The following is a 57,671-nucleotide window of genomic DNA, read 5'->3' on the forward strand; positions in this document are numbered from 1 at the left end:
CTCGGGTAATGCCGTGCGCCAGTACGTCCAGGTATGCCCGCCGTCGCGTACGCGGAACTCGTGGGGGATGGCTTTGTCGGTCATCGCTGCGTGGAGGTTCATATTGCCTTTGATAAGGAAATCGTCGTCGCCGCAATCGATGTAGTATTTCACGGTTTTGAGTTTATCTACCGGCGTAGTTTCGATTATTTTCAGGATAGAGTTTTTATACCAGTTTTCTGTGAGCCTTTCTTTACCGGGCGCTGCTTTGCCAAACAGCCCGGCGAGCACGCCATCATAACGCTCGGCAGGCATATTGGAAATTTCATCATCCGACCAGAATGCACCGCTCAATGGAGCCGCTGCTGCAAACAGATCGGGATGCTTGGTAGCCATGATCATCGTGCCGTAGCCGCCCATCGAAAGTCCCGCAACCGCCCTGAACTCCTTTTTTGCCCTCACACGGTAGCCTGACTCGATATGCGGGATCAGTTCTGTTACGAAGAAATCTTCATATTTGGCTTTCCCATCGGCACTGTTGATGTAGAACGTAACACCGGCATCAGGCATGACGATGATCATCGCCGGGGCATCACCGTCTGCAATGGCTTTGTCGGCAATGTGCTGTACTTCACCAAATTGTGTCCATCCCGTTTCGTCGTCGGAATAGCCGTGGAGCAGGTAAAGCACCGGGTAGCTGCGGTTGGTTTTGTCGTAATCGGCAGGCAGGTAAATGTTGTACTTGATCTCCTTGCCCATAGCCTTGCTGTTGATTTTCAGGCTTTCCTTCACCAGCCCTTGCTGGGCCATCGTTTGGAGCGAGAGGAGGAATAAAATGAGGAATGTAAAGTTTTTCATACGCGCTTTTAAAGTTTCTGATAAAAGCTTACAAACCTTTAAATCCTACCGCTATTCTTCTTTGAGAAGATAGCGACGGCGGATCTCGTTGATCAAAAACTTTTTATGGGCTGTGAAACTTTCGGGATGCATCGTTTCAAAAAGGCCGTTCCATTCCTGGTAGCGTAAAACGTCGCCTTTCTTGAACGCTATCGCATCTATTTTTTTTGATTTCAGATACTCTTCGAATTCCATACTGCTTGATTTTGCTTGCAATATACCCGATTAAAGTAAGCAATGCCTGCCCGGAAATCAGCTTTAAGCATTAATTTGGCACGAAATCGCATTGAATACCCCATGAATGTTTTTGAAATGAAAATAGACCTCCGCAGTGATACCATTACCAGGCCTACCCGGGAAATGCAGGAAGCCATGTGGTCGGCCGAAGTAGGGGACGACGTTTTTGGCGATGATCCCACTGTGAATGCATTGCAGGAAAAGGCTGCGCAGCTCTTCGGGATGGAAGACGCGCTTTTTTGCCCTTCCGGTACCATGACCAACCAACTTGCTATCCGCGTCCATACCCGCCCGGGCAGCGACGTAATCTGCGATAAGCATTCGCATATTTACCTATACGAGGGCGGAGGCATTATGCTCAATTCCTTTTCGTCCGTAAAGTTACTCGACGGCGATCGTGGAAGGCTTTCGGCACAGCAGGTTACCGAAGCGATCAGCCCCGAGAATGATGTGCATTCTACGGTAACCAGGCTCGTTTCGCTGGAAAATACCATGAATAAAGGTGGCGGCTGCTACTACGATTTCAGAGAGATCGAAGCGATCCGCGACGTTTGCCGAGGACGTAATATTCCATTACATCTGGATGGCGCAAGGCTTTTCAATGCGCTGGTCGAAACAGGCGAGAATCCCGCACAATACGGGCAGGTTTTTGATAGCATCAGCATTTGTCTTTCCAAAGGCCTGGGATGCCCTGTCGGGTCATTGCTGCTGGGGACGGGCGAAATGATCCGTGAAGCGCGCCGTTTTCGGAAAGTAATGGGCGGTGGCTGGCGGCAGGCCGGTTTCCTGGCCGCGGCCGGCCTTTATGCACTCGACAATCATGTAAACCGGTTGAAGGAAGACCACAGCCGTGCCAGGGCAATAGGGGAGCTATTTGCGACAAGGCCGGAAGTGGCCGGGATCTTTCCGGTAGATACCAACATTGTCATAATCAGGCTCAACAACGGCATTTCGGAAAAAGAATATGTAAGCCGCCTGGCTGGGGCCGGAATCCTGGCCGTGACGTTTGGCAAGGGGCTCGTCAGGTTCGTAACCCACCTCGATTTCACCGACGACCACCTGGAAGTCATGCGGGGCAGGCTGAAAACCTTTTAAACTTCCGGGATCATTTCCTCGTATTCGTATTCGGAATTGGGACCCTGGTAAATCACTTTCATGCCTGTGAGGTCGGCTACGTAGGTGTGTATGCCAGCGGCGCCGATCTCGCGCAGGAATGTCGGATAATCGGTGATGCCTTCCTGTGTGCGTTTGATAGCCGCTTTTACCGCTTCCAGTTCAAATGTTTCAGCGCATTCAAATTCCGGCAGATCGCCCGCTATGATGAGTTTGTCGCCATTAACGGACGTATAAGTACGTTTGCGGTTTTTTACCTTCACTTCATAGTTGTCGACCCCGATGGCTTTCAGGTTCTTGACAAATTGCGGGTATGGCTGGCCGGCAGACCGTTGCTCGGCGGATTCAATGAGTTCTTCGGTCAGTTCGATCATTTCCATGGTCAGTTCACTTTTATGAAAAATGTTGCTTCGCCCGAAGCCAAAGCAACATTTACCTTAGGTTAATAATATCAGGCAAATCAATGAGCCATATCGTCGTCTTCCGGGTGGTGGACGATCAGCGAGCTTCGGGTATCCAGCTTCTTGATCATTTCATTGGACATCGCGTCGGCATATACCCCGTAGCTGCTCACGAGCGTTCCTTTCAGTCCGTCTTTCGACTCGATCGCATATAAAATCGACATATCCGACGGGTTGGTCATACCTTCGAAACGGTAGACCTGCACAATATCGAAATCCTCGGGCGACAACGTCAGGCAAATGCCGTCGTCCTTATGTACTTCCAGGGCATGGGCCGTGAGGTTAAAATCATAGGTATAACCCTGCTCTTGTAAGTCTTCCAGCGTTTCGATGAGCGTATCGGGCTCAGTCATGTTTTTGTTGGATGGATGCGGTTTCTTAACCTTGTCCTGGTCTGGTCCTTGCAAGTCCATAGTATTTTATGTTAAGATTGATGATCTGATCGATTCAATAACTGATAGCGGGTTGATCACCATAAGGGAAAAAAGTATGCCTTGGTGAACAGCGGTTTTTCACGAAGAAATGGTAATCCTGCAATGTACATATTGAGGTAGTTTGACCTCAATGTGCCAGATGTTGTAGAACGCCAATGGGAAATAAAACAGATTATTTCGGGCGATATACCAATTGTCCCACATTGTACGATGCGAAGCATCCCAGGCCGCCTTCAATGTTGGTGTAAATCAATGAGGGTTCCACAAAAGGATTGTCCGAATCGCCCCGGGTTTGTACAGAGCGGTGGTATTTAAAATAATGCTCGTCGGTATTGTACACCTCCATTGTGACCGATATGATCTTGCTTTTAGGGTAGGAGGTATACACTTTGCCGTCGCCGGAACTGTAACTAAGTGGGTCGGGCAGATTCACACGGCCGATCGGCGAATTGAAATCTGCGCCATCCAGATTCACGTCGTTGCGGAAATCGTTCCTGCCGATCGCGTCGTCCCAGTTGAAATTGTAGCGGTTTCTTACTCGTTTTTCTTTGAACTGGCCGGCAGAAAGCTCTTCCGGAACGCTGTATTCCAGGTCGAGCGACGCACGCACCCGGTAGTAATTGGTTTGGCCGGGAAGGTCGCCCCAGGTGAATTTTACCGTCAAAGACGTATCCCGCGCCGAACTGCTGCCGGAATAGGATGTATCGATTTCATACGTTTTCGGAATTATGGCGATCGCAGGAACCGTACAGGTTGCATGCACGGACCGCACGCCACTCGTTATCGAAAGGAAATAAGTCTTTCCCGGTAAAATGTTCAGCGCTGCTTTGTCGGCTGAGTAAAGCTGGTTCGTGGTGTCAAATGGAATTACGATTTCCCTGCTTCCGTCGGACAGCTTCACGATCGCATTGGGAATTACGCCGCCTTTCAGATCCGGCTCTGCAAAAAGCGGGATGGATTCCGTCACCACAACGTTGATGCGCGCGGCCTGCGGCGAAATAAAGCATTGCACGACCAGCTTCGATTCAACCTGGGGAAGATCGCCCTTATCAACGTCCGTGACAAGCGATTCACATGCCGCCAGAAGCAATGTCAGGAAAAGGAAAACGATGTATCTGGGAAACATGGCCGTTTTTAGAATTTAAAGTTATAGCTGAAATAGGGCAATACCGGAAACAACGAGTAACGCTTCAGCGTGTATTTGGGAACCGGAGTAGCGGGCGTTACATTCGGGAGAATGACTATTTCTTCATCAATATTGTAGAAGAACGGGTTTCTGCGATTGTAAGCATTGTAAACGCCGAACTCCCAGGTGCGTTCATGCCGCTTTTTCTTTTTGTGGAACTGAACGGCGATGTCCATCCTGTGGAACGGCTCGGCGCGATAGCTGTTTTTCTGCCCGTATTCGCTTACCGTCGGGCCAAACCAGTTGATCGCAGGCTTGCCGTCGGGTGTGAGGCGGGTTACGAAGTTGTCCGTCGCCGCCCGGTAGCTTGATACCGGGAGCGTCAACGCGTTACCGGTGCCGTAAACCCAGGTGGCCGACAGCGTAATTCTTTTGCTCAATTCGTAAATCCCTACCACCGATAGATCGTGGCGCCGGTCGTAACGAGGAAAAAATGTCTTTCCAAAATTCAGTTCGGGAAACTTCCAGTAGGTCCACGACAAGGTATACCCGATCCAGCCGGAGAACCGGCCGGTTTTCTTCTGGACGAGGAATTCGCCGCCATACGACCACCCTTTGCCCGAGGTGACATTATCCTCCCAGCTGAGTTCATTGGCATTTTCGCCGTTGATGCTCAGGAACGACGACCCCTCTTTGTAGTTCAGGATGTTATTCATTTTTTTATAATAGCCTTCGAGCGTGACAGTAAGGGCAGGACGTTCGAAGTCTTTGGCAAAACCTGCCGCTATTTGCTCGGATTGCTGAGGCGCAACCCGCGCAGTGGTGGGTACCCAGAGGTCCGTAGGCAGACCGAGGCCGGTATTGGAAAGCAAATGCACATACTGGTTCATCCGCGCATACGAGGCCTTGAATGACAGGTTCTCGGCGAGGCGCAATGCGGCTGAAATGCGCGGCTCGGGGCGAACGTAGGTTTTAACCTCAGTCTGAAATGTGCTCACCCTTAGCCCTGCATTTATCTTCAACGCGTCCATGGCCTGCCAGGTATCTTCCATATAAAGCCCTGCTTCGAGTGAATAAACCGGCTCCACTGATCGCTCAATTGGATTCGATATAAACGAGCCGGCGATTGCGAGTGCCGACGGGACAAACTTGTGAAAAGTGGCCTGCCCTCCGAACTTCACCGCGTGCTTTGAAGACGGGTAAAAATCAAAATCTGTTTTAATGCCCAGGTCGCGGATGCGCGAATCGTAGTCGAGGCTGAACTCGTCGTCCAGGGAGCCATCACTATTCAATTCTTTGGAATAACTGGAAACCCCGAATTTGAAATTGCTGAAAATGAAGGAAGTATTGACGAACAGTTTTTGGTTCAATACGTGATTCCAGCGCATGGTAGCCGTTGCATTACCCCAATCGAGGCCCGCGCGGGTTTCGGAAGTACTGCTTTTTTCGTTAGCATGAAACTTGTCTCGACCGAAATAGCCGCTGATGTATAACTTATCCTTGCTGCCAAGGTCATAGTTCATTTTGGCATTCAAATCATAAAAATAATAACCTGGTTTTACCTGACTGTCTGCACCCCGTTGCTCCCGGGCGATCAGTGGCTTTGCCAGAAAATCGATATAAGTGCGCCGACCGGAAATCAGGAACGAGGATTTGCCTTTCGAAATAGGCCCTTCGAGTGTTAATCGGGAAGAGATGAGGCCTATCCCGCCCTCGCCGTGCAGCTTTTCCTTGCTGCCTTCCTTCATATTCATTTCCAGCACCGACGACAGCCTGCCGCCATAACGTGCCGGAAAGCCGCCTTTGGTCAGTTCCACGCTCCTGAGCGCGTCCGAATTGAAGATGGAGAAAAAGCCAAAAAGGTGATTAGCATTATAAACGACCGCATCGTCGAGGATAATGAGGTTCTGGTCGGGCCCGCCGCCGCGTACATACAAGCCTGTCTGTCCCTCGGTCCCCTTCTGCACCCCGGGCATGAGCTGCAACACGCGTAGCACATCCTTCTCGCCGAAGAATGCCGGTATTTTCTTCAATTGCTGGATGGGGACTTCGACTTTGCTCATCTGCACGGTCCGGCTGACATAATCCTCCTGCCTGCGCGCCGAAACGACCACTTCTTCGAGTTGTGTAATGGTAGGGAGAAAAATGTTCAGTTCGGTGTCCTTCCGGAGCGCAACTCGTTTCTGCTGTTTTTCATAGCCTACAAAGGAAAACGAAACGGTCGCGGAGTCAGATGCGGGCAAGGTAAGTGAGTAAAACCCATAAGTGTTCGTCACTGCGCCATAGGGGGTGTTGTCGAGATATACGTTCACGCCCGGAAGCAGTTCCTGGCTCCCTTTTTCCCGCACAAAACCACTGATCGTAACGCGATCCTGAGCCAAAGAAATAATGTGAAAAAGGAAAAGAAAGGCCGTAAAAGTCAGACGCATAGACGAAAGTGCGGGTTAGTTGAGTAACGAGTCGGGTGGTGATCTAGTATGGAGCCATTGTATTTGACCATGACGATATATACCCCAAAACCGTTGCAGCGGATCAAAAAGAATGGCGGAATTGCCCTGTTATCGGGAAACTCCGCCATTTCAACAAATTAATCAGCCTATTTTACGCCTTTTACCCTCATTTTCAAACCATATATGGCTGTCTCGGCTGTGATAAAAAGCATATCCCGGTTTTTGCCACCGAAGCACACGTTGGCTGTCCAGCCTTTGTGGACAGGGAAATGCGCGATTTGCGTGCCTGTTTTATCAAAAACCGTGACGCCCTCACCGGTAACGTACAGATTACCTTCCTCGTCGAGGATCATGCCGTCGGAGCCTTTGGGCACAAATAGCTGGCGATTGGCTAATGCGCCGTCTTTCTGGATGTCGTAAACATATGTTTTGTTGTCGCCGATATCGGCAACGTACAGTTTTTTACCGTCTGCTGTGCCGATGATGCCATTGGGTTTCTTCAACTTTTCATCGACGCGGGTGAATTTTTTGCGATCGGGGCTGAGGTAGTACACGTGCTGGCCGTCCTGCTGCATGGTAGGATCCCGTTTCCAGTAATCGCGTTTATAGAGCGGATCAGTGAGGTAAATGCCACCTTTTGGATCGATCCAAAGATCATTGGGGCCGTTTAGGAGCTTGCCTTCATAGTCTTTAACCAGCACCGTCGGTTTACCTTTCTTGTCAAACGACCAAACTTGGTTTTCCTCGTCCGAGCATGCTACCAGATTCCCTTTTTTATCGAAATACATGCCATTGGCACGGCCGGCTTTGTCAGAAAACGTGCTGAATGCACCGGTTTCGGCATCCCAGCGGATGATTTTATTATTGGGCTGATCGGTGAAAAACACATTGCCATCTTTATCAGGCACTGGCCCTTCGGTGAATTTGTATCCATCACCCAGCTTCTCTACTTGTGCCCCGGGTGCGACGATTGATTTTGAATCCATGATTTGTGCGGATAGTAAAACTGGGGAAAGCAGTGCGATAATGCCTGCCAGCACCGGAATGACGATTTTGGATTTTTGCATAATAAAACTGCGCCCGGTGTTGCGTTTGTGCCGGGTCATTGTATTAAAGTCGGACTAGGGGGCGGCTTTACTGTTTGGGTGGTTGGTAGCTATTGCAACTCCTTAGGCTCCATTAATGGCGGAAAGCCCGGGAAAAACGCATCCGTTGCCAATGTTGGCACCGCATGTTCTTTCCCAAACCATTGTTCGATGTGGACTTTGGCTACGTGAATGGGCTTCGTCTGCGCAGACGTGAATGCATGCTTGCTTTCTTCCTATCGGTAATTTCCTCGCCTGCGTGGCCGTGTTTGGAAAAATGGAAGACGATGTCTTTGTTCTCCTCATCGAAGTGATAAAATGCGACGTGGATTAAGGGACATCCCTCTTTTTTTCGATGGCGATGGAGCAGGAAACCGAGTTGGTCTGAACTTCGTGAAGAAATGCAATGGCTGTCTCTTGCCGGTCTTTTCTGCGGACGATTTGCTGGTAGTCTTTCATGGCTGGGATGGTGTTAGGTTTAGTAACTCGAAATGCGCGGTCAGTTCAGGATTCCACTTGTTCTAAAATAGAATAAGGCAACTAGCCGCAGCCAGTTGCCTTATTTCGGTCAAAGTTTGTTGCCTTACGCTACCGCCTTTTCCAACAATTCATCCAGCCTTGCATAAGAATCTACCACGCCACGCTCCATGCCCGACTGCACCATGCCATCGCGGTCTGCAACGGACTGGAATACAGACTGTACGGTGAGGCGTGTCCGGCCGTCGGGCAGGTCCTCGAAACGGGATGTTTCCAATATGACGTGCCCTTTTTCAGGCAGGCCTTCAAATTCGAATGTCTGGATGATCCGCTCCGGTGCGGTGTGTTCGTGGCACACGCCGTGGAATGCAAATTCCATGGGGTTACCGGGAATCGTGTTGATGAAGCGATAAGAGCCGCCGGCAAAGGGCTCGAATTTTTCGTAACGTACGGTCATATCGTTTGGTCCGCCCGCCCACTGAGTAAGTAAATCCTCTTCGCTGAATGCGCGGAAAACGATTTCGCGCGGCGCTTCGAACTCGCGGATAATGAAAAGCTCCTGCTTGCCCGGTTCTACAATGATTTTGGTTTCATTTCTGGTTGCCATGATGTTCGTTTTTTAAAGTGTTGATAATGTTGTCGAGTTTGTCAAAACGTTCTTCCCACATTTTACGGAATGGTTCGATCCAGTCGGCGACCTCCGCCAGCTTTTTCGGCTGCACCGTGTAATAGCGTTCCCGCCCTTGCGGATTGAGATGCAGCAGGCCGCATTCGAGCAGGATCTGCATATGCTTCGAAATGGCTTGGCGGCTAACGCCGAAGGATTCGGCCACCGCATTGGGGGTCATTGGTTTTTTTGCGATAAGGCCAATGATGTCCCGCCTGGTAGGGTCGGCTATGGCTTGAAAAACATCTCTTCTCATTTCATTTTTGATTAATTGCGCAATCGATCGGTTGCAAATTTAAATGCAATTAATCGGTTGCGCAATAGTTGCGTTAAAATATTTCAGGCTTCGAAATCTATTTCCAGCAAAGTGTTGATTTTGGTGGTAAGAATCTCTACCAGTTCATCATCCATAAATTCGTACTCGTCGGGAATGTCGAGCACATGAATGGGTGGCAGATCCATATGGCCGTAGAGTTTCCGGATCTTGGATTTATGGTCGGGTTCCATCACGAGGGTGATATCTGCCCAATTGAAGTCGCCCTCAGAGATTTTTCGGTTGCTCTGAGGGCTCAATCCTGCCGATCGTATATTGAAGCGATGGTCGTTCTTAAAAATATATCCAGCCGTGCGGCTTCGGCGTTTGTTTTTACCGCAAATAACCAGAAGGTTCGGACGATGCATATTGGTTATTTCCCTGCCAGCATAATCTTCGCTCCGCCCTTACGGATCGACTCATAAACCGCGTCGACGACGATCATATCCTTCAAGCCCTCCTCGCCGGTTACGTTCGGGTCAGGCTTGTTGTTGAGAATGATATCAGCGATGCCGTCCATTTGCAGCGTCTGGTGTGTGACCACAGGCTGATTCATCGGGCCTAGGTGCGTGCGGCCTTTGATCGGTCCATAGCCAAATGCCGGACTCAGTTCCACGAAGCCTTTTTCGCCGATGACATACAAGCGCTCGTAATTGTTGAATGCATAGGTAGTGCCGCAGCTGGCCACAATGCCGCTCGGAAAGCCAAGCTGGAACATGATGGTTTCATCGACTTCCTTGAATTTGACGGGGTCGGTCTTTGTTTCCTGGGCTGTTACCCAGATCGGCTCTTCCCCGGTCGCGTAACGTGCGCCGTTTAACGCGTATATGCCCACGTCCATCATAGCTCCTCCGCCTGCAAGCGCCTTTTTCAGTCGCCATTGATTCGGATCACCGGATTTGAAACCCATATAATTGTTCACATGCATGATCTTGCCCAGCTCGCCCGCCTCACGCATGCGTATCAGCTCTCGCGTGTGAGGCTCGAAATGCATCCGGTAGCCGATGTAGAACTTCACACCGGCTTTTTTGCAGGCTGCGATCATCTCTCTCGTTTGCTGTGCATTGTCGGCAACCGGTTTCTCACAAATCACATGTTTCCCGGCTGCGGCAATTTGCAGCACGTGCTTGTGATGGAGAGAGTTTGGGGTGGTTACGTAGACGATGTCAATGTCCGGATTGTCCTTGATTTTGCTGACGGTTTCGTAGTTATAGGTATTTTTTTCGGGGATATTATATTTCTGTTTCCAGGTTTCGAGCTTCGCAGGCGTACCCGAAACGGCCCCGACGAGCGTTGCCATTTTGCAATCCTTCATAGCTTCGGCTACCCGGGTTGCATAGCTGCCCAATCCCATCAGCGCGACACGCAACTGTTTGTCGGCCTTGGGGCCGGAATAAGGCGCGCGTGCGGAGGCAGGAAGGTCGCTCAAAGCCGTTGCGCCAACGCCCAAAGTCAGTTTTTGCAGGAAATCTCGACGGGTATCCATATTAATGAGTGATTTTCAGTTGAATATACAAAAGGCAAAAAGTGGGCTATGCCGTTGATCTCCTTGAAATTTTGTAACTCATTTATTTGAAAGTGCCGATTTAAACATAATCTCAGCTCAGATACATTTCAGGTGTAACGACTTGGATCTGTGCATGCTTATAATCCTTAATATTCCGGGTGATTAAAACGCTGATCTGATTTTGCACCGCGGTGTAGTACTGAATTGCATCCTCAAAATCCGCAAAATCCGACGTCAATGCAAGGTCGATGATATAGCTGTCCACCGCGAGTGTGGTGACAATAGACTTGAATGCGGCAATTTGTCTACGAATTTCACTGTTAGCGTAAGTGCTGTGGAGGACATAGTCGATATTAGAAAACGACAGTGACGAGACACAGATTTCCACTTTTTTCAAATCAGAAAGTGAAAACAATCTCTCAGCGAACATACTGAAAGGTTTCCGGCCTGATAACAGGTCCAGGCAAACATCGGTATCAACGAATACTCTTTCCAACCTGCCTACCTTGAATATTTGGCGGAAATATGTTTTTTGTATGCCGTTTTCTCATCGTAGGAGTCCGGCAAATTGATGATTCCCGACAGGCTTTTAACCAATGGTGTCACCTGGAAATCGTCAGGCGGCGATGAGGTAGCGAAATCAAGGTAACGCTCTACGAGCTCGGATAAACTAATATTTTTACTCCGGGCATAAGACTTGGCCTTTTCAATAACCTCGCTATCCAGTTTTAAAGTGAGTTTTGAATCCATGGCAGTCGCATACGTATAACATTGTCGGAAATATACGTACAAAATAGCATAACGGAATCACAAGTCCAAATGGATTGTCCGATTGTGCTTCCAATGCGAGGTCGTGTAGCAAGAAAAAAAGCGGCACCTCCCGCAATGGGAAGGTGCCGCCAGGATACCAGATATTTGAACCTTAATTAACTGTCAGGATACGTTCTACTTTTTGATCTGCCAATTCGAAAGTTTTCGATTGAACTTCGTTGCCGCTAATGATGTCCAGCTTGTATTTGCCGGGTTCCATCGCATCGAGGTTCAACGTGCGTCCGAATTTTTTGTTCTCTTTGGAGATGGTTTCGCGGTATACTACCGTTCCTTCGGCGTCTCTGAGCAACAAGGTTGTTTTGGAGTCGTTGCTGCCTTTGTCGACGAGGACATTGATTTTCCCGGTTTTGGTCGGATAAATGCCGGTTCCGAAAGTAGATGCTTTTTTGGCTTCTTTGTCGCCCGCTTGGGCAGTGAAAGATGCGGCTGCGAGCGCAAATGCGCAAATGAAGGTTTTAACTGTTGTTTTCATGGCTATTTTATTTTTATGGCTATAAGTTTTGTTCTATTTTAAGAACACGACAAAGGTAAGATCGTGCTCGTGTACTACGGGAGGCAAAGTACACGAGTGGATTTTCGGGCGGTACAAGAGGTTGATTCCCAGCATAAGCAATTAAACGGTATCTCATGGCTATTTTTGATTTGTAACCAAGAGACGGAGATCGGTACCGGAGTGTTGCTTGGAAAAGTGTTAATAACTGTTAAAAAAAAACGGCCCTCCATCTGTGGGGGCCGCTTTTAACTAAAACTAAAACCGAAACTATTCTTTTTCTACAAAGTCCATATCCTTTGTAAATGTCTCTTCCAGGAAATATAAGGCCAGCAATGCCACCAGGGACGTTGCTATGCCTATTACCAACCCGCTCTGGATCACACCCAGGTCGGGTTTGAAACTCACAAACAATGCCGCCAGCGGAATCGTCGCGCCGCGTACAAAATTGGGGACTGTTGTTGCCACCGTTGCCCGGAGATTGGTACCGAACAATTCCGCCGCAATGGTAATAAATAATGTCCAGTAACCATTGCAGAACCCGAGCAAGGTACAAAGCAAGTAGAAGGAGAACAAATCCTGCATCGGAATAAGCAAATAGCCGATCACCATTGCAAGCGACAACACGATAAACAGCCTGATCACTTTCTTTCTGCTCCGCATATACTGACTAAGTAACCCACTGACGATGTCTCCGCCAACCTGCCCTGAAAAAGCCAGCATCACTGCTTTTCCCGCGTTAATTCCCTCAATGCCCTTCGCGGCCCCGAATTCGGGCGAAAAAGTAATGAGAATGCCCACTACAAACCAAATCGGCAAACCTACCAGGATTGCCATCAGGTATTTGCCGAGGCGCTTGCCGTTCGTCAGGATCATCAGGATATTCCCACGGTCCACCGAACGCTCCTTGGCATGCTTGAACATGCCCGATTCAAAGACATTGAAACGCAATACCAAAAGCAACAAACCCATGCCGCCGCCTACAAAATAGGATATGCGCCATGCAAATAAATCTGCCACGAAGTAGGCTAAAATTGCCCCCAAAACACCGAGTGTGGCCACCAGGGTGGTACCATAACCGCGTATTTCTTTGGGTAACACCTCCGTAACGAGCGTAATCCCAGCCCCGAGCTCCCCGGCCAGGCCGACACCCGCAATAAAGCGAAGAAGCGCATACTGATCAAGCGATGTAACAAATCCGTTGCCGATATTGGCCAGTGAATACATGATGATCGAGCCGAAAAGTACAGAAAGCCGACCTCTTTTGTCCGCAATTATACCCCACAACACGCCGCCGATCAGCATTCCAGCCATTTGGTAATTCAATAAATTGATACCTTCAGTGAGCAGCTGATCATCGGCGACGTTCAGTGCTTTGAGACTCGGTACCCGCACGACACTGAACAAAAAGAGGTCGTACATATCGACCAGGTAGCCCAATGCAGCCACTATTACAGGCACTTGCAACAACTGCGAAAGCAGGGAAGGTTGGGTATTGTTGGTTGTTGTTGACATAGGGTTAGGTTTTACTTCGGCTTTCGGCAGTCAGCCGTCGGCTTAGGGTTAATTTAAATGTCAATCAATTTTTCTTGACCGCTGGATTTTCAAGTCAGAATTGGTCAGAGGTTGTCATGTGTTGTCAGGCATTGACTACAAATCACGATAACTGACCACGCCTGACAATTCCTGACTACTTACAATCTATCAATCAGCATTCCGCCGTCCACACCGATCACCTGACCGGTGGAGTAGGGGAAGTCGCCTCGCGTCAGCGACGCTACGGCTTTGCCAACGTCCTCCGGTGTGCCCCAGCGAGGTTGCAGGGCAATGCCGCTTTGGAACAGGTTGTCGTATTTCTCCTGTACTTTGGAAGTCATGTCTGTGGCAATAATACCCGGACGGATTTCATAAACCGGAACATTGTACTCCGCCATCCTTACCGCGAAAAGAAGGTTGGTCATGGCAAGACCGGCTTTTGAAATACAATATTCACCGCGGTTAATCGACGCCACTGTTGCGGAAATGGACGTTACGAAAATGATAGCCGCTTCAAATGCATGATTATCCCGTTTCGCGGTTGCCATACGTTTGCCGATGGCCTGGGTAAAAAAGAATGGGCCTTCCAGGTTGGTCGTCATCACCTCCTGGTAATTCTCGACGGTGGTTTCAAGAAGGTCCAGCCTTACGCGCGGTGCGATTCCCGCGTTGTTGACAAGCAGATTGATCTGCCCGAAAACGGAATAGGCCTTTTCGATAATGGCTTCACGATCAGCCGCATTGGCGATGCTTCCCTGGCAATAGGCCACTTCCGCGCCCAATTCGCGAAGCTCGTTCAATGCCTCGGCGGCGCCCGCTTCGTCGCGGACGCCGTTGATGGCCAGGTTATATCCTTCTTTGGCAAGGGCTTTGGCAATGCCAAAACCAATACCACGACTTCCTCCGGTGATTAATGCGGTCTTTTTCATAGTTCCTGCACATCAACCCATTGGCGTTTTTCCCAGCTTTCAAGCCCTTTTTCGGCGAGTTGTACGCCGCGCGCACCCGCTTTCAAATCCCATGGGAAAGGGGTGTCCTTCACAATGTGTTTCAGGAAAAGCTCCCACTGGGCCTTGAATGCATTGTCGTAAATTTCTTGCTCCGGTACCTTGGACCAGCCGTCGAAGAACGGGATCGGCTGTGCGATATCCGGATTCCAAACGGGTTTGGGCGTGTTGCCGTAATGCTGGACGTAGCAGTCGCGCAGACCGGCGACGGCCGAGCCATGCGTTCCGTCTACTTGCAGTGTCAATAGGTCGTCGCGGCGCACGCGCACCGTCCATGACGAGTTGAAATGAGCAATTACATCACCTTCCAGTTCAAATGTAGCATAGCAGGCATCGTCGGCGGTACATTTATAGGTGTTACCATTCTCGTCCACACGCTCGGGTATGTGCGTGGCGCCCAGGCAGGAAACGGCTTTTACATTTCCGAACAGGTTGTCAAGCACATAGCGCCAGTGGCAGAGCATATCTACGATGATACCGCCGTCGTCTTCCTTGCGGTAGTTCCATGAAGGGCGTTGCGCGGGAATGCTGGTTCCTTCGAAAACCCAGTAGCCAAATTCGCCTCTTACTGAAAGGATTTTGCCGAAGAAACCGGCTTCCATCAATCTTTTCAGCTTTACCAGGCCCGGCAGCCAGAGCTTGTCTTGTACCACGCCGTTTTTCAAACCCGCTTTGGTAGCGAGGTCATAGAGTTCCAACGCCTCTTCGGTAGTAGTACCGGTTGGTTTTTCACAATAAATATGCTTTCCAGCCTGTATCGCCTTCTTTACGGCAGCCGCACGTCGACCCGTTACCTGCGCATCGAAATAGATCTGATAATGCGGATCGGACATTACGGAGTCGAGGTTGGTGGTGTATTTCTGCACGCCCGATTGCTTGCAAAGCGCTTGCAGCTTCGCCTCGTTACGGCCTACGAGAATCGGATCGGGCATGATTACCTCGTCGGAAGAGATTTTAACGCCGCCTTGCTCGATAATGGCTTTGATCGAACGTAGCAAATGCTGGTTGGTACCCATACGGCCCGTAACGCCGTTCATGATAATGCCTATGGTATGTGTTGTCATTGTTTATACAGTTTTAAGAAAAGCCTCAGTAATCTCATTTAAAAACAAATGCTGGTCCTTCGCCCAATGGATGTTCGAGAAAATCTCGACCTCGCAAAAGCCGTTGAAACCCGTAGCTTCCACCCAGCCTCTGATCTTTTTCAAATCAATACACCCTTCACCCATTAAGCCACGGTCATTTAAAAGATCGATTGTATTCACTTTCCAGTCGCAGACATGGTACGCGAACAGATTACCATTCGCCCCGCAGCGCGCGATTTCCCTTTCGAGATCAGGATCCCACCACAAATGGTAAACGTCCACCGCCACGCCCACGAAAGGCGATTTGAAGTGTTCCGCCATATCGTTCGCCTGCGCCATGGTGTTGATCGCCGAACGGTCGGCAGCGTACATAGGGTGCAATGGCTCTATCGCCAGTTTTACACCCAGCTTTTCGGCCAGAGGCAGTATGGCGGCAATACCCTCGCGGATTTGGTCGCGGGAAGTTTCCAGGGACTGGTCGGGCGATGCGCCGCACACCAGGACGATCATAGGCGCTCCCAACGCTGCGGCTTCTTCGAGGAGCTTGCGATTATGATCGATCGCCTGCGCACGTCCTGCGCTGCTGGTATGCGGGAAAAAACCGCCGCGTACGTAAGAAACGATTTCCAGCCCGGCAGCCCGGATGAGCTCGCCCGCGCGGTGCGGCCCGATCCCTTCCGTGGCATTTTGCCAGACACTAATGCCTTTTACGCCGGCGGCAGCATAGTTTTCCACTGCCTCCGGAAGCCCCCAGGGTTTGGTAGTAATGGTGTGGATACAGCACCGGTCGAGTGTTATGTTTTCCAATTCGGAGAAATGGTTATTGGTTTAATTTCTTTTTAAATGAGGAATCGTCATTGTCAGCCTGAGCGGAGTCCGTATGTCATCCTGAGCGCAGTCGAAGGATAAATGCGAAGACGCCTTGACCCTTCGACTGCGCTCAGGGTGACAACGCGTTCCGCTCAGGCTGACAATAGTGTCATTTCACTGCACCCAGATAGCTGTAATAAGGCAGCCTCTTATTGATCCGGTGCAGGTAAAGCGCCAGCTCCCGTGCGTGGTAATCGCCCCACATGCTCGATTCACCGCATGGGATCTTCTGGCCGACAGGTACATGGTCCCAGCCGTTCGGACGGTGGTAGATCGAATGCAGGATCAAGCCCTGGTGCGTAGGATCTGTTGAAAGGTATGGTTCTGCGAAAAGCGAATCCACGGCCGTCAGACCGGCTTGCCAGTAACGATTGCCGGCTTCGGCTTGTCCTTTGTCGTTTAGGTACTTGCCAAGGCGGAGTAATCCTTGTGCGCCGATGGCCGTAGCCGAGCTGTCGATCGGTTCGAATTCATTGTAAGGATCAGAAACCCTGGAAGTATAATCGCCCAATTTGTGCAGTTGAGGAGCGCCGGTATCCCAGTAAGGAATGCCGTCCGATGCAGTATTGGCAATGTAAAAATCGCTGGTTGCTTGTGCTGCTTTCAGGTAAATGCGCTCGATTTCAGCACGCCCGCCGAGCTGAGCCAGTTCTTCATCGGAGAAGCTGGCCAACGATTCGAGCTGTTCTGCGAAGCCCACCATCGCCCATGCGAGGCCGCGCGTCCAGGTAGTGAAGCCCGAGAAGCCTTGTTGCGAATTGGGGCAACGATAATTACCGTCGTTGGTGTTGAAAACGCTTTCGTGCGCGGTACGTCCCCACAGGTCGTAGCTGTCGCGGCCTTCGCCGTAGTATACCGAATAATTGGCAGTGGCAATAGAATGCAGCGTTCCGCGTTCGAGCAGGCTGGTTTTCAAATCATTCTCACCCATATAACTATGGCCTAGCAAATGCGACACCATCAGTGCCCTTACCGACCGGATCGTATCCACAAACAACGAATGCGGCCCATTGAATGAATGGATAAAGCCCTGACCATTTTTAATGCTCGTCCAGCGGCGTGCCTGCACAGCACCGGATACTTTCAGCGCGATCTCGTAGAAGTTGCGTTCCCATTCATTTTCGGGAATCACTCCCTCGTTCATCAGGCGCAAAAGGTTACCATAAGTGCTCACATTGTTGAAGCCGTGATCGTGCACCCCGAAATGTCCCACGTGCGAGGCCATCGACTCGACGGTGTTCTTGCGGGCGCTCGCAAGGTAGCTTTCGTCGCCGGTAGCGTCGAACTGTAAAACCTCCGCGCCATACTGGAAGCCCTGTGTCCACTCCGTCCAGCCGCGAAGGGTATATTTGCCATTTACGGTGAAAACAGGTGTTCCTTTTGAGTTGTCGTACTCCTTGTTGATCAGTTTGATTTTCTCACCGGAAAGCTCCCAAAGCCGGTCGATTTTGGGTTGTAATGAAGCTGCCGTCAGTTCGTTTTTTATCTGCATAATTTATATCAATAGTATTATTTAGCCATTTTAATTTTGGATAATACAAAGATATTTGCAGTGAAAAGGGATAGCAAGGTACAAATCTGCTATTAAATGGTACTTTTCCGAACATGTTCGCGGTACTCGTTCGGGGTAAGGCCGGTTTTCTTTTTGAAGATGCGGCTGAAATAGGACGGGTCGTCCATTTGGATATGATAGGCGATTTCCTTGCTGCTCAGGTTACTGAAAACGAGGAGCCTTTTAGCCTCAAGAAGCAGCTTGTCGAGAATGTATTCCTGGCACGAAATCCCGAGGGATTTTTTGATGATTTTACTTAGATAATCAGGCGTAACCGATAGCTGGCTGGCATATTGTTGCACTTCATGCATTTGCCTGAAATTCTTCTCCACCAGTTCCTGAAAACGACCGGCCAGCTCGGGCACGGAAAGCGCCGATGACTCCGTCGGTTGTGCGTTCTGCTGGGTCAGGAAGGCGCATTTTTGTAATAGCAATCCCAGGTACCGTCCCGTGAGCGCCTGGTCGGTTTCAGCATTCAAATGGTCGGTGACCATGTTTTCCAGAATATTATGGAAATAATGCTTATCGTTTTCGGAAAGGGTAATGATAGGCTGTCTTCGCGCCGGCTGGAAGAATGGCAGCTGCGAGAGTGATGGGTTAACGGGGTTATAAAAAGTATAAAAATCCTCTGAAAAAGCGACGATATATCCCTGGAAAGAACTTGAAAACGTCAGCAAATGCACCTGCCCGGGTGTCAGGAAGTGAAGCCCGGCGCCCTGGATATTATAGGAATGGAAATCGATTTCGTGAAATCCCTGTCCTTCTTCAATAAAAAGGATCTCATAATACGTATGCCGGTGCGGGGTGTCGGTCGGAAGCGGGGTGATCGGCAGGGATACGGGCCCAGCCTGGATAGTCCCGTCCTTCTGAGCTTCAAGGCTGTTTTTAAACCTGAAAATTTTTAATGCGGGTACCTGGCTGGGCGTTTTGGGAAGCGAATGGACCGGGATTGCATCAGACACGAAAACCATGCATTTAAGACCTTTTCAAATTCATTAACCGTTTCAAAAGCCATATAGCCAGCAAAACTACCAGTACCAGCGCGATCACCGGCAGAAACACCGCCAGACCCGACAAGCCGAACGACGCGACGTTCTCGGCCGTTGAAACCACCGGATTACCTATGCCAGCCGTTGTCTTGGACGAAAGCAATCGCAGGATACCCGTACCCGCCTGCACAAGTCCCGCTGTGCCGCCCCCGAGGATCAGTCCGAGCCCCCAATGCAGCATCGGATTGTCAATATCGATGAACGATGTGGTGAGCAATGTACCTGCAACTACTGCCGCGGGCGTAGCGACTGTGTCGAGCAGGTTATCGACAAACGGGATGTAGTATCCGGCTATTTCCAGCATTGTGGCCGTTCCTAACGCGAAGAAGGCAGTCCACGTGCTTAGCCACCCGAATTGCTCACCCGGGGTAATCCAGCCGTTCATGGCGGCGATATTCGCGACCAGCATTGGCAGGAATACCCTGAAACCGCAACTGGCGCTCAGGCCTATTCCCAGACATAAACTCAGAAACAGCTCCATTTTGACTATATCCAGTTTTAAACCGTTAATGTAGTGTATTTGAAAAAGATATGTGCCGATCGTCAGATTTTTTATCCCCTCTGTGACATTTTCTACCTTTGCATTGTTGATCCAGAACAACCACTGTATTACCTAAAAGCTACCCGGTGAACCAGGAAACCAAAAGCGGCCAGATATTCGATCTTCCAACCCTAAGGCGTCTATACACATTCGTTCGTCCTTATCAGAAGCAGTTTTACCTGCTGATAGCCATTATATTGCTCAATGCCGTACTGGCGCCGCTCACGCCCCTGCTGATCAAGTATACCATTGATACACCGATCGCGAACGGGGACTATTCGCAGCTTACGGTAATGCTTATCGTAATGCTGGTCGTTACCATTTTGCAGGGCATCGCGCAGTTTTGGAATACCTATATGTCGGGCTGGCTCGGGCAGTACATTATCCGTGACATCCGGGTGCAGCTTTACCAGAAGATCATTGGTTTACGGCTGAAATTCTTCGATAATACACCCATTGGCCGGTTAGTAACCCGCACTATTTCCGACGTGGAAACCCTTTCCAATGTTTTCAGCGACGGTATGGCCGCCATTGCCGGGGACATTTTGCAACTGGTACTGATCATCGCCGTCATGTTCTACACCGACTGGAAGCTATCGATCATCAGCCTTTCGATGATCCCGCTAATGCTTTTCTGTACTTATGTTTTCAAGGAGAAAATCAAGGACTCTTTCAATGAAGTACGGGCGGCGGTTTCGAACCTGAATGCATTTGTTCAGGAACACATTACCGGTATGGGTATTGTGCAGATTTTCAGCAGCGAGGACATTGAATACAAGAAATTCAGGGAAATCAATAAAGTGCATCGCAATGCGAATATCCGTTCTATTCTTTACTATTCCGTTTATTACCCTGTGGCGGATGTAATCGCGGCAGCGGGTACAGGTCTGGTGGTATGGTATGGTTCGAAGCAGATTCTCGGGGCGGAGATCACGTTTGGTACCGTTACGGCATTTGTCATGTTTATTAACCTCTTCTTTCGTCCGATCCGCCAGCTTGCCGATCGTTTCAATACGTTGCAAATGGGGATCGTCAGCACCGACCGTATCCTGAAACTGCTCGACAGCGATGAATATACAGCCAACGAAGGCACATTTGCGCCGGAATCCATTAAAGGCAATGTGGAGTTCAGGAATGTGTGGTTTGCTTATAATGACGAGGAATATGTTTTAAGGGATATTAATTTTAAAGTGAAAGAAGGAGAGACCATTGCCTTTGTGGGTGCCACCGGGGCCGGGAAATCCTCGATCATCAACCTCCTGACCCGTTTCTACGACATTAATAAGGGGAATATCTATGTGGACGGTGTCGAAGTGCATGATTATGAGCTGAATGCTTTGCGCAGGCATATCGGTGTGGTATTGCAGGATGTTTTCCTTTTCTCGGATACGATTGAAAACAATATCCGCCTTGGCGACGAAAGCATTACCCACGAGAAGATCGTGGAAGCTGCAAAACTGGTTGGCGTGCACGATTTTATCGAACGCTTGCCCGGAGGTTACACCTATAATGTAATGGAACGCGGCGCAACGCTCTCGGTAGGGCAGCGACAACTGATTTCCTTCGTACGCGCAATGGTGCACGAGCCGAAGATCATTGTGCTTGATGAGGCGACCTCGTCCGTCGATAGCGAAACGGAAGAGCTTATCCAGCATGCGATAGAAAACTTAATGCATGGACGCACGGCGATCGTGATCGCGCACCGGTTATCGACGATCCAGGAGGCTGACAAGATTATCGTGGTAGACAAAGGGCGGATCGTGGAGGAAGGCAACCACGAGCAATTACTCGAAAAAGACGGCGCTTATGCAAATCTTTACCGCATTCAATACAAAGAGGTGCATAAGATCGGGAGTTTGTAAATAGTTTAAAGTTCAAAGTCTAATCTTTAAACTCTGAACTCTAAACCTTAAACTCTGAGCTCTAATTCCTTTTCCCCGTATCCAAAGGTATCGGCGGAGGGCCGATCAGGAATTCGTCTTCTTCATTACGTTTTGCTGGCGTGCTGTCGCCTTCAATGCCCAGAGAGTCGCTTTCGGCTGGTGCCCATCGGGTAGGGCAGTTGTATGTTTTGGAAATTTTGAAACTCGGTTTAGGGAACGGGCCGGGGTCGATGGATTTGTCTTTATAAACTTTTTCCAGAAATGCTCCCACCAATGGCAATGCGGTTTTAGCGCCTTCGCCAAGGTTTGTCGTCCGGAAGTGGATACTGCGGTCGTCGCCGCCTACCCATGCGCCTACCACGAGATCGCGCGTGACGCACATGAACCAGCCGTCGGAGTTGTTGGAGGTTGTTCCGGTTTTGCCGCCGAGCTCATTGCCGTTCAATGTGACATTGAATCTCCACCGGATACTTCCCGAGGTACCACCGCCTTCTTCCACACCAGCGCGCAGCATTTGCAGCATCAGGAATGCCGACTCTTCCCTGATCGCCTGACGGTGCTCGGGCTGGAATTCCTCAATTACCTTACCATTGCTGTCTTCAATCTTTGTCACAAGAATGGGCTGGGTGTAAGTGCCATTGTTCGCAAAAACACTATAAGCGGCGACCATATCGTACAACGATACGTCGAATGGCCCCAATCCGATCGATGGAACAGGTTTCAAAGGTGTGGTAATACCCATTTTCTTTGCATAGCGAACGACGTTCGCTGCACCTACCTGGTCGGTAAGTTCTGCCGTTACCGAGTTGATGGATTGTGCTAATGCCCTGCGGAGGGTCATAGGCGCATACGTGTAAGTCCCTGTTGCATTTCTGGGTTTCCAGATTTTCTCCTCGCCGTCTTCCTCGTAGGTTTTTTCAAAGGGCTTGTCCACAATCTCGTCGCAAGGGGTCATATTGAACGACGAATCATCGATCGCCGTCGTGTACACAAACGGCTTGAATGTCGAGCCGGGTTGTCGCTTACCTTGTTTTACGGCATCGTATTTGAAATAATTGTAGTCCAGACCACCTACCCAGGCTTTAATTTGCCCTGTTTGCGGGTTCATGGCCATCATACCGGCACGGAGGATGCGCTTATAGTAATCAAGGGAGTCCATAGAGCTCCAATACTTGGTCATCTCACCGCTGTTTTTCCAGTCGTACACGGTCATCGTGTCCTTTTTATTGAGGTAATAGGTCACGCTATCCGGGCTGTTCGGGAATTTGGCTGCAAGCGCTTTGTATTTGCTGGTACGCTTCACGACGTTGGGCAGAAAGTCGGTGATTTCGTTGCCATTCTCGTCGCGCCAGGGGTTCTGGTTACGCCAGTGGTCCTCGAAAACGCGTTGCAGCTGTTTCATTTTTTGTGTCATGGCCTCTTCCGCGTCCTCCTGCATGCGCGAGTCGATCGTCGTATAGATTTTCAAGCCATCGGTATAAAGATCATAACCATTCTCGTCCCCCCATTTTTTGACGAAATCAACGACCGCATTCTTGAAATAATTGGCATTGCCGTCGTAAGGTGTTTCAAATTTAGTTTTGAGCTCGATCGGTAATGCGCTGATCGAATCGGCCTGTTTGGTGCTCAGGTAGCCATACCTGCGCATTTGGTCGATCACCACATTACGGCGTTCGAGCGAGCGCTTCATATTCCGGATCGGGTTGTAAGTCGTGGTCGCTTTTTGCAGGCCCACGAGTACGGCAGATTCCTGTACGTTCAGGCTGTCGGGCGACTTGCTGAAATAGGATTTGGCTGCCGTGTTGATCCCATAAGTGTTATTTCCATAGTCCACCGTGTTGAAATACATGGTCAGGATCTCCTCTTTGGTAAAATTCCTTTCCAGTTTAATGGCGGTGAGCCATTCTTTGGTCTTGTAAATCAGTGTACTGAGACCCGGAACGTAGCCAAGCAGCCCTCTCGCACCCGATTTACGGGTTTTGAACAGTTTTTTGGCAAGCTGCTGGGTAATGGTACTGCCCCCTCCCCGATCGGTGGCGCCTGTAACGATTCCCCAGGCGACCCCCGCCATGGCCTTATAGTCGATACCGGAATGCTTATAGAAACGGGCATCCTCCGTCGCGATCAGAGCTTTTACCAGGTTAGGGGAGATCTGCTTGTAGGGAACGGGCGTTCTGTTTTCGGTGTAAAATTTGCCGATCATGACGCCGTCTGCGGTATAAATCTCCGACGATTGGGCCACTTTCGGGTTTTGCAGGTCTTCCACGCTCGGCATGCTGCCCATGAGCCAAAGGAAGTTGGTTTCCACGCAAAATATGTAAAGTCCAAACGCGACGATACCGTAAACGATGGTTTTCCAAACGGTTACGATCGGACGGTAATAGGTCGCATTGACATCCACCTTATCCTCCCACCACCCACGCAGTGATTTTTTGTTCTGCCGGTAAGAATGAAAGAGCTGGTCGGCCTTTGGTTTGCCGGTTACAAGCGAGGTAATTTTATAAGCAATCCTGTTGATGAGTGTGGAGAGGCGCGACCGGAATGCCCGGAACAGCGTTCTGATTGTGGTAAAAAACGATCGGATAACTTCCATCAAACGTTTTGGTTCGTAATGTGTCAAAGATAAGAAAAGCCGGATAGATATGATTCAATCCGGCTTTTTCTGGGATTTATTCTATTCGGCTTTGTGAAATTTCAATGCGGCCCCGTTCATGCAGTAACGAAGTCCGGTGGGTTTCGGGCCGTCGTTGAAAACGTGTCCCAGGTGTCCTCCGCAGGTTCGGCAGACGACTTCGGTGCGTACCATGCCGCGCGTTTTATCAACTATCTCTTCTACATTTTCTTTGGCAACGGGCATGAAAAAGCTCGGCCAGCCGGAGCCCGAGTCGTATTTAGCCTCGGAGCTGAAAAGAGGCGTCCCACAGGCAGCGCATACATAGGTACCTGCTTCTTTATTGTCATTATAAGGATGTGAAAATGGCCGTTCAGTGCCTTTTTCAAACAGCACGAAGCATTGCTGGCCGGTAAGCTCCTGCTGCCATTCTTCCTTTGTTTTTTGTACTTCTCTCATGGATTTGTTTTTTAGAAATGGTCAGAAAAATCGTACCACATCCCTTGATAACGTTGATGCGAAATTTATCGTTTAGAAAAAATGCGGCGAAGCCATGAATCCTGCGGCGGCCAGCATTGGTTCTGCGACTCCGGCGGTCTTCTGAACAACCCGCCCGAAATGCCGAAGTACAAGTTAAATGACCTCGGATTTCCGATATTCAGGAGACCTGTGAGGTGGTCGGTACCGAGCCAGAGAGGCCCTATGCGGCCCGCGAGACCGATCGCCGGTGAACGGTAACGGTTCATGAGTGATAGCGGGACCGATATTTCGTACCATTTGTGCTCGTAGCGGGGCGTGACGCCGATATAGGATTCCGCTTTCATGCCAAAAGCGCCCTGCGGTACCAGGTTTTGTACCCAAAGACCGTTGACATACACATTCGGCTTTACATTATAATCCAGGCTCGCCTGGAATGCCATCGGCAAAACCGATTTGAAATTGGGCGCAATAGGCTGACCGCCATCGAGCGAAGAGTTGATAGCATTGAAAATGCCTTCCGAGCCCTTGAGCTTCTGGAAAGTGTCGTAACGGAATTCCTTATTCGTGGTATGCGTCTCCTGTTGCAGGATATATGCGGGGTTTTTGAAATGGACGCGACCGATATCGGTCAGGGATACGGCAATCCGGTAAAGGTATTTGTTCTTCGATGCGTCGCGTTTCCGCTCACCCCTTTCGCGGTAAGTCACCTTGTGGACATCGGGCCGGTACTCGTAAACTGCCCCGAGATCGAAACCCCAGCCGCTTCCCGGAGGCGCTCCGCCGAAAAGCCATGCAGGCGAAGGCTTGACGTTCTGGAAGCCTTCATCACGCGTGAGCGCATACCGTACATTGATTTCGTTGACATTGATATACTGCCGCTTGTTTTCCCAGGCCGCATCGGGCTGGATGTCGTACGATGAATTGTCAATAATGGCGTGGGCGTTGTAAAGGCCTATGAGCCTTTTAACTGTAAAGCCGACTTTCAAGTAATCTGTTTCATTATCGAAAACAGTGCCGCCCAATGTAAATGCCAGTTCGCCAAGGCCATTCAAATGCAGCTGACCTGATTGATGCTCATATAGTTGCTGCTGCAAATCCTTGAATTGTGTGGTCTTGCTGATCAGGCGTGCAAGAGGTTCGGTTACCTGCGAGGTATTGAGGATGTAGCGGGCCCGGGTCGAAATTCCCACGCCGATCCTGCCTTTGAACATATTGAACATGATCGACGGCAGCCTGGTATCGCCTCCGGCATTCAGATACTTTTTATTGCCGTTCAGTTTTTCGCCCAGGTAGGAGCGGGGGAACAGCAGCATGCCTCTTTCGTTATGGTATTTGTCGGGTACAGTGTTGGTGATCAGGCTCAGGAACGAATAGGGCGCTTCGTATTTAACGTGGTTGTTGGCAGTGTAAAACTGTGTGCTGACGAGGTTTACATATATACTGTAACGGCTGTCGGCTACAAATGCCGGATTATGATATAATGCGTTCGTTCCGGCAAAATTGCTCATGGCCGTGCCCGGCAAGTGCTGCGCCTGGGCGTTGATGGTTAATCCGCACACTAGTCCTAATATGGATAACCAGCTTTTTCGCATAGGGAACGTGATTCGGTAGGGGTGGCCGACATTTAATCAGGCTACAAAGAAAATGCTAACCGCATTGACTTGCAACATTGTTTACGGATTGAGTAAATAATATTCCTTAACGTTTGGCGGCACGATTTTAATACGGAGGAAATGCGCAAACGGTTGCTCCATGGTAACTTGTCACCCTCAATGGCTTAGGAGGTTTTTGGCTTTTTCCGGGAAGCACAGAAGATGTCGAAGAGCCGATGCGTGTTGGTATTTGTTTTGTTAATTCATACATTGACCATATATTGTTCTGTGAACTATCGGTATTGACTTATTCAAATTTTGAATTGTATGAATTTTTCATTTTCAAATTATCAAATAGAAAATTTCTTCGATGAGATGTTTACCCCGGGGGGCGAAATACGCCAGGGCTATGAACATTTAAAGAACAAATTTGAAAACCTGACACACGAAGACCTGACCAACCGACAGCTGGCCACCGAGCGTGCGCTGTTGTCGATGGGCATTACTTTTAATGTGTATTCCGAAGGCGAAGGTACAGAGCGCATTATGCCGATTGACATTATCCCGCGCGTCCTGTCTAATGCGGAATGGGAATGGCTGGAAAAAGGGCTGAAACAGCGTATCAAGGCGTTAAATATGTTTATCGACGACGTCTATAACGAACAAAATATCCTGAACGATGGCGTGGTACCGCGCGAGCTGATCGAGTCGAGTAAATGCTTTCTGAAACCTTGTATCGGCCTGAAACCGCCGAAGGGCATCTGGTGCCATATTACCGGCACAGACCTTATAAAAGGGGACGACGGCACATTTATGGTGCTCGAAGATAACCTGCGTTGCCCGTCAGGGGTTTCATATATGCTGGAAAACAGGGAACTGTCGAAACAGATCTTCCCGGATGTGCTCGCACGTACCGGTGTGAGGCCTGTCTCCGATTACCCGACCCGCTTGCTTCAAATGCTGCAACATCTGGCGGATCGCCCTAACCCGACTGTGGCGGTCCTGACGCCCGGTATTTACAATTCGGCCTATTTCGAACATTCCTATCTGGCGCAACAAATGGGTGTGGAGCTCGTTGACGCCCGCGACCTGGTGGTGTCGGATGGTTATGTTAAAATGCGTACAACGAATGGTTTGCAAATCGTTGACGTGATTTACCGCCGGATCGATGACACGTTCATGGACCCGGAATCATTCCGCGAGGATTCGTTGATCGGTATTCCCGGGATATTTGAAGTATACAAAAAGGGACGTGTGGCATTGGCTAATGCGCCGGGAACGGGCGTGGCCGATGACAAGGTGGTGTACGCCTACGTGCCGCGTATCATCAAGTATTACCTGGGCGAAGAAGCGATTATTCCAAACGTGAAGACTTACATCTGCGGCGAAGAGGATGATATGAACTACGTTCTCGAGAATATTTCAGAACTGGTTGTAAAAGAAGCCAATGAGGCAGGCGGCTACGGAATGCTCATCGGCCCTAAGGCCACCGAAGAAGAGCACGAGCTTTTCCGTCAGAAAATAAAGGACAATCCGCGGAATTATATTGCTCAACCAACGATTTCTCTATCAAGAGTGCCTTGTATGGTCGATGGACACGCCGAAGGACGGCATGTTGACCTAAGACCTTACATATTATACGGCGACGACATCAGCGTGATCCCGGGTGGGCTTACGCGCGTGGCTTTACGTAAGGGATCGCTGGTGGTGAATTCGTCACAGGGCGGTGGTGGAAAAGACACTTGGGTATTGTATTAAGTTATCATTAACAGTTACTGGCAGTCTGTTCATGATAACGGTTTACGCGTTTTTAGATAAACCTTGTTTGAACTGCCTGAATGTAAGTAGTCAGTAACTTAAATGATCCAACAATGCAACGCCATATAACCGGATGGTTTAGTCCGGCGCTTAACAAGGAAATGGAAATCGCCGTTTACGGCCATTACGGGGTAGCCCTCCTGCTTATTCCGACTGCGGCATCCGATTACCTGGAATATGAACGAAACGGATTGATCGACGCCATCGAGCCTTACATCTATTCCGGCAAGGTGAAAGTTTATTGTATCAATAGCATTAATGCGGAAAGCTGGCTGAATCCGCATATGCACGGGTATGACAAGGCTGTACGGCATCAGGCGTTCAACGATTACGTAATCAAGGAGGTGGTACCGTTTATCAAACAGGACACGAGCCCAGATAATGAAATCATTGCAGCGGGCGCCTCATTCGGTGCATTACATGCAGCTAACCTGTTTTTTAAGCACCCCGATTACATTCACGGGGTGATCGCCATGAGCGGTTGTTACGATCTGAGCGTATACACCGATGGTTATTATGATGACAATGTGTATTTCAACTCTCCGGTGCATTATCTGCCAAATTTGAAGGCTGAGTGGCATTTGTCGATGTACCGCGACAGCCGGCATATTCATTTTGTAACCGGCTCGGGCGCCTATGAAGTGCCGGATTATTCGAGACACATTTCCTCGATCCTGGCTTCGAAAAACGTACCGCACGAGCTGGATATCTGGGGGAGCGACATTCCCCACGAATGGTGGGCGTGGAAGAAAATGCTTCCTTATTATCTTGAAACCAGATTTTGACACTTATAATAAAAGCAAGTGCCCTGGGATGATCACATTCCAGGGCACCTGCTTTTTTGGTATTTCAAATCAGGCTCCTTCGAATTGCCGCAGGAACCTGACGTCATTTTCTGTAAATAAACGGAGGTCGTTGATGCCGTAACGCAGCATGGTAATCCGCTCGATACCCATTCCGAATGCGAAACCGGTATATTCTTCGCTATCGATGCCGCAGTTTTCCAATACATTCGGATCGACCATTCCGGAACCGGCGATTTCAACCCATCCGGTATGCTTGCAAACATTGCAGCCTTTTCCCCCACAAATAAAGCAGGAAACGTCGATTTCGGCACTGGGCTCGGTGAACGGGAAATAGGATGGACGGAGACGGATCCTGGAATCCTTACCGAACATCTCCTTGGCGAAGTGATATAATGTATCTTTTAAATCTTTGAAGCTTACATTTTTATCCACATAAAGCCCTTCTACCTGGTGAAAAACGCAATGCGCACGGGCTGAAATAGCTTCGTTACGAAACACGCGCCCCGGCATGATGGAACGGATAGGCGGCTTCTGGCGCTCCATCAGGCGCACCTGCACATTAGATGTATGTGTACGCAGGAGAACGTCGTCCTTCACATCACCCTCGCTTTTAGAAATGAAAAACGTGTCCTGCATTTCACGTGCCGGGTGATTATCGGCAAAGTTCAATGCGCTGAAGTTGTACCAGTCCTTCTCGATTTCCGGTCCATACGAGACGTTGAAGCCCATGCGTTCGAAAATTTCGATTATCCTCCGGCGAACGATCGTTAGCGGGTGAAGGCTACCTTGAAGGTTTGGCGTAACCGGCAAAGTAAGGTCGATCAGCATTTCGGGATTGCTCTCCGCTGAATTTTCCAACGCTGCCTGAAAATCCTGAAAACGTGTTTGCGCGAGATTTTTGAGCGTATTCAATTCCTGCCCTACGGCCCGGCGGTCTTCCTGAGGGATGTTTTTGAGGTTATCAAAAAGCTCGGTTACTGCCCCCTTTTTACTGATATATTTTAACCTGAAGGCTTCCAGCTGCTCCTTGTTGCTAACGGCTGCCTGTTCGATTTCAGAAACTAACTCTTTTACCCGCTCGGTAATCATAAAAGCTTGTTGTTATTGGTGACTTATGCCGCGTCTTTTGCGGTAAGAGGCCCTTTTCGAAGGGCCTGAAATTCCTGCAAAGATAACGAAAGTTAGCTCGCTGGCGGACGCGAAGTGACGTGTTTACGTTTATTGGGCTTGTTTATTGGAAAAATCCACGTTTTGGAGACTACGTAAAATTACGCATTTTACTAAGTTTGGTTACGTCATTTAATATATTAACTAATAGTTAAATTACTGAATGTTAAATAGTTAGCTATCTATACGTACTTTTACGTATTTTCGGAACACTACGCGATGTGCTAATTTTGAAACAAGAAATCACAACAATACTTAGCGTAGTTACCATGAAAAATTTTCCAAGCTTTACTCGCCCCAATCTGTCAGAGAGATCATACAACGACAGCCGTTCTTACATTTCGGTCCAATCGATGGGAAGAACGATCTTTTTGACACCCGACGTAATCACTTTCCTCGAAGGTGAAGGTAACTACACATTTATATATACGAACAATGGTAAGAAATACCTGGTTTCGAAAACATTGAAATCTCTTGCGGAACAGTTGAGCGCTAAATTCCTCCGCGTTCACAAATCATACCTCGTAAATGCCGACTACGTGGTGGAACGCATGGAAGACGATCGCATGTTGAAACTCTCATGCGGCAAAGAGGTAGTCGTATCGCGCAGAAAAATTAAAGAGGTATCTGATCTTCTGGATCACACCAACCTCATTCGCATCAGCGCATAGAAGATATTTTGGTGAATTAAATTAGTGGGTTATTCATAAAAACAGCAGCCATCGCTCGATCGAAGGCTGCTCGTTTTGTTTATGGGGGGAATGAATGATTGAATGATCGAATGATTGAATGTTGAATAGTAATTTCGTTTGCAGATATTGAGCTCAGTCACAATTCACTCATTAAATATTCAATCATTCAGTCATTCAATCATTCAAAATTAAAACAGCTTCAACCCAAGCGTCACCTGCCACGAGGTTACTTTCTGCTTCACAGAGCCGCCGGTTGCTTGCTCACCGCTTACCTGGAATGAGGCGAGGTTGGTAAATGAACCTTCTTTTCTAACGTCGAGACTAAAATTGCCCAGATCCAGGCCGGCGCCCAGCTGGTAACCAAATGTAGCCTGGGACATCGCATTGTTGAGATCGGACGTGTAATATTTAAATGCATCGCGCAACCGCTGGTTGTCGCCTATGCGGAACGATGTAACCGGACCTGCCAGAATGCGGAACGGGCCGCCTTTCAGACCGATCAGTAACGGGACGTCGATGTTGCTATACTTGACATTGATCGTTTTTTCAACCGGTGTTTCCTCGTGATTCTGGATTATTTTGAACGAACCACCCTTTGTCGAAACCAATACCTCAGGCTGGATGAACAGGGTTTTCCCGAAGCGCATCCAAACGCCACCCACCGCCCCGGTCCGTGTATTGAAGCTTTCCTTAAGGTTGTCGCGAACCTCTTTGCCATCATATCCGAGATAAGGATTTCCCTGATCGTCGTAGCGTGTAGTGAAAACATCGCCCATTGTAAGCCGCGACAAATTCACCCCGCCCTTGATACCAAACGCAAAACCTTTTTTCTGGGCCTGCACATTTGAGAATGCGAAAATGCAGAGCAAACAGGCACAGGCCACTTTTGTCAGGATGTTCATGGATAATATGATTTTTTAAGTAAAACAGGTTAATAACGCCAATTTGCAAAAAACTATACCTATCCTATATTTTTTTTGATTTTATGGCCGAAACATGCAAATATTGGATTAATATCGTCCGAATTACGTTAGTCACCAATAGGATATAAATTAGACTTTTCTATTATGGCCAAAGCCAAAACGGCATATTTTTGTCAGGAATGTGGGTATAATTCGCCAAAATGGGTCGGCAGGTGTCCGTCGTGCGGCGAGTGGAATACGTTCGTTCAGGAAGTTATTGAAAAGGACGACAAGAAAACAGCGGTTTCCTGGAAATCGGTGAACCTGGCCAGCCGTCCCCGGGCGATTGCCGAAATTGTCTACGAAAACGAGCCCCGTATCCGCACTTTCGACGAGGAACTCAACCGCGTATTGGGCGGAGGTATCGTGCCAGGCTCTTTGGTCCTGATAGGCGGGGAGCCGGGAATCGGAAAGTCGACACTCATGTTGCAAATTGCATTGACGCTTTCGAATAAAAAGGTATTGTACGTTTCCGGCGAGGAATCGGAGGCGCAAATCAAAATGCGCGCGGAACGGATGGCGGCCAAAAGCGATAAGTGCTTTATCCTTACCGACACCCAGACTCAGAACATTTTCAGACAAATAGAAGATTTTCAACCCGAAATACTCATTGTCGATTCCATTCAGACGATGCAATCTACTTACATCGAATCGGGTGCCGGAAGCGTCTCGCAGGTGCGTGAATGCACGGCAGAGTTTATGAAGTACGCAAAAGAAATGGGTGTGCCGGTGTTCCTGATCGGCCATATTACCAAAGACGGATCGCTCGCGGGCCCGAAGGTCTTGGAACACATGGTTGATACCGTGCTTCAATTCGAAGGCGACCGGCATAATACCTACCGCATATTGCGTACGATGAAAAACCGTTTCGGGAGCACCTCCGAACTTGGTATCTATGAAATGCAGGGAACCGGCCTCCGGCAGGTAAGCAATCCTTCCGAAATTCTGATCTCGCAGCGTGACGAGCCGGTTAGCGGAATCGCGATCGGTTCGATGATGGAGGGAAACAGGCCGCTGTTGGTCGAAATTCAGTCGTTGGTGAGCGTGGCGACCTATGGAACGCCCCAACGCAGCAGTACTGGTTTCGACGCAAAACGTTTACAAATGTTGCTGGCCGTTCTGGAAAAGAGAGGAGGTTTCAGACTGGGCGTGCAGGATGTGTTCCTGAATGTGGCCGGCGGTTTGAAAGTGGAAGATCCGGCGATTGACCTTGCTGTTATCGCTTCGTTGGTCTCTTCTTATGAGGATAAATTCATTCCACCATCGGTATGTTTTGCGGCGGAAGTTGGCCTGGGCGGGGAAGTCAGGGCTGTAAATCGCATCGACAGCCGCATTTCGGAGTCGGAAAAGCTGGGTTTCAAAAAGATGTATATTTCAAAATACAATAGTAAGGGGCTAGACTTGAAGAGGGGAAATATAGAAGTGATACCGGTAGCGCACCTGGATGAGCTGTTTATGTCGCTTTTCTTGAATCAATAGAATGGTTTAAAGTGCATTACCGCATTTTGGAATGCTTCACTAAATAGGCGAGCAGTACAGGGTCGAAGCCTTTGGCAATATCCGCTTCGATGAAGTCGATCTTGTATTGCCCGCATTTCAGTTTCAATTTCTGATAAAAATCACCTACAAACTGTTTGTAAGACTCGCGTACCTGGTCGGGTTGAACTTTTATCTTTTCTCCTGTTTCAAGGTCGACAAACTCGTAGGGGCGGTTTTCGAAAGCGAAATTCTCCTCGGTTCTGCGGTCGGTGACGTGGAAGAGCAGTACCTCGTGGAGGTTATGGCGTAAATGCTGTAATGCGGAGAAAATCTTTTCTGCTTCTTCCAGATTATCGAACATGTCGCTGAAAATGACGACCAGCGAGCGCTTGTGAATCTTTTCGGCAATCTGGTGCAGGACATCTGCTACGGAAGTTTTCAGCAGCGGACGATTGGTTTGCAGCTGCTGTTCCAGTTCGAGCATGATCTTGTGCACGTGCGAGGGCGTGGACTTGACCGCTGTTTGTACTTCGATCTGTTCAGCGAATGTGCAGAGGCTTACGGCATCTTTCTGCCGCTGCAACAAATAGGTGAGGCTTGCTGCGGCCATGACGCTAAACGTCATTTTGCCATAGTTGTCTTCCGGGTAATACATAGAAGACGACGTATCGAGCAGGATATGGCAGCGGAGGTTGGTTTCTTCCTCATAACGCTTGACATAAAGCCGGTCGGTCTTGGCAAAAACCTTCCAATCGATATTTCGCGTGGATTCGCCTGTATTGTAAAGCTGATGTTCGGCAAATTCGACTGAAAAGCCGTGAAAAGGGGACTTGTGAAGACCGGTAATAAAACCTTCTACCAACTGTTTTGCAAGAAATTCCAGGTTTCCGAATTCTCTGACCTTGGCCAGATCCAGTTGGCGGACACTCATTTTAGCATCAAGGCTTACTTCTCATGGAAATGACTTTGCCCGATTTGGGGTCGATTTCTTCGTTGGGTGACAAGAGCACCATTCCTTCCATTCCTACAACCCTTATCGAAACGTTGGCGACACCTTTGGCGAGAATGCCCAGCAGACGGGCTGCTTCTTTACTGAGATCGATTACGCGGTGCTTTGAAAACGGCCCGCGATCATTAACTCTCACGATCACTTTCTCGTCGTTTTCCAGATTCGTCACTTCAAGCATGGTATTGAGCGGATAGCTCCGATGGGCGGCCAGCAATTCACTGCTTTTGTGTACTTCCCCGAAAGAGGTTTTCCTGCCGTGAAACCGTGCCGAGTAGTAGGAGGCATTTCCGGTTTCCGTTTTGCCGAGTTTTACCTGCGCGAAGGCTTCCGGTAACAGCGCGACAAACGCTAATATGGTGAGAATCAGAATTCGACGATTAGTCATAGTTCTGTATTTAGGTGAAACATAATAAGGTAAAAGTTCCTTATCTCATATCTTCCTTTGGTGTTTCGGGTCAATTTTAAAACCCACGAATTTCAAAACTAGTAAAAAGATTTTAAGAAGCCAGCAAAAAATGCGGTTAATTTGAAATCCATCCTGCCGCATAAATGTAACCCGCAACTAACAAATCGCTAATATGTTCCGGTTTTTTTGGAAGCAGCAATAAACTTTATATTTTAGCGTTTGGAAACCTATTTAAAACTAAACATAGTGGAAGACAGAGAGCAAATCTACTCCAAAAGGGTCAGGGCGGGAAAACGGACTTACTTCTTTGATGTTCGCTCTACGCGATCTAACGATTACTATCTTACCATCACAGAAAGCCGTCGCCACCCTCAGGGAGACGGATTTACGTACGAAAAACACAAGATGTTTTTGTACAAGGAGGACTTTGACAAGTTCGTGGAGGCATTGAAAGAAGCGGTTGATCACGTGAAAACAGAGTTGATGCCAGAGGTTGACTTCTCGCAATTTGAATCCAAGGGAGACGAGGTAGACGTAGTAGGAGAGTCGGACCTTAAGTGGGATTAAGAAATTAAGATATTAAGTAGAAGCCTTCGCAATTGATTACGAAGGCTTTTGGTTTTTGTACCTGCTAAATAGTAATTTTGCGAAAATTATTATTCAGCAGGCGGGCATGCTTTGCTTTTTCAGGCAAACGTGAGGCCGCCGTTCACTGCTTACCATTCATATATGAGTCTTCAATGTGGGATTGTCGGATTGCCGAACGTTGGGAAATCCACCCTTTTTAATGCCATCTCTACCGGCAAAGCCGAAGCTGCCAATTATCCTTTTTGCACCATAGAGCCCAATGTGGGTGTTGTGACCGTTCCTGACGAACGCCTGGATACCCTTACCAAGCTCGTTAACCCTCAAAAGGTGATCCCTACGATCATCGAATTCGTGGATATCGCAGGTCTTGTGAAAGGTGCGAGCCAGGGCGCGGGGTTGGGGAACAAATTTTTGGCCAATATCCGTGAGGTAGATGCAATCGTACACGTGGTACGCTGCTTTGCCGACGACAATGTGGTGCACGTGGAAGGCCGCGTCGACCCGGTTTTTGATAAAGAGATCATCGATGCGGAGTTGCAGCTGAAAGACCTGGAATCGATCGAGAAGAAGATCCAGAAGACGGAGAAAGGTGCCCGCGCAGGTGACGCCAAAGCGAAAGCCGAACTCGAATGGCTGAAAAAATATAAGTCGACGCTGGAAGAAGGGAAGAATGCAAGAAGCGTTGAGATCGATCCGGAAACCAAAGAATCGGTTATCGGCGATCTGCAACTGCTTACTGCGAAACCCGTGCTTTATGTAGCGAACGTCGACGAAGGTTCGATGCTGACTGGAAATGAATATTCAGAAAAGCTGAGAGAGGCTGTAAAGCACGAAGGTGCCGATGTGATCGTGCTTTGCGCGGCTATCGAATCTCAGATTTCTGAAATCGAGGACCCCGAAGAGCATGAAATGTTCCTGAGCGAATACGGATTGACGGAATCAGGGCTGAGCAAGCTGATCAAGGCTTCTTATGCGCTTTTGAACCTCATTACCTACTTCACAGCCGGTGTAAAAGAAGTGCGGGCATGGACGATCGTGAAAGGCTGGAAGGCGCCGCAAGCAGCGGGAGTGATCCACAGTGATTTTGAAAAAGGATTTATTCGTGCGGAGGTGATCAAAATTGCCGATTACGAGCATTATAAAACTGAACCCGCGGTGAAAGAGGCTGGTAAAATGGCGGTGGAAGGCAAGGAATATATCGTGGCGGATGGTGATATTATGCACTTCCGTTTTAATGTGTAATTTCAGATAATGTCATTCAGAAATGAAGGAGCGGCAATGCGCCGCTCTTTTGTTTTCATACTAATCCTCATAGTAGTCGGGCGCGTCTTTATGAATGACAGCCCTTAATGTCTTCGCCATATGCAGAATGGTATCCACTTTGTAATGCGCTTTCTTTAGAATCTCCGGATTGTGGCCCTCGTTGATGAGCTGCATGAACATTTCGCGGAGAAATACCAGATCATCGATATTCTGTGAAAAATCCTCGACGATATACATCTGAAATCCGCGGTCATTCAGCTGCGGGAAATACAGTACCAGATAAAGGTCAGTCTGCACATAGAAGCTGATCACATGACTGGCTTCAAAATTGACAGGCATTTCATCGTGATCGACTAAGCAATCGACAATGTAATTCTCGTCGTTGGTGATCGAAAGGTTCGAGGTGAGGTAAACGCTGTTTGCTGACGACTTCATAACGTTAAGTGGTTTAACGCCGCCGGTTCCATTCAACGGTGCGATAACCGACGAGCAGATCGGCACGGCTTGCCGGCGGACGGTGATAGATCAATATATCGTAATCGTTCTCTGCAGCTGCGAAATTTCCTTCAATGTAAGACTCGTCGGGCTTCTGGTTGCTTTTGACCATGGTGTAGTCATAGTTGATCACGCCCTGCTTTACCATCATTTCGACCTGGTATGCCTGCGCAGTAGCGTCGTATGTCATTTTATTACGTTCGGTGAGCTGCCAGAGATTGAAGGCACCATTGACATAAAACGTCGCGCCCGGATCTTCCTCCGTTTTTAATGTAAACACGACCGGCGTATAATCCGCCTCTACGCTTCCGCGCCCCGATTCCCGCTGATCTACAATGTACTGGCCATTGAAATCGTCGATTTGTATATAAGGCACGTGAGCGCGGGGTTTATCGGGAAAAAGGAACAGCTTCGTGAACTCATCCGTTCGTTCGATCTCATTCACGCCATAACCACGACCGGTAAGCGAACGGCTATCAAAATACCTGAACTCATTTCCGCCCTGGAAAGTGTTTTCAAGGTCAAAAAATGTGTATTCCAATCGCTGGTCGAACGGGCGCACATTGGTAGGCTTATAGTTTGTCTTCGCCTGGTCCCAACGGAAATTCTTTCGGATTACCACTTTCAGGTCGGTTTGTGGCGCAATGAGCTGGTAGCCTTTATAGTCTACCGCAAAATCGATCTGCTGATCGGAAAACTGCTGCTCAATTCCCTGCGAAAAGCGGGCCTGTGCAGTAATGCTCACGCGCGGTTGGTAATGCATGAACCGCCGGCTGAACATTAGTTTTCTGTCACGCTCGGAAAAAACATAGATTACATAATTGCCGGGGAGCTTCAATTTGGGTAATTCAAAACGGTAATGTGTGTAGGGCACTTTCGTACTGAACGACTGATCATAGGTATTGACGGGATACTCGTTGAACTCGTAGGTGAATTCAATGTCGTTCAGACTGGATTTGGTCCAATCGGCATTGCAATGGATGATTTTGGCCCGGTAACCCTCCGGCTGGCCGGTCATGTCATCAAATTCCAGCACGAGCGGCGCAGGGTTGTTGAGTGGGGTAATGGGTGGAGTAAGGAGCCGGGTGGGCGTTTCAGGATCGTCGAGGGCCGGGTACAGCAGAACGGTTTTGATCTTGTCCTGGTAAATAAAATCTTCCAGGCGAAGCCCCTGCGGCTGCGCATAAGCATGTGTGCAAAACAGAAAAAGGATTATTGGCAGTACTAAACGCATCTCGGGATTTTTAAATGGAAACGTAACTTTTTACTGTAAGGTACATAGAGTTTGGAAAAGGTGATTTGAACATTATTAACTATTTTTGATTAGAAACCATGTCAGCAGTCGCAATCAAAATGTACACAGAAGAGGAATATCTTGAACTGGAACGCACCGCCGAGTACAAAAGCGAGTACTATCGGGGGGAGATATTTGCGATGTCCGGGGCGAGTCGTTATCACAACCGGATCACGGAAAACTTATCGGGAGAAATTTACCTGGAGTTGAAAGGAAAGCCCTGCCAAAGCTTTTCACGCGACATGCGTGTTCATATTCCGGAAAATACGCTGTATACCTATCCCGACTTACTGATAGTTTGTGGTAAACCGGAGTTTTTGGATAAGCAAACGGACACACTGCTTAATCCTTCGGTGATTATCGAAGTGCTTTCGCCCAGCACAGAAGGGTATGATCAGGGAAGGAAATTTCATTTATACCGAAGTCTACGGACGTTGACGGAATATGTGCTGATCGACTCTCAGGATATCAGAGCTGAGGTGCATCGAAAGGGAAGCGATGGTCTATGGATATTGGCCTCGGAAGCAAGTGATATCGAAGGCAGTATTGAGATTGGTCACATCGGTCTGACATTAAAAATGGCAGATATCTACGCGCAAATCGAAAAGCTGGACTGACAAAAAGGGAGCCATTTCTGACTCCCTTTCGAATTTTCCTATTTTCCCGAAAGCTCCTCCACTTCCAGCATCAGATTCTCCCAATCCTCGGTACTCTTTTCCAGTTTTTGCTTGATGTCCACGTAAAAGCGGTTCATCTCAGCTAATGCAACAGAATCGTTGTAAATCTTCGGATCGGCCAGTTTACCTTCTGTTTCTGCTTTTCTTATTTCGAGATTGTTAATGGTCTCTTCCAGTTCCTCAATCTGTTTTCTCGCTTTTTTCAGCCTTTGGGCGTCTTCATTGGATTGAGGCTTGCCATTGGTCTTATTCTGATTGGAGGGTGCAGGCTGACTTTTTTGAGGCGGCGCACTGCTTACAGCTGCTTTTTCACTCACAGCCGACTGCAATCCGCGCTCCTCTACCCAGATTTCATACTCTTCGTAAGTGCCCGGATATTCCTTGATCTGATGGTCTTCAATATACCAGATCTTGTTAGCAATGTTTTCTACAAAATACCGGTCGTGGGAAACGACGATGTAACTGCCCTCATATTGCTGCAATGCCTGGATCAGGATATTGACCGATTGCATGTCCAGGTGGTTCGTTGGCTCATCGAGAAGGAGGAAATTCGCTTGTGAAAGCAAAACCTTAGCCAGTGCGACCCGTGATTTCTCACCACCTGAAAGCACTTTAATCTTTTTAAATACATCATCACCTGTAAAAAGGAAGCACCCCAGAACCGTCCGCAATTCGGTTTCGGTCTTGGTCGGGTTGGCATATTTTAGTTCCTCTATCAGGTTGTGTGCTACATTCAAGGATTCGAGCTGATGCTGGGCGTAGAATGTAAATGACACATTATGTCCCAACCTTCTTTTGCCTTCGATTGGCTCGGTACCTGCTACAATGCGCAAAACGGTGGATTTACCGCGGCCGTTGGCCCCGATGAGCGCGATCTTATCGCCCCGCTCCATGCTGACATTGGTTGCATCAAGGATCACTTTGTCGCCATACGCCTTGGACGCATCTTCGAGCTGGAACACGTGACGCCCCGGCTGGGTAGTGAACTGGAAGCGGAAATGCACTTTCGCATTTTCGTCCATTACTTCATCCACAACGTCCATCCGGTCCAGCGCCTTCACGCGGCTTTGCACCTGGCGTGATTTGGTGGCCTTTGCCTTGAATCGCTCGATAAAACGCTCAGTCTGGCGGATCTTGGCCTGTTGGTTTTCATAAGCGCCTCGCTGAATATCGTTACGCAGCGCTTTTTCTTCGAGGTAATAGGAGTAGTTACCGGCGTAGTAATTGAGTTTTCCGCCTGAAACTTCCACAGTCGTATCAATGGTATTGTCAAGGAACTGGCGGTCGTGGGAAACTACGATGACAGCCCCTTCGTAATTTTGGGTGTATTTCTCCACCCATTGAATCGAAGGAAGGTCGAGGTGGTTGGTTGGCTCATCGAGCATGAGGAGCGACGGCTTTTGCAAAAGCAGTTTCGCGAGCATTACGCGCATCCGCCACCCCCCCGAGAACTGGCGAAGCGGCAGGTTCAGGTCGGCAGTCGAGAAGCCCAAACCTTCGAGGATCGCTTCGGCCTTGGATTGTACCGAGTAGCCGTCCAGAGCCTCAAATTCATCTTGCACGCGGGCAAGCTTGTCGACAAGGTCGTCACTGTAATTATGTTCCATGTCGTGCAGGATCTTGTCCATCTGCACTTGCAAAACATTTTGCCTTTCAAATGCCTGCATAGCCACCGAAAGGATCGAATCTTCGGTTTGGTAGGAAAGCAAATCCTGGTTAAGGAAACCGATCGTACAGTCGCCGGCCTTGGAGATCGAACCAGCGTCGGGCTGGAACTCTCCGTTAATCATGCGCAGGAGGGTAGACTTGCCGGTACCGTTCAGCCCGATAAGTCCGATCTTTTGTTTTGGCTTGATATGTAGTGAGGCGCCGTCGTATAGTGCACGGTCGCCCAGGAAATAACTGAGGTTCGTAATCGCGATCATGGTGCAAAGGTACGGGGAAAGAAGCAGATAGAAAAAGCGCGATGTTGGAATAGTTATAAAGGCACTCGCAGTGTCGTAATGAACGGGTTATTTGTGTAAATTTGATTAATGAACAATCTCTTCCCGATATTCCTGAAACTCGAAAACCTGCACACGCTCATTGTGGGCGGCGGCTATGTAGGTTTAGAAAAAATTACAGCAGTTCTCGACAACGCCCCGCTCGCACGTGTCACGCTCGTGTCACCTGAAATCCGGGAGGAAATAATGGACATCGCAACCGCCAATTCCCGAATAAATCTAATTGTACGGAAGTTTGAGGACGAGGATCTGCTGGAAAAGGACCTGGTGATCGTCGCGACAAACGATAAGGCGGAAAACAAACGGATCTGGGAAACCGCCCGTGCCCGGCATATACTCGCGAATGTGGCCGATACGCCGGATATTTGCGACTTTTACCTCTCCTCGGTGGTCAGAAAGGGGAACCTGAAGGTGGCTATTTCCACGAATGGAATGTCTCCTACATTTGCCAAACGGCTGAAAGAGGTTCTCGGAGAGGCGCTCCCCGATAACCTGGAAACGGCTATGAAGCAGCTCAAAGCGGTCCGTGATATGCTGAAAGGTGATTTTGCTTCAAAAGTCGACGAGTTGAACCGCATTACTTCGGTTTTGACAGAAAAGAAAAAAGATGCTTCCTGAAACTGCTTAAATCGCATTCCCGGGACAATAAAATGCGATTAGGCCATGTTTTTAGAAAGATATTTGTTTAAATCCGGCTACGCAGTTCCACAATGTCGGGATTTTGTGCGTATTGGCTATATTCTTTTGCTTTTTTACGATTTGCTTGAATTTAATTTTTGTCACCGCCAGGCGTAGAATGTTTTCGCTTTTCGTGCGATAATCCGTATTATTGAATCTATTAATTTTTAAACCCGCTTTGGGCGGACGGACAGTTATTTGGAGTTAGACTTATACTTATTTATATGAATCTTTTCTATCGGATCAGTGGCCTGAGTCGGCTTATTGCGTTGCTCCTGGGTGTCTTCTTTCTGTCCGTTTGCACTTCTCCGTTTTCTTCCTTTGCATTTGCCGCCGATATCGACGTCAGGGGTGTGGTGAAAAGCACTACCGGCGAGCCATTGGTCGGGTCGACCGTGCGGGTGAAAGGTGTACAGAAAGGCACGGTTACCAATGAGAAAGGCGAGTTTTTGTTGCAGGGCGTAAACGACAATGCAACCCTTGTGATCAGCATGATCGGCTTTTTACCCAAAGAGGTGAAGGCGGCCCGGAACCTGACCATTGAACTCGCAGAAGATGCCGTGGGCTTACAGGATGTGGTTGTGACCGGGTTTCAGCAGATAAACAAGGACAAGTTCACCGGGTCGGCGGTAACGCTCAAAACGGACGATGTGAAAATCGACGGTCTGCCGGACGTCAGCCGGATGCTGGAAGGCCGTGCGGCCGGTGTTTCGATCCAGAACGTCTCCGGTACTTTCGGGGCGGCGCCTAAAATCCGTATCCGCGGAGCGACCTCGCTGAATGGCGCCAACAAACCGCTCTGGGTGATCGACGGAGTTGTACAGGAGGATATTGTAAATATTTCAAATGATCAGCTTTCCAGCGGCGACCCTACCACATTGCTGGGCTCGGCCGTAGCGGGCCTTAATCCGAACGATATCGAGACTTTCGACATATTGAAGGATGCCGCCGCGGCTGCATTGTACGGCGCCCGCGCTATGAACGGGGTGATTGTGATCACGACCAAAAGAGGAAAGAGCGGCAAGCCGGTGATAACGTATTCCGGTAATTTTAGCACGCAGCTGGTACCTTCTTACCGGAATTTCAACATTATGAATTCGGCGCAGCAGATGTCTGTGCTGGGCAACCTGGAACGGGCCGGTTATCTGGGTACGGATGTCCTTTCCAAGCCTGACTACGGCGTTTATGGAAAGATGTACAATCTGATCCAGGTAGGCAACGAGCAAGGAAATTTTGACTTAATGAACACCCCGGAAAAGAGGAGGGAGTTTTTGTTAGGCTACGCGAAAGCGAATACCGACTGGTTCGATGTACTTTTCAAGCAGAATTTCATCCACGAACATTCCCTGAGTGTTTCTTTTGGAACGGAGAAGTCCAACTCTTATGCGTCAGTTAGTTACCTGGACGATAATGGCTGGACGATCGCGGATAAGGTAAAGAGGTATACCCTCAATTTTAACAATAACTACCAACTCTCCGATCGTCTGAGCATTGGTTTGACAACCCTGGCTTCGGTCAGACGCCAGCAGGCGCCGGGCTCATTGAGCAGAAGGAGTAATCCGGTTGAGGGCAAGTTTGACCGCGATTTTGACATTAATCCGTTCAGTTATGCATTGAATACCAGCCGGACGCTCACTGCTTACGACCAGAACGGCAATCTTGAATTCTTTAGAAGAAATTTTGCTCCGTTTAATATCATTTCGGAGCTCGCCAACAATCGGCTTAATTTGACATTAGCGGATATCAAATTACAGGGAAACCTTTCCTACAAGATCACGGACCACCTGAGCTATGATTTCCTTGGCGCGTTGAGATACATTCAGACGGGCCGCGAGCACATTATCACTGAGCACAGCAACATGGCGAATGCCTACCGGGCTGCCGACAACGCTACCATCGCTGCTGCCAACAAATACCTCTACGTTGACCCCGACGATCCGAACGCAAACCCGGTGGTAGTATTGCCTAGCGGTGGCTTCTATAACCGTAATGAAGACCAGATGCTTTTTTACAACGTCAGGAACAACCTGCGGTATAACCAGAAATTTGGTGAAAGGCATGAAGTGAATGCGCTGGTAGGGCAGGAGGTGAAATTCACCAACCGCCAGAATGCCAATAACACCGGCTACGGGTTCCAGTACGACCAGGGAAGTACTCCTTTTGTGGACTACCGTATTTTGAAACAAACCATTGAAACCAACTTCCAGTACTACGGGATGCAAATGGACTACGAACGTTTCGCGGCCTTTTATGGAAGCCTTGGCTACACGCTGGACGGGAAGTATAATGTAACGGGCTACGTGCGTTACGACGGTTCGAACCGCTTCGGGAAGTCGGCGATCGCGCGGTGGCTGCCTACCTATACCATAGCCGGTTCCTGGAACTTCGACCGCGAGAATTTTTTCAAAAACCTGAGTTGGCTGAGCATGGGCCGTTTGCGAATGAGCTATGGGCTTTCTGCGGACACCGGCCCTGCCACCAATGCGGCGGTGTTGTTGCAAAGTATCATCACACGCCGGCCTTACGCGGATGAGAAGGAGTCGGCTATCCAGCTTGCGTCGCTGCAAAATACCCAACTTACCTGGGAGAAATTGTATAGCGGGAACGTCGGACTGGATGTCGGGCTGTTTGCCAACCGCATCAATTTTACATTGGATGGTTACGTTCGCAACAGCTTCGATCTGATCGACCAGATTAAAACGTCAGGTATCGGCGGGCAGATTTACAAGGTTGCCAACTACGCCGACATGGAATCCTATGGTGCAGATTTTTCCGTCGACGGTGTATTGCTAAAAACCCGCGACTGGGATTTCCGATCGCGTATTACCTTCGGCTACTCGCACACACTCATTACAAACGTGGATAACAGCCCCGGCATTTTCGACCTGGTGAAAGCCGAGGGGGCCAATGTGAAAGGTAAGCCGGTGCGCAGCCTTTATTCGATCGATTTTAGTGCATTAAACCCAAAAACGGGCGTTCCGATATTTATTAATGAAAAAGGCGAAGTGAGCTCGGATGTGTATTTGCAGGACCAGAATGTGCAGTATCTCAAATATGAAGGGCCGGTCGATCCGCCATTTACCGGTGGTTTTAATAATACACTGGTCTATAAAGGATTTACGCTGAACGTATTCTTTACATACCAGGCAGGAAACAAAATTAGGCTCAATCCATTGTACCGGAATGCATTCAGTGATCTGGATGCAATGCCGAAAGAATTTTACGACCGCTGGGTGATTCCGGGCGATGAAAAATTTCCCGCAAAACCCTCGATTTCCGATCAATTTGAATTGCTTTACCTGCAAGGTACCTATCCCTACAACGCGTATAACTACTCGACCGAACGTGTGGCGAAGGGTGATTTTGTACGGTTAAAATCGGTTTCGCTGGCGTATAAGTTGCCGTTGCAGGTCATTTCCCGCTACGGATTTAAAGCGGCGAGCATTCAGGTGTCGTCGATCAACCCGTGGTTGATTTATTCGGATAAAATGCTGAAAGGGCAGGATCCGGAGTTTTTCAACTCGGGTGGTGTGGCGCAGCCTGTTCAAAAGCAATTCACTGTGGCTTTGAAACTGACATTATAAGTTCTGCGGATGATTTCATGAATTAATGATATGACTACCATCAAAAAAATAAAATCAATCGTGCTCATCCTTCCGCTTCTGGCCCTGGCCGGTTGTGAGGATTTCCTCTCGAAGGAGCCGGATAGTACGCGGGCAATTATCAATACTCCGAAGCAGGTGTCGCAATTGCTTACGACAGCTTATCCGCAGGCTGGCTACATTGTGTTCTCGGAAGGGATGAGTGATAACGTCGCCGACAAGGGGCAAGGCCAGGATGATAAGACGAATCGTGGTTCGTTCCTCTTCGAAGTAGTGGAGGCAACCGTGGATGAGCAGGATTCGCCGGACCAATATTGGGCTGAATGCTACCGGGCTATCTCCGTAGCGAATGAGGCGCTGGACATTATCAGCAAAGTTGCCGATCCTGAAAAATACAATGCGCAGAAAGGCGAGGCATTGCTGGCCCGGGCATATGCGCATTTCATGCTGGTCAATTACTATTGTCAATTTTTTGATCCGCAACAATCCAACGACAGTCCGGGGGTCCCGTATGTTACGGTACCGGAAAATGTCGTGATCAAGCAATACGAGCGCGGCACGGTGGCCGGCGTGTACCAGATGATCGAAAAGGACTTGCTGGAAGGACTTCCGCTGATCAGCGACGGCTCTTATACCGTGCCGAAATACCATTTTAATATCGCAGCCGCCAATGCATTTGCGAGTCGGTTTTACCTGGTTAAAAAAGACTACCAAAAGGTATTGCAATACGCAAATGCCGCATTCCCGGGCAGTAGCTTTGCTGAAAATCTCCGCCCGTGGAACACTACTTATTCGAGCCTTTCGCCGGAAGAGTTGTTCAGGCTCTATTCCCGTGCTAACCAGAATGCCAATTTGCTGCTTATTGAAACCTCATCGACTTACGGACGTTACGTCGCTAACTATCGATATGGCATGACCTATCCCAAATGGCAGGAAATTTCGGACAGTGATCGGATTATCACCGGAAATGCAGGCTGGGCTTACCCACTTTACTATCGGGGAGAGAACAATTACTTTGTCCCAAAACTGACGGAGTATTTCGTTCGCGAGTCTGTCAATGCGGAAATTGGGCTTCCTTATGTGATGTTGCCCGCTTTTACCGTGGAAGAGGTGCTCTTCAATAAAGTGGAAGCCAATGCTTATCTCAACAATACGGCCGCTTGCCTCGCCGACCTGAATACGTACATCAGCAAACGGGTCGATAATTACAATGAGTCCGCGCATAAGGTGACCGCCGCCAGCATGCAGAGCTATTTCAGGAAGAACAATGTCAGAGACAACATTATCGAAACCGTGCTGGCATTCAAACGCATCGAGTTCGTACAGGAGGGAATGCGTTGGTTTGACATTCAGCGTTACAAAAGGACGGTAACACATGAAACCCGGAGCGGATCGGTCATTTCGGTTCCCGCTGGGGACAACCGCAGGGTATTGCAGATCCCGCAGACGGCAGCACTTTCAGGCATAGCACAGAATCCCAGGTAAGAAAGCCATTCAAACATGAAAACGATATTCAGATATTTTACCTATTGCATTGTTGCCGCGTTGCTGGCGAGCATGACTTCCTGCAAGGAAGAGGACCTGGGCAATGTGGACGACATTCCCGGACTGGGGGGCGACGTTTGGGCCCAGGGGCCGATTGACAAGTGGATTCAGGATAGCCTGGTGGTTCCTTACAATATCTCCGCAAAATATAAATGGGACCAGTTCGAATTCGGGAATTTGACCAAAAACCTGGTGCCACCGGATGAAGCACAGGTAATTCCGTTGCTCAGCACAATTAAAAAGGCGTGGACGACCCCTTACGTAGAAGAAGCGGGGAAGGTGTTTTATAACAAATATTCACCCAAATTCTTCATTCTATCGGGTAGTAATGAGTATAATGTCGAGTCTGGTTCTATTACCCTCGGGACCGCGGAAGGCGGCCGGAAAGTGATTTTGTACGGGGTAAACCTGTTCAAGATTAAGGGAATGCAGGGCTACGATCCTGGAAGGGACTCTTCTTTTGTAAAAGACTGGTTCCTGCACACAATCCACCACGAGTTCGGTCACATTCTGCACCAGACGGTATTCTATCCGGTGGAGTACAAGAATATTTCAAAAGCGTATTACCAAGGCGGGAACTGGATCAACTGGAGTGACGCCGATGCGCGCCGGGACGGCTTCATCACCGCTTACAGTTCGTCGGCCTTCGACGAGGATTTCGTGGAGATGATCGCGATGATGCTTACCGAAGGAAAGGCGGGTTTCGACAAGATCGTAAATTCCATACCGGAAGGGACGAGCCCCAGCGGCGTAACAAGGGCGCAGGCGCAGGCCGCATTGCGGCAAAAAGAGGCTATTATTGTAGCTTATTACAAGAATACCTGGAAGATTGATTTTTACAGTCTGCAAAATAAAGTGCGGACTTCGATGAATAAACTTTTTTGATGCCCGATGAAGAGATCACTTTTATATCTGCTGTTTCTGACCACTGTTTTCTTCTCCTGTGAAAACAAAGACGATACGGTATTCGAAGAATCGGCGGACGTGCGTCTGAATGCGGCGCTGGCTTCGTATGAAAAGCAGCTCGTAGAAGCTCCTTATGGCTGGAATGCAGTCATTTTTCCGGGAGGAGGAGGTAGTTACGGGTTTTATTTCAAATTCGATGACAAGAACCGGGTGACGATGTACTCGGATTTCTCCGATGCTTCGGCTGCCAAACCGAAGGAAAGCAGCTACCGGTTGAAGGCCATGCAAACGCCTTCTTTGATATTCGACACTTACTCTTACCTGCATGTGTTGGCCGATCCTGACAACGAAGTCAACGGCGGTACATTGGGAGAAGGCCTTCTTTCCGATTTCGAATTCAGTATTTATGGTGATTCCATCACCGCGGACCGGATGGCGTTCGTTGGCCGTAAAAATCAGAGCCGCCTCGTTCTTACCAAGGCGACACAGGCGCAGGCGACCGCGTATGGAAACGGGGATATGGCCAAAGTGCTTGTTTTCAATAATATTGCTAAATACATTCCTTATTTCAAGCGGGTAACGCTGGGTGCCAATACCTATGAAATTACTGTCAGCCAGAGCAACCGGACAATCTCACTTACCTGGCTGAACGGCAATGTGCCCAAGACTTTCAGCACGAAATACTACTTTACGACGGCGGGTGTCTCGTTCGTATCCCGGCTGGTAAACGGCTCGCAAACGATCACCGGTTTTAGCAACATTACCTGGAATACCAACTCGACCCAGGTCGGGTTCAGCGGCGGCGGCGCGAGTGGGGTTGTAGTGAGTGCGATCAAGCCGATATCCGTCGATCTGGCAGCTGCGAGAAGGTGGTGGCAGGCACCTGTTGAATCCGGTGGCGATTGGCGGTCGGAGAATGGTTTCCACGTCAATGGGGTCGACGACGCATTCAAGGTGAAGGATTTGAAAGATGAAGAAGGCCGGCCTTACGGATTCTATATGTACGCGCCCGCTTTCAATGCCAGGTATGACGCTTTTGCACCTATTTTCTATGATGAAGATGGGATTTATCTTGACTACGGTCACGCACCGGCAAAGCCAACATTTACTGCCGACGGCCGTGTGATATTTACTCCAGTCGGGGAATTCGGAGTTATTCCGAAGGGCAGCGGTGCCGAAAAATCAGGCGATCTTCTATACGACGCCAGCGGCTTCTACCTCATTCAGACATCGGACGAAACCTACGACATGGTAAGTGCCAAGGATGCAAAGGCATGGATTAGCTGGCAATAACAGGAAGCAGTTACTACCAGTATTTCCCGTTCTTTTTGGCAAACCAATATCCCCGCCAGAATATGCGCAGGTGGTTGAATAGCGTTGGTACAAGTCCAAAATGCTTTTTAAGCACCTTATACCGGTCGATAAGTGAACGGCGGTGGTTTTTAACCGATAGCCCGCCCAAAAGGTAGCGGCATAAAATGAACGGCAGAAACTCTACCTTCTCGGCCCGTTTCAGGCATTCGATTTCCCAGTCGATGTCGGCACTGAGATTCTCGTATTCGTAAAACGGGGCGATATCTTTCCGTGCTATAAATGCCTGATGGCAGACTTTCATGCCCAGCGCAAAGTCCTGCCAGTGAAGGTTCGCCGGCAAGGTATGGGGCGTGAAACGGCTCCGGAGACCCACTTCAGTCCCATTCTCAACAACCATCATGGCGTCGCTGTAATATACGGCAGCGCCGCTTTCGAGCAATGATAGCAGGTTTTGAAGGGTCTGGTCACCATAAGCCTCGTCCCCTGCATTCAAAAACCACACGTATTTCCCCGACGCCAGTCGCAAGCCCTTATTCATGGCATCGTAAAGCCCCTTGTCTTTTTCGGATATAATTTTGAAGACAAAATGGTCGTACCGGCCGGCAATGCTGAGTGTACGGTCGTTCGATCCGCCGTCGATAATCAGGTATTCCAATAGTGAGGGATTCTTCACATTAGACAAAGCCCTGTCCACGCTGTCCAATGTCCGGCCGAGGTATTTTTCGGCTTGGAAAGTTACGGTGATGATTGTTAGCAGCGGACTATTGGCCATGAAGCAGCGAGTCGTAAAGTTGGGAATATTGCCTGGCTACCACCTCTTCCGAATAGTGTTGCAAGACTTTTTTGCGTGCCTTCTCCGACACCGTGCCATCCGTATTATGTTTCAACACCCACTGGATGCCTTCGGAGAGTGAAGGAGCCGATTTAGATTCTGCTATAAAACCGCTTTCCAAATGCCCGATCATTTCCGGAATGCCGCCCGTACCGAACCCTATGGCAGGTGTGCCACATGCCATGGCTTCCATAATTGTGTTTGGCAGGTTGTCTTCGAGGGACGGGACGATGAGCGCGTCGGCCGCATTATAAGCCTGCACCATTTGTTTCATATCCGATATTTTACCCAAAAAATGAGCCTTCACGGGCATGTCTGCGAAGTTCTCGGCTTTTCCTTTACCCAGAATCATTACTTCCGCGTCGGCCAGGCCAGCAGAGCGCATGGCTTGCTTAAAATAGGTAAATCCTTTACGGGGATCTTGTGTGTTGGCACCCGCAAAAAGAAGTAGTTTCTTGTCGACAGGCAATCCCAACGCGTTCCTGGCCTCAATGCGGTTACCGGGCTTAAAAAAGTTGGTATCGATGCAATTGGGGATCGTCCCTGAGGGAGTGCTATTTGTCAATGCGGCTTTTTGAACCAGGTTATCCAGCCACTGGCTGGGCGAAATGAGCGTAAGGGGCGCATTTTGGTACAGGGCTACCTTTTTTTCGAATTGAGCAAAGGCAATATCATATTCACCCGGCTTTTTGAGATACGGGCAGTAACGGCAATGGGTGAGATAGCGTTCGCAGCCCCGGTTGTAGTGGCAGCCACCGGTAAACGTCCACATATCGTGCAACGTCCAGACGATCGGTTTTCCGAGCGCAAACAATTTTTCCAGCGATTTTAGTGAGAGAAACCCGAAATTGATCCAATGCAGATGAATGATACTTGCCTCTTTTACGAGCGGATGGTCGGCAATATCGGTGCCCACAGTTGCCGGAGAAAAAGCAAAACGGACCGACTTGTCTTTTTCATAGGGAAGAAAACTTAGCCGTTCCAGTACAAAATTCCCCCAGGCTTTTTTCGATTTCCACGGGCTATCTGCCCACGCGGCGGTTTGAGGGCCGGGCCGGGATATTTGCGAAACCATCAGATGCGAATCGACGCCGACATTGAGCAATGCCTGGTGCAACCTTGCCGCAGCGACCCCGGCACCACCTTCCCAGTGAAAAGTACTCAACAGAAGCACCATTTGATCGCTATCGATAATTCGTGTTTGGCAGGATATCCTTTTTTAGATGGGTAAAATTAATAGTTCTGCCTTTAAATAATTTTTATTCGATGAAACTATCTTTATCGCCGAATCAGTAACCCGGAAACATGTCAAGCGAAAAACGAAGCCACGAGGCGCACTCGGAATGGTATGAATTGCAATTTGGAACGCAGGAGGCGAAAAACAAAGTCATCGAGCTTTGGGAGTATGACAATGCAAATCAGACCATTAATCACTGGATTCACAAGCGCATGCTGGAACTGACGAATCCGTTCGTGCAGGAAAAGAAATCGTGGCTTACGGTGGGGGACGGTTACGGGTTCGATGCGAATCATTTTTACAGGAAAGGGTTGGATTCGACCGCCAGCGATATTGCCGGTACTTTTTTGCCTTTGTCGAAAGAAAGGGGATTTATTGAAAAATATGCGATTGAAAATGTAGAGCATCTGACTTTTGCAGACAATAGCTACGACTACGTTTTCTGTAAGGAAGCCTACCACCACTTCCCGCGCCCGTACCTGGGCGTGTACGAGATGTTGCGGGTGGCGCGCGAGGCTGTTATATTGGTAGAGCCTCATGACCCGATTTCGAAAATGCCCTTTCTGCTCGCTATGAGGAATATTTTCGACCGTTTCGATACCAAAGCATTGCAGAAGTACTGGAAAAACAGGTATTCATTCGAAACGGTGGGGAACTACGTTTTCAAATTGTCGGAACGCGAAATGGATAAGCTTGCAAATGGGATTGGTCTGCCGGCAGTTGCATTTAAAGGCATTAACAATAACTATTATCACCCGTCCTATGGGCGTGAAAAGGCGGACGATTCGTCGGCGGCATTCAGGAAGATCAAGCGCAAACTCGCATTGCACAATTTCCTGGTAAAAGCTTCGCTAATGCCCTCGCAAGTGCTCTGCGCGGTAATCTTCAAGAAACTGCCTTCGGAGCAGGTGATGGCGGCAATGCGGCAGGAAGGCTTTCAGGTGCACATTTTCCCTCCGAATCCCTACGCGCATTAGTTCAGGGATTGTTTTTCTGTTTAAAACCTACCGGACTCCTTTCCTGGTTGGGTGATTCCAACAGGTAGCTAAGCGCCTGATGAATGTCCTGGAATTTAACGTGCATCTCGTCTTCCAGTTTATCGATCCGCATTTGTAACTCTTTTGAATCCAGGTAATGCTGGCGAATGTTCACAAATGCGCGCATGATCGTAATATTGACCTGTATAGCCTTATAACTGCTCAAAACGCTCGACAGCATGGCTACGCCTTGCTCGGTAAAAGCGAATGGCAGATACTTGGAGTGCCTGCCTTTCCCTCTCTCTAAGGTCACAATTTGTGACCTTAGAGATGTGTACTCTTCCCTTGTCAGCTCGAACATGAAGTCGTCGGGGAAACGCTCGATGTTACGCCTGACGGCCTGTTTTAAGGCCTTGGTTTCAATTTCGTAGAGTTCAGCCAAATCGAAATCCAGCATCACTTTGCTTCCGCGCAGTGTATAAACTTTGTTTTGAACAACCAGTAATTCCATAATGATTAACAATGATAGTTGTGACCACTTTAATGAAATACGCTCACTTTCCACTTTGGTCACTCACTTATCGATAATTTTTTGGTAGGCCGAAATATGCCTAGTTTTATGGTCCAACATTCATTCATGTACCTTTCAATGCTACCCGGATCAGATGTCAGAATTGCCGTTATCGGACTTGGTTATGTCGGTTTGCCGCTGGCTGTGGCTTTTAGTAAGAAATACCCGGTAACCGGCTTTGATATCAGTAAAAGGCGTGTGCAGGAGCTGAAAGACGCTTACGACACCACCAAGGAAATTTCACGGCAGGACTTGCGCGAGGCGGTTAACCTCACATTTTCATGGGACGAAACGGCGTTGAACGGTTGTAACGTGTTTATCGTAACCGTCCCCACGCCGGTGGACCATTATAAAAAGCCCAACCTTACTCATTTGCTGAAAGCCAGCCAGGTAATCGGGCAGACGCTGAAAAAAGGCGATGTGGTGATCTATGAATCGACGGTTTATCCGGGCTGTACCGAAGACGATTGTGTGCCCGTGCTGGAACGGGAAAGCGGGTTGAAATTCAATGAGGACTTCTTTTGCGGATATTCACCTGAACGCATTAATCCGGGAGATAAGATCAATACCTTCACTAAAATCAAAAAAGTGACATCAGGATCGACGCCCGAAACGGCGCGGTTTGTCGATAATTTGTATTCGTCGGTGATCGAGGCAGGCACACATCTGGCTTCCAGCATCAAAATAGCAGAGGCTTCGAAGGCTATCGAAAACGCGCAGCGGGATGTCAATATCTCATTTGTGAATGAGCTGGCACTGATTTTCGACCGCATGAACATCGATACCACCGAGGTGCTCGAAGCTGCTGCTACGAAATGGAACTTCCTGCAATACAAGCCGGGGCTTGTGGGCGGACATTGCATTGGTGTGGACCCGTATTACCTGGCGTACAAGGCGGAGTCGCTGGGTTATTACCCGCAAGTAATTCTTTCCGGCCGCAGGGTAAATGATATGATGGGGGTGTTTGTGGCTAACAAGCTGGTGAAGCTCATGATCCGCAAAGGACATAAGATTGAAGGGAGTCGTGTGCTGATTCTGGGCATTACCTTCAAAGAGAACTGTCCTGACATTCGCAATACACGCGTAATCGATGTTTACCGCGAGCTGACTGATTTTGGAATGCAAGTGGAAGTACACGATCCCTGGGCATCGGGCGAGCAGGTGCTGGCAGAATACCACATCGCATTGCTGGATAAGCCTGCCGACACTTACGAGGCAGTTATTCTGGCCGTAGCGCATCAGGAATTCCGCTTAATGGAGTTCAGCGAATTTACCGCGCCGGATTCAGTGATATTCGATTTGAAATCGGTATTGCCACAGGAAATGGTGGATTCGCGGCTTTAATAGCCGCTTATTCGCGCCAGCCGAAGATATTCAATTGCAGGTCCATCACATTGTTGCCGCGATATTTGTGGTTCACAAAAGGCCGGAGGCGATGCTGGTTGGTATCCACATAATACCGGAAGCCATTTTCTTCAAAAACCTTCACCACGTCCGCAAGGCCCTGCGCATTGCCGATGTAGGAGTGGAATTCTACGAAAAGATTCTGCACATGCGTCAGCGAGCCACGGCAATCGCTTAACACGTCGATTTCAGCCCCTTCAATATCAATTTTCAGAAAGTCAATGCGGCTTTCCTTGTCCAGGAAGTCTTTTAAACGAACCGAATCGATTTTCCGCTTTTGAGCGGTTGAGTAAATCGAAGAAGAATCCGCTGATTCGCTGCCGAACCAGATGCCTTCCTCATTAGTCCATACGGCCTTATCAATGATTTGAACATCGGCAATGCCATTGTTTTCCAGGTTTTGGCGCAGCAGCGAGGCGATTGCTGGTTCAGCTTCGAACGCCAGCAGCCTTGCTTTGGGAAACAACTTTTTGAAATACAGAACGCTCATTCCAATATTGGCACCGCAGTCGAAAATGACGGGCTGAGGTTGGGTACTTTCAAAATAATAAAACTCGTCGGCGAAGATTTCCTTATGCTGCCAAAGAAACGACATTGTATCGGGTACGGTCAGTTTGAACCCGCCAAATGCAACTTCTGTCAGCTTGTAACGCTCGCGGTTGCCGTATTTAAGCAGCAGCGCCATAAACTCCCGGTTCCGGACGGAGCCGAGCGCGTGATAAGGTTCTTTAAGCAGGTAGCGAAGCCAGTACATATATATAGTTGGTCAAATGCCGTATTTGACCCGGTTTTTAACTTTTAAAAGGAATGGCAACCGGTAGTAATCCCCGAACGCGCGGATCATTTTTTCATCAGGCATAAGATCGGAAGGCATTGTCACACCGCCCTCAGCCATTTCATGGCCGTACTCGCCCGATTTGAATGTAAAATTAGTACCGCTGCCGTCCGTTCCGATGTTTTTGATTTTGGAATGCACAGGATATAGCCCGTATGCCTTGTTCTGAAACTGCGAATAGGTCCAGCGAATGGCCCACGAATCGATCACGCCTTGCTGTTGCTTGGCGAGCATTGGCCAGAGATCTTCGCCGCCCTGGTTGAATTCCTGACGGCGGGCCGCATTGTTTTTCAACACAGGAAAATCCTTTACCTGCCAATCAGCCTTCGCCCATTTGTGAGCCCAGGTGCCCCAGCCCCATGAGCTGGCGCGTGGCACGAGATAGAGATCGTGGAGATAGCCTTCCGGAACGTCAATGGGCGGTGTGTAACCGGTTACCGAAAAAATATCTTTGCGATCCGCGTAAACGTTCAGCGCGTCGTTCATAAATGCCAGGAAATCCGTTGTGCTCAGCATATCGTCTTCGAGGACGATCACATTCGGATATTTGGCAAGAATAGCGCTGACGCCTTCAATCACAGAAGCAGCGAGCCCTTTATTTTGTCGGGATTCGAAGATCGTTACATTTTTGAAGCCTGTTATTCCTGAGATATAGTCACGTACCTCACGCACAGCTTCTGCCTCCTGTGTGTGCTTCGGTCCATCGGAATAAATGTACAATTCGCTTTCAGCCGCAAGCGTATTCATTTGCAGGCTCTTGACAGTCTGTTGCAAATGCTGAGGGCGGTTATAGCAAAAAAGTACGATTGGGGCATGGACGCGCATCAGCTCATAAGTCGGTTTTCTTGTTGCAAAAGTAGGCCGAATCGTTTCTAAATCACAATAAATACGAAAGTAGTAAAAGTCAGGGCGGTGAGTTTTGGTGGTTAAACTGTGCTACCTTTGCAGGAAACCGTCATCGAAGTCGTTGAAGATACTATGCGTGATGGGCGCGCGGCCCAATTTTGTAAAGGTAGCGGCCCTGCACAGAGCCTTTGCAAAATATCCGGAGTTTTCTGTAAGGCTGGTTCATACCGGTCAGCATCACGACGATGCGATGTACAGGGTCTTCCTGACGCAATTGGGGTTGCCCGATCCGGATTTTTCTCTGGGTATACATGGCGGTTCCCATACCGGGCAGACGGCCCAAATCATGCTGGCATTTGAAAAGGTGCTTTCAACCGAGTCTCCCGATATGGTTATCGTGGTCGGTGACGTAAATTCGAGTTTGGCGTGTGCGCTCGTTGCCGCGAAGGAAGGGGTCAAACTGGCCCACGTAGAGGCCGGGCTGCGGAGCGGCGACAAAACAATGCCCGAGGAAATCAACAGGATACTTATCGACCAAATGTCGGACGAGCTTTTTGTTTCGGAGGAATTGGCGGTAAAAAACTTACAAAGTGAGTGTATCGGGCCGGAGAAAATTCATTTTGTAGGTAATGTGATGATCGACACGCTGGTCCATTGCCGGGAAAGAGCCTCGGAGCTTTCGATAATGCACGATTTGGGCTTGAAGAAAAAGGATTACTTCGTCATGACGATGCACCGGTCGTCGAATGTAGATTCACCCGAAGAACTCATGTTACTGGCGGAATTGACAGAAGCTGTTTCTAAACTCAAGGCAGTGGTCTTTCCGGTCCATCCCAGAACAAAATCGAAGCTGATCAGTCAGGGCATCTGGACGCGGCTCGAACGAATTGAAGGGCTTCGCTTGCTACCACCACAGGGCTATATCGAATTTATCAGCCTCATTTCCAATGCTGATTTAGTCATTACTGATTCCGGCGGCGTGCAGGAGGAAACCACTTTTTTGGGTGTTCCCTGCATAACACTCAGAAAATCCACGGAACGCCCGTCGACCATCGGGGAAGGTACAAACCGGCTTGCAGGTAGTTTGGACGTCGCTAATGCGATGCATATTATAAATGAAGTTATAAACGGGGAGAAGAAACAAACATCTTTGCCCGCACTATGGGATGGCTCTGCATCTGACCGCATCGTGCAAATAATTAAAAAGAAGTACCTAAAATAGATTGATGTGGGAATTGTTGTACGACAAAGTTTAAAGGCCGGGGTAGGCTCTTATATCGGAGTTGGAATTGGGATTATTAATCAAATGTATGTTTCTACCAAATTCCTTTCGGTAGAAGAACTTGCTTTGACCCGCCTTCTTTTTGAAAACAGCTTACTTTTTGCCGCTTTTGCTCATTTAGGTACTCCTTTTATCGCGGATAAATTTTTCAGCAAATTCAGGGACGACGAGTCGGGGCATAATGGCATATTGCCGTTCCTCCTGGGACTTCCGTTTGCGGGTGGGATATTGTTTACAATTCTTTATCTCTTATGCTCCCCGTGGATTCAGCAGTACTATGCTGAAAATTCCCCGCTGTTAATTAAATACCATATCCTGGTCATTCCTTTTACATTATTCTGGCTTTACCTAGCGGTACTGGAGGCATATTGCCGGAATAATTCGAGGATTGCCGTACCCAACTTCATCCGGGAAGTGTTTTTGCGGCTGGCGAATATACTGGTCATTCTGATATTCGGGTTTGGCTGGATCAGCTTTGAGCTCATGCTTTGGCTGTTGATTGCGTCTTACGGACTAGCTCTTGTTTCGCTGATTATTTATATCCGTAAGCTTGGAAAATGGTATTGGGTTAAACCTAATTCCAAGATTCTTACCTGGCCATTGTTTCGGAATATGATGGCTTACAGCAGTTTTACAATTTTCGGTGGGATAGGTGTGAATCTCATGCTATTTATAGACCGCTCCATGCTAGCCGGAGAACGTGGCCTTAT

General features: G+C 48.8%; 55 protein-coding genes (1 of these 55 running past the window's edge). 18 read left to right on the forward strand and 37 right to left on the reverse strand.

Annotation, left to right across the window (positions count from 1 at the left end):
- Positions 1 to 837: alpha/beta hydrolase (locus AAHB90_RS28935; protein ID WP_342088781.1), on the reverse strand; the 837-nt coding region annotated here is incomplete at its 3' end.
- A gap of 51 nt (positions 838 to 888) precedes the next feature.
- Complete coding sequence (locus AAHB90_RS28940; RefSeq protein ID WP_342088782.1) at positions 889 to 1,071, reverse strand: hypothetical protein; 183 nt, start codon at positions 1,069 to 1,071, stop codon at positions 889 to 891.
- A 117-nt stretch (positions 1,072 to 1,188) separates the two neighbouring features.
- Between AAHB90_RS28940 and AAHB90_RS28945 the strand changes: the two genes are divergently transcribed.
- The gene (locus AAHB90_RS28945; protein ID WP_342088783.1) at positions 1,189 to 2,208 is read left to right on the forward strand and encodes a threonine aldolase family protein; all 1,020 of its coding nucleotides are present in this window, start codon (positions 1,189 to 1,191) and stop codon (positions 2,206 to 2,208) included.
- On the opposite strand, the gene AAHB90_RS28950 is transcribed toward AAHB90_RS28945, so the two are convergent.
- The 20 genes from AAHB90_RS28950 to AAHB90_RS29045 all read right to left on the reverse strand — a co-directional run bounded on the left by AAHB90_RS28950 (position 2,205) and on the right by AAHB90_RS29045 (position 19,647).
- On the reverse strand, positions 2,205 to 2,606 hold the full coding sequence (locus AAHB90_RS28950) for a DUF1398 domain-containing protein (RefSeq protein WP_342088784.1): 402 nt from the start codon (positions 2,604 to 2,606) through the stop codon (positions 2,205 to 2,207). The two genes, AAHB90_RS28945 and AAHB90_RS28950, sit on opposite strands and share 4 nt — an antisense overlap.
- Before the next feature lie 80 nt (positions 2,607 to 2,686).
- A complete protein-coding gene (locus AAHB90_RS28955; protein WP_342088785.1) occupies positions 2,687 to 3,100 on the reverse strand; it encodes a hypothetical protein in 414 nt (137 codons plus the stop codon).
- A gap of 193 nt (positions 3,101 to 3,293) precedes the next feature.
- Positions 3,294 to 4,247: a DUF4249 domain-containing protein gene (locus AAHB90_RS28960; RefSeq protein ID WP_342088786.1), complete on the reverse strand. Its 954-nt coding sequence runs from the start codon at positions 4,245 to 4,247 to the stop codon at positions 3,294 to 3,296.
- A gap of 8 nt (positions 4,248 to 4,255) precedes the next feature.
- On the reverse strand, positions 4,256 to 6,676 hold the full coding sequence (locus AAHB90_RS28965; RefSeq protein WP_342088787.1) for a TonB-dependent receptor: 2,421 nt from the start codon (positions 6,674 to 6,676) through the stop codon (positions 4,256 to 4,258).
- Positions 6,677 to 6,843: 167 nt separating this feature from the next.
- Positions 6,844 to 7,764, reverse strand: coding sequence for an SMP-30/gluconolactonase/LRE family protein (locus AAHB90_RS28970; protein WP_342088788.1), 921 nt, complete (start codon positions 7,762 to 7,764; stop codon positions 6,844 to 6,846).
- 348 nt (positions 7,765 to 8,112) lie between these two features.
- Positions 8,113 to 8,241 (reverse strand): hypothetical protein, encoded by a 129-nt coding sequence (locus AAHB90_RS28975; protein ID WP_342088790.1) that lies wholly within the window; start codon positions 8,239 to 8,241, stop codon positions 8,113 to 8,115.
- Between the two features lie 124 nt (positions 8,242 to 8,365).
- Positions 8,366 to 8,866 carry an SRPBCC family protein gene (locus tag AAHB90_RS28980; RefSeq protein WP_342088792.1) on the reverse strand — a complete coding sequence of 167 codons (501 nt, stop codon included), beginning with the start codon at positions 8,864 to 8,866 and terminating at the stop codon, positions 8,366 to 8,368.
- Positions 8,850 to 9,182, reverse strand: coding sequence for an ArsR/SmtB family transcription factor (locus tag AAHB90_RS28985; protein WP_342088793.1), 333 nt, complete (start codon positions 9,180 to 9,182; stop codon positions 8,850 to 8,852). The genes AAHB90_RS28980 and AAHB90_RS28985 overlap by 17 nt, the downstream gene beginning before the upstream one ends.
- 83 nt (positions 9,183 to 9,265) lie before the next feature.
- A complete protein-coding gene (locus AAHB90_RS28990) occupies positions 9,266 to 9,607 on the reverse strand; it encodes a low molecular weight protein tyrosine phosphatase family protein (RefSeq protein WP_342088794.1) in 342 nt (113 codons plus the stop codon).
- A 5-nt stretch (positions 9,608 to 9,612) separates the two neighbouring features.
- Entirely contained in the window at positions 9,613 to 10,725 is a 1,113-nt protein-coding gene (locus AAHB90_RS28995; RefSeq protein ID WP_342088795.1) for a Gfo/Idh/MocA family protein, read from the reverse strand.
- A gap of 112 nt (positions 10,726 to 10,837) precedes the next feature.
- Positions 10,838 to 11,242 (reverse strand): type II toxin-antitoxin system VapC family toxin, encoded by a 405-nt coding sequence (locus AAHB90_RS29000; protein ID WP_342088797.1) that lies wholly within the window; start codon positions 11,240 to 11,242, stop codon positions 10,838 to 10,840.
- Between the two features lie 5 nt (positions 11,243 to 11,247).
- Complete coding sequence (locus AAHB90_RS29005; protein WP_342088798.1) at positions 11,248 to 11,496, reverse strand: DUF6364 family protein; 249 nt, start codon at positions 11,494 to 11,496, stop codon at positions 11,248 to 11,250.
- Positions 11,497 to 11,668: 172 nt separating this feature from the next.
- On the reverse strand, positions 11,669 to 12,049 hold the full coding sequence (locus tag AAHB90_RS29010; protein ID WP_342088799.1) for a DUF3244 domain-containing protein: 381 nt from the start codon (positions 12,047 to 12,049) through the stop codon (positions 11,669 to 11,671).
- A gap of 288 nt (positions 12,050 to 12,337) precedes the next feature.
- Positions 12,338 to 13,582, reverse strand: coding sequence for an MFS transporter (locus tag AAHB90_RS29015; RefSeq protein WP_342088800.1), 1,245 nt, complete (start codon positions 13,580 to 13,582; stop codon positions 12,338 to 12,340).
- 179 nt (positions 13,583 to 13,761) lie between these two features.
- Positions 13,762 to 14,532, reverse strand: a complete 771-nt coding sequence (locus tag AAHB90_RS29020) for a 3-ketoacyl-ACP reductase (protein ID WP_342088802.1) — start codon at positions 14,530 to 14,532, stop codon at positions 13,762 to 13,764.
- Complete coding sequence (locus tag AAHB90_RS29025) at positions 14,529 to 15,674, reverse strand: Gfo/Idh/MocA family protein (protein WP_342088803.1); 1,146 nt, start codon at positions 15,672 to 15,674, stop codon at positions 14,529 to 14,531. Before AAHB90_RS29025 ends, AAHB90_RS29020 begins: the two co-directional genes overlap by 4 nt.
- 3 nt (positions 15,675 to 15,677) lie before the next feature.
- On the reverse strand, positions 15,678 to 16,502 hold the full coding sequence (locus tag AAHB90_RS29030) for a sugar phosphate isomerase/epimerase family protein (RefSeq protein ID WP_342088804.1): 825 nt from the start codon (positions 16,500 to 16,502) through the stop codon (positions 15,678 to 15,680).
- A 172-nt stretch (positions 16,503 to 16,674) separates the two neighbouring features.
- Positions 16,675 to 18,057 carry a glycosyl hydrolase gene (locus tag AAHB90_RS29035; RefSeq protein WP_342088805.1) on the reverse strand — a complete coding sequence of 461 codons (1,383 nt, stop codon included), beginning with the start codon at positions 18,055 to 18,057 and terminating at the stop codon, positions 16,675 to 16,677.
- A gap of 92 nt (positions 18,058 to 18,149) precedes the next feature.
- Positions 18,150 to 19,088 carry a helix-turn-helix domain-containing protein gene (locus AAHB90_RS29040; RefSeq protein WP_342088806.1) on the reverse strand — a complete coding sequence of 313 codons (939 nt, stop codon included), beginning with the start codon at positions 19,086 to 19,088 and terminating at the stop codon, positions 18,150 to 18,152.
- A 4-nt stretch (positions 19,089 to 19,092) separates the two neighbouring features.
- Entirely contained in the window at positions 19,093 to 19,647 is a 555-nt protein-coding gene (locus AAHB90_RS29045; protein WP_342088807.1) for a DUF4126 domain-containing protein, read from the reverse strand.
- Positions 19,648 to 19,793: 146 nt separating this feature from the next.
- Between AAHB90_RS29045 and AAHB90_RS29050 the strand changes: the two genes are divergently transcribed.
- Positions 19,794 to 21,569, forward strand: a complete 1,776-nt coding sequence (locus AAHB90_RS29050; protein ID WP_342088808.1) for an ABC transporter ATP-binding protein — start codon at positions 19,794 to 19,796, stop codon at positions 21,567 to 21,569.
- Between the two features lie 61 nt (positions 21,570 to 21,630).
- Here AAHB90_RS29050 and AAHB90_RS29055 read toward each other — a convergent pair whose 3' ends face one another.
- The 3 genes from AAHB90_RS29055 to AAHB90_RS29065 all read right to left on the reverse strand — a co-directional run bounded on the left by AAHB90_RS29055 (position 21,631) and on the right by AAHB90_RS29065 (position 26,273).
- The gene (locus AAHB90_RS29055) at positions 21,631 to 24,183 is read right to left on the reverse strand and encodes a penicillin-binding protein 1A (RefSeq protein WP_342088809.1); all 2,553 of its coding nucleotides are present in this window, start codon (positions 24,181 to 24,183) and stop codon (positions 21,631 to 21,633) included.
- Between the two features lie 81 nt (positions 24,184 to 24,264).
- Complete coding sequence (msrB, locus tag AAHB90_RS29060) at positions 24,265 to 24,660, reverse strand: peptide-methionine (R)-S-oxide reductase MsrB (RefSeq protein ID WP_342088810.1); 396 nt, start codon at positions 24,658 to 24,660, stop codon at positions 24,265 to 24,267.
- 65 nt (positions 24,661 to 24,725) lie between these two features.
- Positions 24,726 to 26,273: a DUF5723 family protein gene (locus tag AAHB90_RS29065; RefSeq protein WP_342088811.1), complete on the reverse strand. Its 1,548-nt coding sequence runs from the start codon at positions 26,271 to 26,273 to the stop codon at positions 24,726 to 24,728.
- Between the two features lie 327 nt (positions 26,274 to 26,600).
- Here AAHB90_RS29065 and AAHB90_RS29070 point away from each other — a divergent pair, with 327 nt between their 5' ends.
- Positions 26,601 to 28,031: a circularly permuted type 2 ATP-grasp protein gene (locus tag AAHB90_RS29070; protein ID WP_342088812.1), complete on the forward strand. Its 1,431-nt coding sequence runs from the start codon at positions 26,601 to 26,603 to the stop codon at positions 28,029 to 28,031.
- 113 nt (positions 28,032 to 28,144) lie between these two features.
- Positions 28,145 to 28,876 carry an esterase family protein gene (locus AAHB90_RS29075; RefSeq protein ID WP_342088814.1) on the forward strand — a complete coding sequence of 244 codons (732 nt, stop codon included), beginning with the start codon at positions 28,145 to 28,147 and terminating at the stop codon, positions 28,874 to 28,876.
- 69 nt (positions 28,877 to 28,945) lie between these two features.
- On the opposite strand, the gene pheS is transcribed toward AAHB90_RS29075, so the two are convergent.
- On the reverse strand, positions 28,946 to 29,986 hold the full coding sequence (pheS, locus tag AAHB90_RS29080; protein WP_342088815.1) for a phenylalanine--tRNA ligase subunit alpha: 1,041 nt from the start codon (positions 29,984 to 29,986) through the stop codon (positions 28,946 to 28,948).
- A gap of 431 nt (positions 29,987 to 30,417) precedes the next feature.
- On the opposite strand from pheS, the gene AAHB90_RS29085 reads away from it, so the two are divergent.
- Positions 30,418 to 30,735, forward strand: coding sequence for a LytR/AlgR family response regulator transcription factor (locus AAHB90_RS29085; protein ID WP_342088816.1), 318 nt, complete (start codon positions 30,418 to 30,420; stop codon positions 30,733 to 30,735).
- 209 nt (positions 30,736 to 30,944) lie between these two features.
- Here the strand turns inward: AAHB90_RS29085 and AAHB90_RS29090 are convergent, their stop codons facing one another.
- A complete protein-coding gene (locus AAHB90_RS29090; protein ID WP_342088817.1) occupies positions 30,945 to 31,658 on the reverse strand; it encodes a porin family protein in 714 nt (237 codons plus the stop codon).
- 165 nt (positions 31,659 to 31,823) lie between these two features.
- On the opposite strand from AAHB90_RS29090, the gene radA reads away from it, so the two are divergent.
- Complete coding sequence (gene radA / locus AAHB90_RS29095) at positions 31,824 to 33,197, forward strand: DNA repair protein RadA (RefSeq protein ID WP_342088818.1); 1,374 nt, start codon at positions 31,824 to 31,826, stop codon at positions 33,195 to 33,197.
- Between the two features lie 16 nt (positions 33,198 to 33,213).
- On the opposite strand, the gene AAHB90_RS29100 is transcribed toward radA, so the two are convergent.
- A complete protein-coding gene (locus AAHB90_RS29100; protein ID WP_342088819.1) occupies positions 33,214 to 34,128 on the reverse strand; it encodes a DUF58 domain-containing protein in 915 nt (304 codons plus the stop codon).
- Between the two features lie 7 nt (positions 34,129 to 34,135).
- The gene (locus AAHB90_RS29105; RefSeq protein WP_342088820.1) at positions 34,136 to 34,591 is read right to left on the reverse strand and encodes a septal ring lytic transglycosylase RlpA family protein; all 456 of its coding nucleotides are present in this window, start codon (positions 34,589 to 34,591) and stop codon (positions 34,136 to 34,138) included.
- A 240-nt stretch (positions 34,592 to 34,831) separates the two neighbouring features.
- Here AAHB90_RS29105 and AAHB90_RS29110 point away from each other — a divergent pair, with 240 nt between their 5' ends.
- The gene (locus AAHB90_RS29110) at positions 34,832 to 35,179 is read left to right on the forward strand and encodes a DUF3276 family protein (RefSeq protein ID WP_019942161.1); all 348 of its coding nucleotides are present in this window, start codon (positions 34,832 to 34,834) and stop codon (positions 35,177 to 35,179) included.
- Between the two features lie 162 nt (positions 35,180 to 35,341).
- Positions 35,342 to 36,442: a redox-regulated ATPase YchF gene (ychF, locus tag AAHB90_RS29115; RefSeq protein WP_342088821.1), complete on the forward strand. Its 1,101-nt coding sequence runs from the start codon at positions 35,342 to 35,344 to the stop codon at positions 36,440 to 36,442.
- A gap of 60 nt (positions 36,443 to 36,502) precedes the next feature.
- Here the strand turns inward: ychF and AAHB90_RS29120 are convergent, their stop codons facing one another.
- Positions 36,503 to 36,898 (reverse strand): hypothetical protein, encoded by a 396-nt coding sequence (locus AAHB90_RS29120; RefSeq protein ID WP_342088822.1) that lies wholly within the window; start codon positions 36,896 to 36,898, stop codon positions 36,503 to 36,505.
- 13 nt (positions 36,899 to 36,911) lie between these two features.
- Entirely contained in the window at positions 36,912 to 38,192 is a 1,281-nt protein-coding gene (locus AAHB90_RS29125) for a type IX secretion system plug protein (protein WP_342088823.1), read from the reverse strand.
- Between the two features lie 98 nt (positions 38,193 to 38,290).
- Between AAHB90_RS29125 and AAHB90_RS29130 the strand changes: the two genes are divergently transcribed.
- Positions 38,291 to 38,869, forward strand: a complete 579-nt coding sequence (locus AAHB90_RS29130) for a Uma2 family endonuclease (RefSeq protein ID WP_342088824.1) — start codon at positions 38,291 to 38,293, stop codon at positions 38,867 to 38,869.
- A gap of 38 nt (positions 38,870 to 38,907) precedes the next feature.
- Here AAHB90_RS29130 and AAHB90_RS29135 read toward each other — a convergent pair whose 3' ends face one another.
- Positions 38,908 to 40,854 carry an ABC-F family ATP-binding cassette domain-containing protein gene (locus AAHB90_RS29135; RefSeq protein ID WP_342088825.1) on the reverse strand — a complete coding sequence of 649 codons (1,947 nt, stop codon included), beginning with the start codon at positions 40,852 to 40,854 and terminating at the stop codon, positions 38,908 to 38,910.
- Positions 40,855 to 40,962: 108 nt separating this feature from the next.
- Between AAHB90_RS29135 and AAHB90_RS29140 the strand changes: the two genes are divergently transcribed.
- The 5 genes from AAHB90_RS29140 (at position 40,963) to AAHB90_RS29160 (ending at position 48,956) form a co-directional block, all read left to right on the forward strand.
- A complete protein-coding gene (locus AAHB90_RS29140) occupies positions 40,963 to 41,550 on the forward strand; it encodes a precorrin-2 dehydrogenase/sirohydrochlorin ferrochelatase family protein (protein WP_342088826.1) in 588 nt (195 codons plus the stop codon).
- Positions 41,551 to 41,834: 284 nt separating this feature from the next.
- Positions 41,835 to 45,194, forward strand: a complete 3,360-nt coding sequence (locus tag AAHB90_RS29145) for a SusC/RagA family TonB-linked outer membrane protein (RefSeq protein WP_342088827.1) — start codon at positions 41,835 to 41,837, stop codon at positions 45,192 to 45,194.
- A 30-nt stretch (positions 45,195 to 45,224) separates the two neighbouring features.
- Positions 45,225 to 46,697 carry a RagB/SusD family nutrient uptake outer membrane protein gene (locus tag AAHB90_RS29150; RefSeq protein WP_342088828.1) on the forward strand — a complete coding sequence of 491 codons (1,473 nt, stop codon included), beginning with the start codon at positions 45,225 to 45,227 and terminating at the stop codon, positions 46,695 to 46,697.
- Between the two features lie 15 nt (positions 46,698 to 46,712).
- A complete protein-coding gene (locus tag AAHB90_RS29155; RefSeq protein ID WP_342088829.1) occupies positions 46,713 to 47,642 on the forward strand; it encodes a zinc-binding metallopeptidase in 930 nt (309 codons plus the stop codon).
- 6 nt (positions 47,643 to 47,648) lie between these two features.
- On the forward strand, positions 47,649 to 48,956 hold the full coding sequence (locus AAHB90_RS29160) for a DUF4302 domain-containing protein (RefSeq protein ID WP_342088831.1): 1,308 nt from the start codon (positions 47,649 to 47,651) through the stop codon (positions 48,954 to 48,956).
- 13 nt (positions 48,957 to 48,969) lie between these two features.
- On the opposite strand, the gene AAHB90_RS29165 is transcribed toward AAHB90_RS29160, so the two are convergent.
- Both AAHB90_RS29165 and AAHB90_RS29170 read right to left on the reverse strand, forming a co-directional pair.
- A complete protein-coding gene (locus AAHB90_RS29165; RefSeq protein ID WP_342088832.1) occupies positions 48,970 to 49,749 on the reverse strand; it encodes a glycosyltransferase family 2 protein in 780 nt (259 codons plus the stop codon).
- Positions 49,739 to 50,983, reverse strand: a complete 1,245-nt coding sequence (locus tag AAHB90_RS29170; protein ID WP_342088867.1) for a glycosyltransferase family 4 protein — start codon at positions 50,981 to 50,983, stop codon at positions 49,739 to 49,741. Before AAHB90_RS29170 ends, AAHB90_RS29165 begins: the two co-directional genes overlap by 11 nt.
- Before the next feature lie 131 nt (positions 50,984 to 51,114).
- On the opposite strand from AAHB90_RS29170, the gene AAHB90_RS29175 reads away from it, so the two are divergent.
- On the forward strand, positions 51,115 to 52,023 hold the full coding sequence (locus AAHB90_RS29175; protein ID WP_342088833.1) for a class I SAM-dependent methyltransferase: 909 nt from the start codon (positions 51,115 to 51,117) through the stop codon (positions 52,021 to 52,023).
- Between the two features lies 1 nt (position 52,024).
- Here AAHB90_RS29175 and AAHB90_RS29180 read toward each other — a convergent pair whose 3' ends face one another.
- Positions 52,025 to 52,534: an ORF6N domain-containing protein gene (locus AAHB90_RS29180; RefSeq protein WP_342088834.1), complete on the reverse strand. Its 510-nt coding sequence runs from the start codon at positions 52,532 to 52,534 to the stop codon at positions 52,025 to 52,027.
- A 138-nt stretch (positions 52,535 to 52,672) separates the two neighbouring features.
- On the opposite strand from AAHB90_RS29180, the gene AAHB90_RS29185 reads away from it, so the two are divergent.
- Positions 52,673 to 53,938, forward strand: a complete 1,266-nt coding sequence (locus AAHB90_RS29185; protein WP_342088868.1) for a nucleotide sugar dehydrogenase — start codon at positions 52,673 to 52,675, stop codon at positions 53,936 to 53,938.
- 7 nt (positions 53,939 to 53,945) lie between these two features.
- On the opposite strand, the gene AAHB90_RS29190 is transcribed toward AAHB90_RS29185, so the two are convergent.
- The gene (locus AAHB90_RS29190) at positions 53,946 to 54,752 is read right to left on the reverse strand and encodes an FkbM family methyltransferase (RefSeq protein WP_342088835.1); all 807 of its coding nucleotides are present in this window, start codon (positions 54,750 to 54,752) and stop codon (positions 53,946 to 53,948) included.
- A 12-nt stretch (positions 54,753 to 54,764) separates the two neighbouring features.
- Positions 54,765 to 55,658 carry a glycosyltransferase gene (locus AAHB90_RS29195; RefSeq protein ID WP_342088837.1) on the reverse strand — a complete coding sequence of 298 codons (894 nt, stop codon included), beginning with the start codon at positions 55,656 to 55,658 and terminating at the stop codon, positions 54,765 to 54,767.
- A 142-nt stretch (positions 55,659 to 55,800) separates the two neighbouring features.
- Here AAHB90_RS29195 and wecB point away from each other — a divergent pair, with 142 nt between their 5' ends.
- Both wecB and AAHB90_RS29205 read left to right on the forward strand, forming a co-directional pair.
- Entirely contained in the window at positions 55,801 to 56,901 is a 1,101-nt protein-coding gene (gene wecB, locus AAHB90_RS29200; RefSeq protein WP_342088838.1) for a non-hydrolyzing UDP-N-acetylglucosamine 2-epimerase, read from the forward strand.
- Between the two features lie 84 nt (positions 56,902 to 56,985).
- Positions 56,986 to 57,671: the 5' end (the start) of a lipopolysaccharide biosynthesis protein gene (locus tag AAHB90_RS29205; protein ID WP_342088839.1), read on the forward strand. The gene runs 733 nt beyond the window's last position; 686 of the gene's 1,419 nt are visible here — the first part of the coding sequence; its start codon is at positions 56,986 to 56,988; its stop codon lies off the right edge, out of view.

This window comes from Dyadobacter sp. OTU695 (genome assembly GCF_038440355.1).
Classification (GTDB): domain Bacteria; phylum Bacteroidota; class Bacteroidia; order Cytophagales; family Spirosomataceae; genus Dyadobacter.

Coding starts and splice junctions, on each gene's coding strand:
- AAHB90_RS28940 (WP_342088782.1), bottom strand. CDS start 1,071: ATGGAATTCGAAGAGTATCTGAAATCAAAAAAAATAGATGCGATAGCG.
- AAHB90_RS28945 (WP_342088783.1), top strand. CDS start 1,189: ATGAAAATAGACCTCCGCAGTGATACCATTACCAGGCCTACCCGGGAA.
- AAHB90_RS28950 (WP_342088784.1), bottom strand. CDS start 2,606: ATGGAAATGATCGAACTGACCGAAGAACTCATTGAATCCGCCGAGCAA.
- AAHB90_RS28955 (WP_342088785.1), bottom strand. CDS start 3,100: ATGGACTTGCAAGGACCAGACCAGGACAAGGTTAAGAAACCGCATCCA.
- AAHB90_RS28960 (WP_342088786.1), bottom strand. CDS start 4,247: ATGTTTCCCAGATACATCGTTTTCCTTTTCCTGACATTGCTTCTGGCG.
- AAHB90_RS28965 (WP_342088787.1), bottom strand. CDS start 6,676: ATGCGTCTGACTTTTACGGCCTTTCTTTTCCTTTTTCACATTATTTCT.
- AAHB90_RS28970 (WP_342088788.1), bottom strand. CDS start 7,764: ATGCAAAAATCCAAAATCGTCATTCCGGTGCTGGCAGGCATTATCGCA.
- AAHB90_RS28975 (WP_342088790.1), bottom strand. CDS start 8,241: ATGAAAGACTACCAGCAAATCGTCCGCAGAAAAGACCGGCAAGAGACA.
- AAHB90_RS28980 (WP_342088792.1), bottom strand. CDS start 8,866: ATGGCAACCAGAAATGAAACCAAAATCATTGTAGAACCGGGCAAGCAG.
- AAHB90_RS28985 (WP_342088793.1), bottom strand. CDS start 9,182: ATGAGAAGAGATGTTTTTCAAGCCATAGCCGACCCTACCAGGCGGGAC.
- AAHB90_RS28990 (WP_342088794.1), bottom strand. CDS start 9,607: ATGCATCGTCCGAACCTTCTGGTTATTTGCGGTAAAAACAAACGCCGA.
- AAHB90_RS28995 (WP_342088795.1), bottom strand. CDS start 10,725: ATGGATACCCGTCGAGATTTCCTGCAAAAACTGACTTTGGGCGTTGGC.
- AAHB90_RS29005 (WP_342088798.1), bottom strand. CDS start 11,496: ATGGATTCAAAACTCACTTTAAAACTGGATAGCGAGGTTATTGAAAAG.
- AAHB90_RS29010 (WP_342088799.1), bottom strand. CDS start 12,049: ATGAAAACAACAGTTAAAACCTTCATTTGCGCATTTGCGCTCGCAGCC.
- AAHB90_RS29015 (WP_342088800.1), bottom strand. CDS start 13,582: ATGTCAACAACAACCAACAATACCCAACCTTCCCTGCTTTCGCAGTTG.
- AAHB90_RS29020 (WP_342088802.1), bottom strand. CDS start 14,532: ATGAAAAAGACCGCATTAATCACCGGAGGAAGTCGTGGTATTGGTTTT.
- AAHB90_RS29025 (WP_342088803.1), bottom strand. CDS start 15,674: ATGACAACACATACCATAGGCATTATCATGAACGGCGTTACGGGCCGT.
- AAHB90_RS29035 (WP_342088805.1), bottom strand. CDS start 18,057: ATGCAGATAAAAAACGAACTGACGGCAGCTTCATTACAACCCAAAATC.
- AAHB90_RS29040 (WP_342088806.1), bottom strand. CDS start 19,088: ATGGTTTTCGTGTCTGATGCAATCCCGGTCCATTCGCTTCCCAAAACG.
- AAHB90_RS29045 (WP_342088807.1), bottom strand. CDS start 19,647: ATGGAGCTGTTTCTGAGTTTATGTCTGGGAATAGGCCTGAGCGCCAGT.
- AAHB90_RS29055 (WP_342088809.1), bottom strand. CDS start 24,183: ATGGAAGTTATCCGATCGTTTTTTACCACAATCAGAACGCTGTTCCGG.
- msrB (WP_342088810.1), bottom strand. CDS start 24,660: ATGAGAGAAGTACAAAAAACAAAGGAAGAATGGCAGCAGGAGCTTACC.
- AAHB90_RS29065 (WP_342088811.1), bottom strand. CDS start 26,273: ATGCGAAAAAGCTGGTTATCCATATTAGGACTAGTGTGCGGATTAACC.
- AAHB90_RS29070 (WP_342088812.1), top strand. CDS start 26,601: ATGAATTTTTCATTTTCAAATTATCAAATAGAAAATTTCTTCGATGAG.
- AAHB90_RS29075 (WP_342088814.1), top strand. CDS start 28,145: ATGCAACGCCATATAACCGGATGGTTTAGTCCGGCGCTTAACAAGGAA.
- pheS (WP_342088815.1), bottom strand. CDS start 29,986: ATGATTACCGAGCGGGTAAAAGAGTTAGTTTCTGAAATCGAACAGGCA.
- AAHB90_RS29085 (WP_342088816.1), top strand. CDS start 30,418: ATGGGAAGAACGATCTTTTTGACACCCGACGTAATCACTTTCCTCGAA.
- AAHB90_RS29090 (WP_342088817.1), bottom strand. CDS start 31,658: ATGAACATCCTGACAAAAGTGGCCTGTGCCTGTTTGCTCTGCATTTTC.
- radA (WP_342088818.1), top strand. CDS start 31,824: ATGGCCAAAGCCAAAACGGCATATTTTTGTCAGGAATGTGGGTATAAT.
- AAHB90_RS29100 (WP_342088819.1), bottom strand. CDS start 34,128: ATGAGTGTCCGCCAACTGGATCTGGCCAAGGTCAGAGAATTCGGAAAC.
- AAHB90_RS29105 (WP_342088820.1), bottom strand. CDS start 34,591: ATGACTAATCGTCGAATTCTGATTCTCACCATATTAGCGTTTGTCGCG.
- ychF (WP_342088821.1), top strand. CDS start 35,342: ATGAGTCTTCAATGTGGGATTGTCGGATTGCCGAACGTTGGGAAATCC.
- AAHB90_RS29120 (WP_342088822.1), bottom strand. CDS start 36,898: ATGAAGTCGTCAGCAAACAGCGTTTACCTCACCTCGAACCTTTCGATC.
- AAHB90_RS29125 (WP_342088823.1), bottom strand. CDS start 38,192: ATGCGTTTAGTACTGCCAATAATCCTTTTTCTGTTTTGCACACATGCT.
- AAHB90_RS29130 (WP_342088824.1), top strand. CDS start 38,291: ATGTCAGCAGTCGCAATCAAAATGTACACAGAAGAGGAATATCTTGAA.
- AAHB90_RS29135 (WP_342088825.1), bottom strand. CDS start 40,854: ATGATCGCGATTACGAACCTCAGTTATTTCCTGGGCGACCGTGCACTA.
- AAHB90_RS29140 (WP_342088826.1), top strand. CDS start 40,963: ATGAACAATCTCTTCCCGATATTCCTGAAACTCGAAAACCTGCACACG.
- AAHB90_RS29145 (WP_342088827.1), top strand. CDS start 41,835: ATGAATCTTTTCTATCGGATCAGTGGCCTGAGTCGGCTTATTGCGTTG.
- AAHB90_RS29150 (WP_342088828.1), top strand. CDS start 45,225: ATGACTACCATCAAAAAAATAAAATCAATCGTGCTCATCCTTCCGCTT.
- AAHB90_RS29155 (WP_342088829.1), top strand. CDS start 46,713: ATGAAAACGATATTCAGATATTTTACCTATTGCATTGTTGCCGCGTTG.
- AAHB90_RS29160 (WP_342088831.1), top strand. CDS start 47,649: ATGAAGAGATCACTTTTATATCTGCTGTTTCTGACCACTGTTTTCTTC.
- AAHB90_RS29165 (WP_342088832.1), bottom strand. CDS start 49,749: ATGGCCAATAGTCCGCTGCTAACAATCATCACCGTAACTTTCCAAGCC.
- AAHB90_RS29175 (WP_342088833.1), top strand. CDS start 51,115: ATGTCAAGCGAAAAACGAAGCCACGAGGCGCACTCGGAATGGTATGAA.
- AAHB90_RS29180 (WP_342088834.1), bottom strand. CDS start 52,534: ATGGAATTACTGGTTGTTCAAAACAAAGTTTATACACTGCGCGGAAGC.
- AAHB90_RS29185 (WP_342088868.1), top strand. CDS start 52,673: ATGCTACCCGGATCAGATGTCAGAATTGCCGTTATCGGACTTGGTTAT.
- AAHB90_RS29190 (WP_342088835.1), bottom strand. CDS start 54,752: ATGTACTGGCTTCGCTACCTGCTTAAAGAACCTTATCACGCGCTCGGC.
- AAHB90_RS29195 (WP_342088837.1), bottom strand. CDS start 55,658: ATGCGCGTCCATGCCCCAATCGTACTTTTTTGCTATAACCGCCCTCAG.